Annotated in this window: 44 protein-coding genes and 1 pseudogene (2 of these 45 running past the window's edge); 11 read left to right on the top strand and 34 right to left on the bottom strand. The window is 70.1% G+C overall.

The features are described from left to right. Window positions 1–512: the 5' portion of a TonB-dependent receptor gene (locus AC1PME_RS04255; protein WP_481097405.1), read on the bottom strand. 2335 nt of this gene lie to the left of the window's left edge; 512 of the gene's 2847 nt are visible here — the first part of the coding sequence; its start codon is at window positions 510–512; its stop codon lies off the left edge, out of view. A 759-nt stretch (window positions 513–1271) separates the two neighbouring features. Here AC1PME_RS04255 and AC1PME_RS04250 point away from each other — a divergent pair. Together AC1PME_RS04250 and AC1PME_RS04245 are read left to right on the top strand one after the other, a co-directional pair. Next, on the top strand, window positions 1272–3239 hold the full coding sequence (locus AC1PME_RS04250; protein WP_481097404.1) for a transglycosylase SLT domain-containing protein: 1968 nt from the start codon (window positions 1272–1274) through the stop codon (window positions 3237–3239). Between the two features lie 131 nt (window positions 3240–3370). Next, entirely contained in the window at window positions 3371–4615 is a 1245-nt protein-coding gene (locus AC1PME_RS04245) for a multifunctional CCA addition/repair protein (protein WP_481097403.1), read from the top strand. A gap of 355 nt (window positions 4616–4970) precedes the next feature. Here AC1PME_RS04245 and AC1PME_RS04240 read toward each other — a convergent pair whose 3' ends face one another. From AC1PME_RS04240 to AC1PME_RS04190, 11 genes are all read right to left on the bottom strand, one after another. Next, the gene (locus tag AC1PME_RS04240) at window positions 4971–7016 is read right to left on the bottom strand and encodes a hypothetical protein (RefSeq protein WP_481097402.1); all 2046 of its coding nucleotides are present in this window, start codon (window positions 7014–7016) and stop codon (window positions 4971–4973) included. Window positions 7017–7222: 206 nt separating this feature from the next. Further along, a complete protein-coding gene (locus tag AC1PME_RS04235; RefSeq protein WP_481097401.1) occupies window positions 7223–7645 on the bottom strand; it encodes a hypothetical protein in 423 nt (140 codons plus the stop codon). A 158-nt stretch (window positions 7646–7803) separates the two neighbouring features. Beyond that, the gene (gene nagA / locus AC1PME_RS04230) at window positions 7804–8949 is read right to left on the bottom strand and encodes an N-acetylglucosamine-6-phosphate deacetylase (RefSeq protein WP_481097400.1); all 1146 of its coding nucleotides are present in this window, start codon (window positions 8947–8949) and stop codon (window positions 7804–7806) included. Beyond that, on the bottom strand, window positions 8949–9977 hold the full coding sequence (locus AC1PME_RS04225; RefSeq protein WP_254461341.1) for an SIS domain-containing protein: 1029 nt from the start codon (window positions 9975–9977) through the stop codon (window positions 8949–8951). The genes nagA and AC1PME_RS04225 overlap by 1 nt, the downstream gene beginning before the upstream one ends. 8 nt (window positions 9978–9985) lie before the next feature. After that, window positions 9986–11065, bottom strand: coding sequence for a LacI family DNA-binding transcriptional regulator (locus tag AC1PME_RS04220; RefSeq protein WP_307548689.1), 1080 nt, complete (start codon window positions 11063–11065; stop codon window positions 9986–9988). 42 nt (window positions 11066–11107) lie between these two features. Then, window positions 11108–12385 (bottom strand): sugar MFS transporter, encoded by a 1278-nt coding sequence (locus tag AC1PME_RS04215; RefSeq protein WP_481097399.1) that lies wholly within the window; start codon window positions 12383–12385, stop codon window positions 11108–11110. Between the two features lie 37 nt (window positions 12386–12422). Then, a complete protein-coding gene (locus AC1PME_RS04210) occupies window positions 12423–13178 on the bottom strand; it encodes a GntR family transcriptional regulator (RefSeq protein WP_254460431.1) in 756 nt (251 codons plus the stop codon). Window positions 13179–13249: 71 nt separating this feature from the next. Continuing rightward, entirely contained in the window at window positions 13250–14404 is a 1155-nt protein-coding gene (locus tag AC1PME_RS04205) for an acyltransferase family protein (RefSeq protein ID WP_307548686.1), read from the bottom strand. Continuing rightward, window positions 14401–16758, bottom strand: a complete 2358-nt coding sequence (locus AC1PME_RS04200; protein WP_307548684.1) for an alpha-N-acetylglucosaminidase — start codon at window positions 16756–16758, stop codon at window positions 14401–14403. The genes AC1PME_RS04205 and AC1PME_RS04200 overlap by 4 nt, the downstream gene beginning before the upstream one ends. Before the next feature lie 4 nt (window positions 16759–16762). Then, on the bottom strand, window positions 16763–19645 hold the full coding sequence (gene galA / locus AC1PME_RS04195) for a beta-galactosidase GalA (RefSeq protein ID WP_481097398.1): 2883 nt from the start codon (window positions 19643–19645) through the stop codon (window positions 16763–16765). 85 nt (window positions 19646–19730) lie between these two features. After that, window positions 19731–22430, bottom strand: a complete 2700-nt coding sequence (locus AC1PME_RS04190) for a TonB-dependent receptor (RefSeq protein ID WP_481097397.1) — start codon at window positions 22428–22430, stop codon at window positions 19731–19733. 1152 nt (window positions 22431–23582) lie between these two features. Here AC1PME_RS04190 and AC1PME_RS04185 point away from each other — a divergent pair. Further along, window positions 23583–26216, top strand: a complete 2634-nt coding sequence (locus AC1PME_RS04185; protein WP_307548679.1) for a TonB-dependent receptor — start codon at window positions 23583–23585, stop codon at window positions 26214–26216. Window positions 26217–26324: 108 nt separating this feature from the next. On the opposite strand, the pseudogene AC1PME_RS04180 reads toward AC1PME_RS04185, so the two are convergent. From AC1PME_RS04180 to AC1PME_RS04170, 3 genes and pseudogenes are all read right to left on the bottom strand, one after another. Beyond that, window positions 26325–26927 (bottom strand): annotated as a pseudogene (locus tag AC1PME_RS04180) (expansin EXLX1 family cellulose-binding protein); the annotation flags it as partial. Window positions 26928–27229: 302 nt separating this feature from the next. After that, window positions 27230–27637, bottom strand: coding sequence for a VanZ family protein (locus tag AC1PME_RS04175; RefSeq protein WP_481098067.1), 408 nt, complete (start codon window positions 27635–27637; stop codon window positions 27230–27232). Continuing rightward, window positions 27625–28809, bottom strand: a complete 1185-nt coding sequence (locus AC1PME_RS04170; protein ID WP_481097396.1) for a class I SAM-dependent methyltransferase — start codon at window positions 28807–28809, stop codon at window positions 27625–27627. Before AC1PME_RS04170 ends, AC1PME_RS04175 begins: the two co-directional genes overlap by 13 nt. Window positions 28810–28863: 54 nt before the next feature. Between AC1PME_RS04170 and AC1PME_RS04165 the strand changes: the two genes are divergently transcribed. Then, complete coding sequence (locus AC1PME_RS04165; RefSeq protein WP_254460422.1) at window positions 28864–29598, top strand: pteridine reductase; 735 nt, start codon at window positions 28864–28866, stop codon at window positions 29596–29598. Between the two features lie 436 nt (window positions 29599–30034). Here AC1PME_RS04165 and folK read toward each other — a convergent pair whose 3' ends face one another. Next, complete coding sequence (folK, locus tag AC1PME_RS04160; RefSeq protein WP_481097395.1) at window positions 30035–30523, bottom strand: 2-amino-4-hydroxy-6-hydroxymethyldihydropteridine diphosphokinase; 489 nt, start codon at window positions 30521–30523, stop codon at window positions 30035–30037. A gap of 96 nt (window positions 30524–30619) precedes the next feature. Between folK and AC1PME_RS04155 the strand changes: the two genes are divergently transcribed. Continuing rightward, window positions 30620–31459, top strand: a complete 840-nt coding sequence (locus tag AC1PME_RS04155) for a proteasome-type protease (RefSeq protein ID WP_254460420.1) — start codon at window positions 30620–30622, stop codon at window positions 31457–31459. 330 nt (window positions 31460–31789) lie between these two features. Here AC1PME_RS04155 and AC1PME_RS04150 read toward each other — a convergent pair whose 3' ends face one another. From AC1PME_RS04150 to AC1PME_RS04130, 5 genes are all read right to left on the bottom strand, one after another. Then, window positions 31790–33304 (bottom strand): ATP-binding response regulator, encoded by a 1515-nt coding sequence (locus AC1PME_RS04150; RefSeq protein ID WP_307548669.1) that lies wholly within the window; start codon window positions 33302–33304, stop codon window positions 31790–31792. A gap of 6 nt (window positions 33305–33310) precedes the next feature. After that, entirely contained in the window at window positions 33311–33751 is a 441-nt protein-coding gene (locus AC1PME_RS04145) for a response regulator (protein WP_019797077.1), read from the bottom strand. Beyond that, on the bottom strand, window positions 33748–35559 hold the full coding sequence (locus tag AC1PME_RS04140) for a sensor histidine kinase (protein WP_307548665.1): 1812 nt from the start codon (window positions 35557–35559) through the stop codon (window positions 33748–33750). The genes AC1PME_RS04145 and AC1PME_RS04140 overlap by 4 nt, the downstream gene beginning before the upstream one ends. A 199-nt stretch (window positions 35560–35758) precedes the next feature. Next, complete coding sequence (locus AC1PME_RS04135; RefSeq protein WP_481097394.1) at window positions 35759–36103, bottom strand: hypothetical protein; 345 nt, start codon at window positions 36101–36103, stop codon at window positions 35759–35761. Window positions 36104–36294: 191 nt separating this feature from the next. After that, window positions 36295–36711: a BON domain-containing protein gene (locus AC1PME_RS04130; RefSeq protein ID WP_254460415.1), complete on the bottom strand. Its 417-nt coding sequence runs from the start codon at window positions 36709–36711 to the stop codon at window positions 36295–36297. Between the two features lie 144 nt (window positions 36712–36855). Here AC1PME_RS04130 and AC1PME_RS04125 point away from each other — a divergent pair, with 144 nt between their 5' ends. Continuing rightward, window positions 36856–37896 carry an oxidoreductase gene (locus tag AC1PME_RS04125; RefSeq protein WP_481097393.1) on the top strand — a complete coding sequence of 347 codons (1041 nt, stop codon included), beginning with the start codon at window positions 36856–36858 and terminating at the stop codon, window positions 37894–37896. 10 nt (window positions 37897–37906) lie between these two features. On the opposite strand, the gene gnd is transcribed toward AC1PME_RS04125, so the two are convergent. Then, the gene (gene gnd / locus AC1PME_RS04120) at window positions 37907–38851 is read right to left on the bottom strand and encodes a phosphogluconate dehydrogenase (NAD(+)-dependent, decarboxylating) (RefSeq protein WP_307548659.1); all 945 of its coding nucleotides are present in this window, start codon (window positions 38849–38851) and stop codon (window positions 37907–37909) included. Between the two features lie 69 nt (window positions 38852–38920). Further along, a complete protein-coding gene (locus tag AC1PME_RS04115; protein WP_481097392.1) occupies window positions 38921–40231 on the bottom strand; it encodes a hypothetical protein in 1311 nt (436 codons plus the stop codon). 187 nt (window positions 40232–40418) lie between these two features. Here AC1PME_RS04115 and AC1PME_RS04110 point away from each other — a divergent pair, with 187 nt between their 5' ends. After that, window positions 40419–41309, top strand: a complete 891-nt coding sequence (locus AC1PME_RS04110) for a TIGR01777 family oxidoreductase (protein ID WP_481097391.1) — start codon at window positions 40419–40421, stop codon at window positions 41307–41309. Between the two features lie 139 nt (window positions 41310–41448). Here the strand turns inward: AC1PME_RS04110 and AC1PME_RS04105 are convergent, their stop codons facing one another. The 6 genes from AC1PME_RS04105 to AC1PME_RS04080 form a co-directional block, all read right to left on the bottom strand. Continuing rightward, on the bottom strand, window positions 41449–41817 hold the full coding sequence (locus AC1PME_RS04105; RefSeq protein WP_048492391.1) for a glycine zipper 2TM domain-containing protein: 369 nt from the start codon (window positions 41815–41817) through the stop codon (window positions 41449–41451). A gap of 133 nt (window positions 41818–41950) precedes the next feature. Next, window positions 41951–42685 carry a DUF2242 domain-containing protein gene (locus AC1PME_RS04100; RefSeq protein WP_481097390.1) on the bottom strand — a complete coding sequence of 245 codons (735 nt, stop codon included), beginning with the start codon at window positions 42683–42685 and terminating at the stop codon, window positions 41951–41953. Between the two features lie 124 nt (window positions 42686–42809). Beyond that, window positions 42810–43856 carry a DNA methyltransferase gene (locus AC1PME_RS04095; RefSeq protein WP_481097389.1) on the bottom strand — a complete coding sequence of 349 codons (1047 nt, stop codon included), beginning with the start codon at window positions 43854–43856 and terminating at the stop codon, window positions 42810–42812. Then, entirely contained in the window at window positions 43849–44955 is a 1107-nt protein-coding gene (locus AC1PME_RS04090; protein ID WP_481097388.1) for a radical SAM family protein, read from the bottom strand. Before AC1PME_RS04090 ends, AC1PME_RS04095 begins: the two co-directional genes overlap by 8 nt. 10 nt (window positions 44956–44965) lie before the next feature. Continuing rightward, window positions 44966–46390 carry a nicotinate phosphoribosyltransferase gene (locus tag AC1PME_RS04085; protein WP_481097387.1) on the bottom strand — a complete coding sequence of 475 codons (1425 nt, stop codon included), beginning with the start codon at window positions 46388–46390 and terminating at the stop codon, window positions 44966–44968. Between the two features lie 60 nt (window positions 46391–46450). After that, window positions 46451–47506, bottom strand: coding sequence for a bifunctional nicotinamide-nucleotide adenylyltransferase/Nudix hydroxylase (locus tag AC1PME_RS04080; protein ID WP_481097386.1), 1056 nt, complete (start codon window positions 47504–47506; stop codon window positions 46451–46453). 285 nt (window positions 47507–47791) lie between these two features. Between AC1PME_RS04080 and AC1PME_RS04075 the strand changes: the two genes are divergently transcribed. Next, window positions 47792–48790, top strand: coding sequence for a glycosyl hydrolase 53 family protein (locus tag AC1PME_RS04075; protein ID WP_307548642.1), 999 nt, complete (start codon window positions 47792–47794; stop codon window positions 48788–48790). An 86-nt stretch (window positions 48791–48876) separates the two neighbouring features. Beyond that, entirely contained in the window at window positions 48877–49758 is an 882-nt protein-coding gene (locus AC1PME_RS04070) for an endonuclease/exonuclease/phosphatase family protein (protein WP_481097385.1), read from the top strand. 263 nt (window positions 49759–50021) lie between these two features. On the opposite strand, the gene AC1PME_RS04065 is transcribed toward AC1PME_RS04070, so the two are convergent. Beyond that, a complete protein-coding gene (locus AC1PME_RS04065) occupies window positions 50022–50930 on the bottom strand; it encodes a LysR substrate-binding domain-containing protein (protein ID WP_481097384.1) in 909 nt (302 codons plus the stop codon). 86 nt (window positions 50931–51016) lie between these two features. Here AC1PME_RS04065 and AC1PME_RS04060 point away from each other — a divergent pair, with 86 nt between their 5' ends. Continuing rightward, the gene (locus tag AC1PME_RS04060) at window positions 51017–51760 is read left to right on the top strand and encodes a sulfite exporter TauE/SafE family protein (RefSeq protein ID WP_481098066.1); all 744 of its coding nucleotides are present in this window, start codon (window positions 51017–51019) and stop codon (window positions 51758–51760) included. A gap of 406 nt (window positions 51761–52166) precedes the next feature. Here AC1PME_RS04060 and AC1PME_RS04055 read toward each other — a convergent pair whose 3' ends face one another. The 4 genes from AC1PME_RS04055 to AC1PME_RS04040 form a co-directional block, all read right to left on the bottom strand. After that, window positions 52167–54344 carry a carboxy terminal-processing peptidase gene (locus AC1PME_RS04055; protein ID WP_254460401.1) on the bottom strand — a complete coding sequence of 726 codons (2178 nt, stop codon included), beginning with the start codon at window positions 54342–54344 and terminating at the stop codon, window positions 52167–52169. A 220-nt stretch (window positions 54345–54564) separates the two neighbouring features. Next, complete coding sequence (gene lipA / locus AC1PME_RS04050; protein WP_254460400.1) at window positions 54565–55575, bottom strand: lipoyl synthase; 1011 nt, start codon at window positions 55573–55575, stop codon at window positions 54565–54567. Window positions 55576–55597: 22 nt separating this feature from the next. Then, window positions 55598–56305, bottom strand: a complete 708-nt coding sequence (gene lipB, locus AC1PME_RS04045) for a lipoyl(octanoyl) transferase LipB (protein ID WP_481097383.1) — start codon at window positions 56303–56305, stop codon at window positions 55598–55600. After that, complete coding sequence (locus AC1PME_RS04040; RefSeq protein WP_254460398.1) at window positions 56293–56571, bottom strand: YbeD family protein; 279 nt, start codon at window positions 56569–56571, stop codon at window positions 56293–56295. Before AC1PME_RS04040 ends, lipB begins: the two co-directional genes overlap by 13 nt. Window positions 56572–56913: 342 nt before the next feature. On the opposite strand from AC1PME_RS04040, the gene AC1PME_RS04035 reads away from it, so the two are divergent. Next, on the top strand, window positions 56914–57671 hold the 5' portion of the coding sequence (locus AC1PME_RS04035) for a lipid A deacylase LpxR family protein (RefSeq protein WP_307548630.1). 298 nt of this gene lie beyond the right edge of the window; only the first 758 of its 1056 coding nucleotides appear in the window; it begins with the start codon at window positions 56914–56916; its stop codon lies off the right edge, out of view.

The raw sequence follows: 57671 nt of genomic DNA, 5'->3' as shown, positions 1-57671 counted from the left end.
TTGACCACGCCGGCGATGGCGTCCGAGCCGTACAGCGACGAGGCGCCGTCCTCCAGCACCTCCACGCGTTCGACGATCGCCAGCGGAATGGTATTGAGGTCGGTGGCCGCGCCCACGCCCGAGGCGGAGGACTCGTTGACCCAGCGCATGCCGTCGACCAGCACCAGCACGCGCTTGGCGCCCAGATGGCGCAGATCCACCTGCGCCGAACCGGCGCCGACGCCGCTGCCGTCGGGCGGGAAACCGAAATTGCCGGAGGAATTGAACTTGGCGTTCAAGGCCGAACCGGAGGCGGTGAGTTCCTGCAGCACATCGCCGATGGAGGTCAGGCCGGTGCGTTCGATGTCGGCGCGGCTCAGGGTCTGCACCGGCACCTGGCCCTCCACTTCGGCGCGGCGGATGCGGGTGCCGGTGACCTGGACGCTGTCGAGGGTGGTGGCACTGCTGGGGGCAGCCGGGGGCGTCTGTTGCTGGGCCCCGGCGGTGGCGGAGACGCCGCCGAGCAGCGTCATGGAGACCGCGAAGACCAAAGGATGGCGGTGCAGGAAATTCATCCGTCTCTCTCTCCAGAAAGGATGTGGGTCGGCCGCTGCGACCCCCTGCACCGCGACGGCGTGGCATTCCTTGTAAACAAATCGTAAACGCCGTGCAAGCATCCGGCGGGCAAAGCGCGGGCCGTCGCGACGACTGGTCGATCTGGTAGACACGGGGTCGCGAGACCCCGTCAAACGGCGACGCAATGCCGAAGCCCCTCTCCCCCGGGAGAGGGGTTGAGGTGAAGGTACGGCGCGAAGCGCCTCGCAATGCCTGGCTGCGTTAGCTGTCGTTGTCCACAGCGGCGCTCGTACCCTCATCCGCCCCTGCGGGGCACCTTCTCCCGGTGGGAGAAGGGAAGTGCGGTCTCGATGGCTTACGCGGCGCCCCGCACGCTCAAGCCCCTCTCCCCCCGGGAGAGGGGTTGGGGTGAGGGTACGGCGCGAAGCGTCCCGCAGCGCTCAAGCGCACGAAGTTGCCTCCGCGCCTCACCCGCCCGTGCCGGGGCACCGGACGGCCCGGCGCGCGATGCCGATCTGCAAACGCTGCAGGGCATCGCACTGACACCACGTGCCGTGGCTCCGTCGGTCGCCACGATGACCTCGATGCCTCCAGCGCACTCGCCGGCCCACCTGGGCGACGCGGCCCCCCATCGTCGCAGCCGTGCTGGCGGATGCGACAGTGTCGCCATCGCCAGTTGAAACGGCGATTCATCGGCGTTCGGTATAGTCCCGCGCATGATCCTGCGCACGTCTCTCCTGCTGTTCGTCGCCGCGGTGTGCGGCCCGGTTTCCGCCCTCGCCCAGTCCCTGGACGCGCAACGCCCGGCGATCCGCTCGGCGATCGACGACGCCGAGCAAGGCCGTTTCGATCCGGTCCGCGCGGCCGCGTTCAAGCAGCATCCGCTGTACGGCTGGCTGGAGTACGCCAACCTGCGCCGCAACATCGACAAGGTGTCCGATGCACAGGCACAGGACTTCCTCAAGCGCTACGCCGGGCAGCCGGTGGCCGAAAGCTTCCGCGCGCTGTGGCTGCCGGCGCTGGCGCGGCGCGAGGACTGGCCGGCGCTGCTGGCGAACTGGAAACCCACCGAGAACCTGGGCCTGCGCTGCGCCCAGCTCAACGCGCGCCAGGCCACCGGTCGCGCCGACGCGCAATGGGTGGACGAAGCGCAGGCGCTGTGGCGCAACGCCGGCAAGTCGCTGCCCGACGCCTGCGATCCGGTGTTCGCGGTGCTGCAGGCGCGCGGCGGCATGACCGATGCGCTGCGCTGGGCGCGCGTGGAAGCCGCCGCGGACGCGCAGCAGCCGGCGGTGATGCGTGCCGCCGCGCGCGGCCTGCCCGCCGCCGAGCTGGCCCTGGCCAACGACTACGCCGCGTTCCTGGACGCGGTGCATCCGCGTGCGCTGGGCTGGCCTAAGACCGAGCGCAGCCGCAAGGTGGCGGTGGACGGGCTGGAGAAACTGGCCAAGGCCGACCCGGACGCGGCCGAGCGGCAACTGCCGCAGTTCGCCCAGGCCCTGCAGTTCAGCGAGGCGCAGCGTGGCGCGGTGCTGTACCAGATCGCGCTGTGGACGGTGGCCTCGTACGGCCCCGATTCGGCGCGCCGGCTCAACGCCGTGCCCGAGTCCGCCTACGACGAGCGCCTGCACGAGTGGCGCGCGCGCGAGGCGATGGCGCGCGGCGACTGGCCGGCGGCGCTGGCCGCGATCCGCAAGATGCCGCCGGCGCAGCGCAGCGATTCGCGCTGGCAGTATTTCGAGGCGCGGCTGGCGGAAAAGACCGGCAACGCCAGCGAGGCGCAGCGGCTGTACCGCGAAGCGGCGAAATCCGCCACCTTCCACGGCTTCCTGGCCGCCGACCGGCTCAAGCAACCGTACGCGCTGTGCCCGTGGGAGCCGAACGACAGCGCGCAGGCGCAGGCGGCAGTGGCGCGCGACCCGGCGCTGATCCGCGCGCTGGAGCTGTTCAAGATCGACCGCGCCGGCTGGGCGGTGGCCGAGTGGAACGATGCGCTGAGCCGCTTCGACGACACCCAGCGGCGCCTGGCGGTGGAAGTGGCCAGCGCCAACGGCTGGTTCGACCGCGCGGTGTTCGGGCTCGGCAAGCGCCCGGAGGAGCAGCGCCTGTACACGCTGCGCTTCCCGCTGCACCACGCCGAGACCATTCGCCGCGAAGCCGGCAGGAACGCGATCGACCCGGCCTGGGTCGCCGCCGAGATCCGCGCCGAGAGCGTGTTCAATCCGAACGCACGCTCGCCGGCCAACGCGATGGGCCTGATGCAGGTGGTGCCGGCCACCGGCGCCAGCATCGCCCGCAACCTCGGCCTGGCCGGCTACGGCGGCGCCGCCAGCCTGTACGACCCGGACACCAACATCGCCATCGGCACCGCCTACCTGCGCCAGTTGCTCAACACCTACGGCCTGCCCTACCTGACCATCGCCGCCTACAACGCCGGCCCCGGACCGGCCTCGCGCTGGCAGACCCAGCGCCCGGGCCACGACCCCGACTTCTGGATCGAGACGGTCAGCTACAAGGAAACCCGCGAGTACGTCGCGCGCATCCTGGCCTTCAGCGTGATCTACGACTGGCGCCTCAACGGCGACGCCCTGCCGGTCACCGAGCGCATGCTTGGCAAGCTGGATGTGCCGCGGAAGAAGTTTGTGTGTGAGGCCGCCGGTGCGGCGGCCGGGAATCGGGAATAGGGAATGGGGAATCGCAACGACACATCGCGCGCGATCGCCCGAGCTGCTGTGCTCGCGCGCCAGCAAGGCATCGGATCTAGTCAACCTGCTTTTACCATTCCCGATTCCCGACTCCCCATTCCCGCCCCCCAATGAAAACCTACCTCGTCGGCGGCGCCGTCCGCGACGCCCTGCTCGGCCAGCCGCCCGGCGACCGCGACTGGGTGGTGGTCGGCGCCACCCCGCAGCAGATGCTGGAGCTGGGCTACAAGCAGGTCGGCCGCGATTTCCCGGTGTTCCTGCATCCGCGCAGCGGCGAGGAGTACGCGCTGGCGCGCACCGAGCGCAAGGCCGGGCGCGGCTACCACGGCTTCGTGGTGCAGGCCGATCCGTCGGTGACGCTGGAGGAAGACCTGCAGCGGCGCGATTTCACCATCAACGCCATCGCCCGCGACGAGGCCGATGGGCGCCTGGTCGATCCCTACGGCGGCGCGCGCGATCTCGAGCAGCGGGTGCTGCGCCATGTCGGCCCCGCCTTCGCCGAGGATCCGTTGCGGGTGCTGCGCGCGGCGCGGTTCATGGCGCGGCTGGCGCCGCTGGGGTTCCGCGTCGCCGACGAGACCCTGGCGCTGATGCGCACGATGGCCGCCAGCGGCGAACTGGAAACGCTGGTGCCCGAACGCGTGTGGCAGGAACTGCGGCGCAGCCTGACCTCGGCCCAGCCCTCGGCGTTCCTGCACACGCTGCGCGAGGCCGAGGCGCTGCGCTGGGTGCTGCCGGAGCTGGATGCGCTGTACGGGGTGCCGCAACGCGCCGAGTACCATCCCGAGATCGACACCGGCCGCCACCAGGAACTGGTCAGCGACATGGCCGCGCGACTGGCGCCGGGCGATGCGCTGGTCGGCTTCGCCGCGCTGACCCACGACCTGGGCAAGGCGCTGACGCCGCCCGAGGAATGGCCGCGCCACCTGATGCACGAGCAACGCGGCCTGGCCCCGCTGCGCGCGCTGTGCGAGCGTTTGAAGGTGCCGCAGGAACACCGGCAACTGGCCGAGATCGCCTGCCGCGAGCATCTGAACGTGCATCGCCTGGCCGAGTTGCGCGACCGCACCGTGCACGAACTGCTGCAGCGCTGCGACGGCTTCCGCAAGCCCGAGCGCATCGCGCAACTGGCGCGGGTGTGCGAGGCCGACAAGCGCGGCCGCCTCGGCAGCGAGGACGCCGACTACCCGCAGGGCCGCGACCTGCAGCGCCTGCATGCGGCCGCGCTGGCGGTGAACGCGCGCGATCTGGCCGCACAGGGGCTGAGCGGCCCGCAGATCGGCGAGGCGCTGGCCAAGGCGCGGATCGCGGCGATCGCCGCGGCGCGGCGGGAGCTGCAGGCCGACACGCGCTGATCGCTGCCACGCCGCGCTTGCTCAGACACGCCGTAGGCGCGGTTCTTGGCTCCTTGTTGGGAATCAGCCGCGACAGGTTTCCCGGCGATGGCCATCGCGACGGAAGCGAACATCCACTAACGACAAAGCCCCGTGTGTAGGAGAGGCTTCAGCCGCGCCCCGTGTCACCGGGAAGTCCCGTCGCGGCTGAAGCCACGCCTATGGGGCATGACGCGCCCGCTTGATCGTGGCAAGGATGGACATCACCAGCGCCGCCACCCGTCACGACGCATCCAGACGAACGATGCAGCGCCCAAACGATGCGGCGCTGGTCGCAGCGCAGCCACCGGCCGTCGCACTGCTCGCCAGGCGCGCGCTACGGCACCTGGATCGCCTCCCCGCTGGCCACGACCACCGTGGCGATCTGCGAGGCGGCATCGCGGCTGTCCACGTCGGCCAGCGTCCCCAACAGCGTGCTGTTTTCCCGCATCTCCATGGCATCCCGATAGCGCGCGTTGGCCACATCGGCCAGCTGCAGGCCGAGTTCGCTGACGCGCAGCGCCGCCGCGTCCAACACGCCGTCGAGCAATTGCGCACCCTGCAGCGCGATGTGTGCGGCGCGCGCGTTGGCGACCTCGCCCAGGTCGACGACGCCGGCGAATCCGTCGAGCGCGCCCGCCGCGTCGATCACCTCATCCATCAACTCGCCATATACGACCGACACGCGTTGACCCGACGCCGACAGCGCACCGCCCGCGTTGGCACTGCGCCGTACGCGCAGTTCCGCGCTGGCATCGCGCGCATCGACCAGGTCCAGCAACTCGTCGACCAGTTCGCCCTCGACGATGTCCAGCGTCTCGACCCGGGCGTTGCCGGCGTCGGCCATGTCCAGGCGCAGGTGCGCACGCGCGAGCGTGCCCTGCAGGTCGACCGCCTCGTCGATCAGTTCGCCATGGACGACGGCCAGCGTGCCACCGGTGACGTTGCCGCTGTTCGCGAACCCCACGTCGAGCGTGCCGCCGTCGAAGGACGCCGCATCGATCGCCTCGTCGATCAGTTCGCCTTCCTCGATCCGCGCCGTCGCCGCATGCAGATTGCCTGCGTCCTCGAAGCGCACCGCCAAGGTCGCGTCCTGCACCGCACCGGCGTCGATCGCTTCGTCGATCAATTCCCCGTCCACGATCCGCGCATCGGCCGCGACGGCATTGCCGCTGCGCAGCAGGGTCACCGCGACATCGGACGCAAGCAGATCGGCGGCGTCCAGCGGCTCGTCGATCAGCCCGCCATCGCGAATGCGCAGCGCACCGGCAACGCTGGCATTGCCGGTATCTGCCAGGCGCAGCTCGATCGCCGCCTCCTGCACCTGCCCGGCATCGACCAGTTCGTCGACCATCACCGCATCCTGGCTGTCCAGCGCGCGCGCATCGACATTGGCGGCATTGGCGAGCGCAATCGCGATCCGGCCGCCCAGCCACGGCCCGGCGTGCAGCGCCTCGTCCAGCAACTGGCCGGCGAACAGACGGACTTCGTCCACCACCACATTCGCCACGTCGTCCACCTGCACGGCGACGCGGCCGCCACGCAGCGGATGCGCGATCAGCGCGCCCTGCAGGTGGCCGCCGCCGATCGTCAGCGTTCCCTGACCACCGCGCACGCGGTCGCTCCGCTCCACGACGACCTCGAGACAGGCGCCATCGGCGGCCGCGACCGCTGCATCGCGCGGCGCGATCAGCCGTTCGCTGAGGCTGCCGCCGCCCAGGTGCAGGTGGCTCTGCGCTGTCTGCAGGCTGACGTTGGCCGCATCGCGCAGATACAGGTCGACGCGCGCACCGGCGCCGATGGGGCCATCGACCAGCGTGCCGATCAGGGCCGCCTGCACCGGCCCCGTGGGTGCGTGCAGCGTGCCGTCGGCGCCGAGCGTGTCCTCGCCCAGGGTCAGGCGCCCGCCCAGGGCGACGTTGGCGCTGTCCTGGACCAGGATCGCCAGCGTGGCGTCGTTGCCGACGCGGTGAACCAGTGTCGGCAGCAACGACGCCAACGCCGGCCAGTGCGCGTCCTGCACGGCCTGGTTGGCCTGCCCGCAGATCGCGATGGCCAGGGTCTGCCCCGCCGGCACATCAAGCGGTGCGGCGAAGGCGTACGGCTGCCACGGACCGGCGTTGCGGGCGATGAAGCGCCCGACCGCGGTCGGGCCGGCGCAGGCCACCGGCAACGCCGGCCGCTGGCAGGATGCCGGCGCCGTGGCCGGCGCCGCAAACGCCGGCCATGCCGCGATCACCAGCAGCAAGGCCGCAGCAGCACGCGCTGCGCCGGCAGCTCGCCATCCGCGCAGCCGGCGAGGACACCTCGCGCGTGGGCCGCGCGCCACCTCCGCCGCGACACCACTGCGACGGGCGCAACACCTCGCGATCGCGCGCGACACCGCAATGATCCAGCCTCTGCCGCCACGGCATTGCCGCGGCACGCACGTCCGTCCGATCCGCATGACGATCTCCCCCTGTGGCGATCGGGGACGAGCCTAACGCATGCGCCGATGAAGGCCTTGCGCACAGGGATGGGATCAAGCATCGGAACCGGCCGCGACGGCCGGCGGCATTGACGGGCGCCGCGCCGTCGCGCGAGCGCGCCTCACTCCTCGGCGACGAAGAATTCGAAGAAGTCGCGCTTGTCCTCGGCGAAGGCGCTGACCAGCCTGCCCTCCGGAATGCGCTTGGCGCCGATGCCGCCGACGCAGATGCCGAGGCGGCGAAACAGCGCATAGCGCGGCCCGATCGCGTGGTCGGGGTCGAGCGCCATCAGCCGCGCCAGCGCGTCCGCGGCATAGATCTCGATCCCCTCGACCACCGGGCTCACGTGCTTGTTGAGCGTCACGTAGCGCAGCGTCTTGCGTTCGTAGACCAGTTCGCAGCCCTCCCGCGTCTCGGTCACGATCTTCTGGATGTTGTCGATCACCGTGGTGAAGGGCACGCCGTGCGTCTTGGCAAGTTGCGCCTGGCTGCAACCGAAGCGGAAACCGTTCACCGCCGTATAGGGTTCGATTCCGTAGATCACCGACGGTCCTTGTGGAGACAGGAGGGCGACGCGACGGCAGCGGCAGCGTTCCATTGCGCGCGACGCAGGGACCTAAGCAGAGCAGACCTCGGCCACCGGCACAAGCGCGGCACATGCGGCATCCCGTCGCCATGCCGCCGCGCGGCGCCCGCGACGGATTACTCCATCGCGCCGGCGATCCAGGTATGACGGACCTGCAACGCGTCGTCCAGCAACACCAGGTCGGCCTGGTAGCCCGGCGCAATGTGGCCGTAGCGGTGGTCCAGGCCCACGCATTGCGCGGGGTACAGCGAGGCCATGCGTGCGGCCTCCTCCAGCGGCACGCCCAGCCACTGCACGCTGTTGCGCACCGCGCTGGCCATGTCCAGCGCCGAGCCGGCCAGGGCGCCGGCGGCATTGCGCACCACGCCGTCGATGGCGGTGATGGTTTCGCCGTACAGATCGAACGCGGGGCTGTCGGCGCCGACCATCGGCATCGCGTCGGTGACCAGGAACACGGTGCCGCGCGGCTTGGCCGCCAGCGCCACGCGCAGGCTGGCCGGATGCACGTGCACGCCGTCGACGATCACTCCGCACCAGGCGTGACGGTCTTCCAGCGCCGCGCCGACCACGCCGGGATCGCGCCCCTGCAGCGGGGTCATGGCGTTGTACAGATGGGTGAAGCCGCAGATGCCGGCGTCCAGCCCGGCGCGGGTCTCTTCGTAGCTGGCGGCGGTGTGGCCGGCGAACACGCGCGCGCCGGCCGCGGCCAGGGTGCGGATGCTGGCCGCCGGCACGCGTTCCGGGGCCAGGGTGATCAGGGTGACGCCGTTGTCCAGCGAGGTGACCAGGGCCAGTTCGTCGGCGTCGGGCACGCGGAACTTGTCGGCGTTGTGGGTGCCCTTGCGCGCCGGCGCAAGGTACGGCCCTTCCAGATGGATGCCGAGCACGCCCGGCACGCCCTCGGCGATGGCCTGGCGGGTCGCGGCGATCGCCGCGCGCATCACCTCCACGTCGTCGCTGATCAGCGTCGGCAGGTAGCCGGTGGTGCCGTAGCGGCGATGGCCCTGGCCGATGCGGCGCAGCGCCTCCACGTCGGTGCGGTTGTTGAACAGCACGCCGCCGCCGCCGTTGACCTGCAGGTCGATGAAGCCCGGTAGCAGGCTGCCGCCGCCCAGATCGTGCTGCACCGGTGCCGCCGCCACGCGCGGATCGGCGTCGTCGAGCAGGGCGAGGATGCGCCCGCCCTCCAGCAGCACGCCGACGCCGTCGAGAAACCCGTCCTCGCCGAGCACGCGCGCATTGCGCAGCGCCACCGTGGTCATCAGACGGTCTCCGTCACTTTGTTCAGATGCGGCGGCAGGTCCGGGTTGTAGCCGCGGCGCAGCGCCAGGGCGTTGATCGCGCGGTAGAAGCTCTGGATCGCCAGCAGCGGCGCGCACGCCGGGTGCGGCGCGGCGACCAGCGGCAGGTCGCCGCCGGCACTGGCCAGCCACACCTGCGCGCCGCGGCCACGGAATTCCTCGGCCAGGCGCCGGGTGCCCTCGCCCGCTTCGTCCGGCTGGTCGAACGCCAGCACCGGGAAGCCCGGGCCGACCAGCGCCATCGGCCCGTGCTTCACTTCCGCCGAGCTGTAGGCCTCGGCATGCAGGCCGCAGGTTTCCTTGAACTTCAACGCCGCCTCCTGCGCCGCCGCCAGGCCCAGGCCGCGGTCGAGCACGAACAGGTTGTGCGCCTCGACCAGGCCGTCGGTCAGCGAGCGCCAGTCGGCCTGCCAGGCCGCGCGCAGCGCCTGCGGCAGTTCCTGCAGCGCGCCCAGCAGCGCCGGGTCGTTCTTCCAGTGCGCGCCGAGCTGCAGGATCGCCGCCAGCGACGCCAGGTAGCTCTTGGTCGCGGCCACGCTCTTCTCCGGGCCGGCGCCGAGCGGGATCACCGTGTCGGCCAATTGCGCCAGCGGCGAATCCTCGACGTTGACCAGGGCCACCACGCGCGCGCCGGCGTCCTTGGCCGCCTGCGCGTTGCGCAGCAGGTCCGGGCTCTTGCCCGACTGCGAGATCACCAGGTACAGCGCCCCGCGCAAGCGCAGCGGCGCTTCGTACACCGAGCCCACCGACGGCGAGGCCGAGGCGGTGACCACGCCGAGCTGGGTCTCGAACAGGTACTTGGCGTAGGTGGCGGCGTGGTCGGAGCTGCCGCGCGCGCAGGTCACCACGAACGGCGGCGGCTCGGCACGCAGCGCCGCGGCGAGCGCGCTCACCGTGGCGTGGTTGCGTTCGAACTGCGCGGCGACGACCGCGGCGGCTTCCGCGGCTTCGCGGAACATCAGGGTTTCGGTTTCGGAGGGCAGCGCCATGGGCAGGGTCATGTGGGGTCGGGAGAGGAGGAGCGGCGGGGATGCGGCGGGGAATGCGGCTGCATGGGCGCGGTGGAGCCGCGCACCACCAGCTGCGGCACGAAGCCCTGGTTGTGCACCGGCGCCGGGTGGTCTTCGTAGGCATCGCTGCGCAGCTGGCTGATCAGCAGCCGCGCGGCGTGGCGGGCGATGTCCTCGGTGGCCTGCTTGGCGGTGGTCAGCGGCGGCCACGACTGGCGCGAGAACGGGCTGTCCTCGAAACCGGCGATGGACAGGTCGTAGGGCACGTTCATGCCCGCCGACTTGGCCGCGGCCAGCACGCCGGCGGCGATCTCGTCGTTGGAACCGAAGATCGCCGTCGGCGGCTCGCGCAGCGCCAGCAGCCGCCGCGCGCCGCGGAAGCCGTCGTCGAAGGTGTAGTCGCCGGGCACCACCAGGTGCTTGTCCAGGGTGATGCCGTAGTCCTTCAGCGCCGCCTCGTAGCCGGCGTAGCGCTCGCCGCTGGAGCGGTGCGAGGTGCCGCCCCACAGGAAGCCGATGCGCTGGTGGCCGAGCTGGATCAGGTGTTCGGTGATCTCGTAGGCGGCGTCGCGGTCGTCGACATAGACGCACGGGCCGTCCTGCGGATCCTCGGTGGCGGCGATGATGCGCACGGTCTTGATCCCGCGCGCGGCCAGCGCCGCGACCAGTTCGGCGCGCTCGGACATCGGCGCGGTCAGCACCAGCCCGGCCAGGCGCGAGCGCTGGGTCCACTCGGCCAGCTCCTCGGCGAGCATCGGCGCGGTGGAATCGCAGGGATGAATCTGCAGCCCGAAGCCGGTCTCGCGGCAGGCGGCGAGCACGCCGTTCTGCACGCCGATGATGTGGTACGGGTTGGGGTTGTCGTAGACCAGCCCGATCACGAACGGGGTGCCGCTGCGCAGGTTGCGCGCCGACGGATCGGGCTCGTAGTCCAGCTCGGCGATGGCGTGCAGCACGCGCGAACGCGTGGCCTGCATCACCGACGGTTCGTTGTTGATGACCCGCGAGACGGTCTTCAGCGACACCCGCGCCCGTTCGGCGACGTCTTTGATGGTGGGTCTGCGCATGTGGCGGTCCTGCACGTCGGGAAAGTCACCCATGATGCGCGATCACGCGCGGGCAGCGGCCTGCCCGGCGCGGTGGCCGACCAGGGAATAGAACAGGATGTACAGGTAGCAGGGCACCATCAGCAGCAGGAACACCAACTGGAAATCGATGTGCTGCTTGAGGACGGCGAACAGCTGCGGAATGATGGCGCCGCCGGCGATGCCCATCACCAGCAGGGCCGAGCCGATTTCGGTGAAGCGGCCCAGGCCCTTGATCGCCAGCGGGAAGATCGCCGGCCACATCATCGCGTTGGCGAAGCCCAGCGCGGCGACGAAGCCCACCGACACGTAGCCATGGGTGAGGTAGGCGCCCACCGAGAACAGCACCCCGAGCACCGCCGACACGCTCAGGTAGCGGGCCTGCGAGATCACGTTGGGGATCAGCACGAGCCCGGCCACGTAGCCGACAAGCATCGCGCCGAGGGTGAAGGAGGTGAATAGCTTGGTCTGGTCCAGCGGCAGGTGGAAGCCGTTGCCGTAGGTGCCGATCGCATCGCCGGCCATCACTTCCACGCCCACGTACACGAACAGGCACAGCACGCCCAGCCACAGGTGCGGGAACTGGAAGATGCTGCGCTTCTGCTGCGCGGCGGCGCCGACCGGCGTGGCGTTGACCTCGGCCGCCTGCAGTTCCGGCAGCGGCGAGAACAGCACGCCCAGCGCCACCAGCACCAGCACGCCGGCCATCACCAGGTACGGCGCGTGGATCTTGGCGGCGAAGGCGGCGAGCAGCGCCTCCTTGGTCGCCGGGTCGGCCGCCTGCACCTGTGCGGCGAGGTCGCCGACGCCGTGCAGTACCAGCGTGCCGATCAGGAACGGCGCCAGGATGCCGGCGATCTTGTTGCAGATGCCCATCAGCGCGATGCGCCGCGCGGCGCTCTCGATCGGGCCGAGGATGCTGATGTAGGGATTGATCGCGGTCTGCAGCAGGGCCAGGCCGCTGCCGATCACGAACAGGCCAATCAGCGCGCCCGGGTAGAAGCGCTGGGTCGCGAACTGGCCGAATGCGGCGGCGCCAGCGGCCATCACCAGCAGGCTCAGCGCCAGCCCCTTCTTCATGCCGGTGCGCTTGAGGATCCACGACGACGGCAGCGCCAGGAAGAAGTAGGACAGGTAGAACACCATCAGCACCAGGAACGCGTTGACCTCGTTGAGATCGAACGCCAGGCGCACGAAGGTGATCAACGGCCCGTTGATCCAGGTAAAGAAGCCGATGATGAAGAACAGCAGGCCGACGATGGCGATCGAGGCGTAGGGACTGGCGGGCCGTGCAGTGGTCATGGGCGGGCGTGCTCCGGGTGGGCGCGGGGTTCGGCGATCAGCGTCGCAGTTCGGCGACGAAGTCGTAGTAGTCGTTGTGGCAATAGGTGTCGGTCAGTTCGATCGCGCTGCCGTCGCGGGTGTAGCCGACCCGCACCACGTGCAGGATCGCCTCGCCTTCCTTCATGCCGAGATGCCCGGCCAGCCGCGCCGGCAGGTTGATGGCGCGGAAGTACTGCAGCGCGCGCACCACCGGTGTGCCGCGCTCGTCCAGGTAGCTGTAGAGCGAATCGGCGATGGCGTGCGGGTCGGGCACCACGTGCTGCGGCAGCACCGCCTTCTCGTAGGCCATCACCCGGCCGTCGGCGCTGCGCAGGCGGGTCAGCGCCGCCACCGCCGTGTCCGGCGACAGGCCCAGGCGCAGGATCTCCTCGCCGTGGGCCGGGCGCGTGCGCCGCTCCAGCCAGCGCGTGCCCGGCTCCAGCCCCTTCATGCGCAGCGTCTCGCTGAAACTGGCCAGGCCGCTGAGCTGGTGCTGGATGTGCGAGGTGACGAAGGTGCCGGCGCCCTGCCGGCGCGACACCAGGCCTTGCTCGACCAGCGCGTCCACCGCCTGGCGCAGGGTCACCCGCGATACCTGCAGGTATTCGCACAGCTGGCGCTCGGCCGGCAGCGCCTCGCCCGGCTTCCACTGCCCGCCCTTGATCGCCTCCACCAGCTTGCTCGCCAGTTGCAGGTACAGCGGGGTCGGGGCGTCCGGATCCACGGCCAGCGCGTGCAGGCGGGGATCGGCCTGCGGCTTGGGCTTGGTCATGGCGCGCTCTCCAGTCCGCATGGATTCGTTATGTCCAATATAGTACCAATTCGCGGTCCGTGCACGCCGGGCTACAGCCGCAGGTACAGCCGCCGCCGGTCCATCCACCAGCCCACCGCCCAGCACAGCAGGGTGTAGGCCAGCGCGCAGGCCAGGCTGCCCCAGGGTCCGGGCAGCAGCCGCTGGAACACCGCGATCCCCAGCCATTGGTACAGGTCCATGCCGCTGCCCCCGGCCGGGACCATCCGCAGGCTGATCACGAACAGTTCCGAGAACAGGTAGATCGCCAGCGGATTGCGCCCGAGCACGGTGAAGAAGCCGCTGCCGGCCTGCCAGCCGCGCACCTCGATCGCCCACAGCAAAGCGCCCAGCAGCCACAGGTCCAGGCCCACCGTCAGCAGTACGAACGAACCGGTCCACAGTTTCTTGGCCAGCGGGAACCACGGCTGCCAGGCCAGCGCCAGCAGGATCAGCGCGACACCGGCCAGCCACAGCCAGCGCACCGTGCGCGCCTGCTTGCCGACCCGGCGCACGTACAGCCCGGTCAGGTAGCCGGCGATGACGTTGACCGTGGCCGGCAGCGTGCCGAGCAGGCCCTCCGGATCGAACCCGCCGTCCTTGCGGTACAGCTGCGCCGGATCCAGCAGCCACAGGTCCAGGCGCGTGCCGGCATTGCCGAGCTTGCTCAGCTCCGCGCCCGGCTGGCCCCACAGGTACAGCGCGCCCCAGTAGCCGAGCAGCAGCGCCACGCACATGACCAGCAGGCCGCGCGGCGGCAGCCAGCGGCACAGCAGCGCGGCAAGCGCATAGCACAGCGCGATGCGCTGCAGCACGCCCGGCACCCGGGTCTGGTCGATCGCGGTGAAGCTCCAATGGCCGTCGGCGCCCTGGTGCACGAACGGGAACCAGTACATCAGGAAGCCGAGCAGGAAGATCAACGCGCTGCGCTTGCCGACCCGGCGCAGGAACGCGCCGAGCGGCTGGCCGCGGTCCAGCGCGAAGCTCATCGCGTTGCCGACCGCGAACAGGAACGACGGGAACACCAGGTCGGCGGCGGTGAAGCCGAACCACGGCGCGTGCCGCAGCTGCACGAACGCGTCGGCCCCGGCGCCCGGCGTGTTGACCAGGATCATCAGGAAGATGGTCAGGCCGCGGAACACGTCCAGCGACAGGAAGCGCTCGCGCGCCGGCGCCGCGGCGGCAGGATGCGTGGGCACGGCGCTCATGGGGCATCCACCTGTTGCAGCAGCGTGCGCACCGCGGCGACCGGATCGGCCGGTGCGTGCCGCACGTACGCGGTCTCGCGCGCCACCCAGTCGCGCTCCCAGGCGCGCAGCCGCTGTTGCAGTTGCGCTTCGTCCACGCTGCCGCCGGCGACCGCCGCCTCGCGCAGCATCTGCAGCGCCAGGGTCCAGCGCGGCAGGTAGTAGTCCGCATACATGCCCTGCCAGGCCTTGGACGCGTAGTCGCCGAGATTGCCCTCGCCGCCCCACACGCTGACCTGCGCCTTGGCGTCGCGCCGGTAGTAGGCCGCGTCCTGCGGCGTCTTCGCATAGCCGGCGGCCGCGTCGAGCCAGCTCGACAGGGTGTCCTGCTGGCCGCCGACCAGGCTGTCGAGTTGGGTTACCTCTTCCCGTACGCGCGCCGTCGCCGCGTCGCCGGCCGCGACGTCGCCGCGCCTGTAGGCGGCCACCGCCTGCTGCAACTGCGCGTCCACGCGGCCGGTGGCGTAGTGGCGGGCGAAATCGACCAGGTCGTAGCGGTACAACGGCGCGTCGGCGTATTCCGGCGCCAGCGCCAGCAGTTGCTGCAGCGCGCGGCGCAGCCGCGGCGGATCGCCGGGCGCGCCCTCGAACTCGCCGATGTCCAGCGTCGGCCGCTTGAACAGCAGGTAGGCGCCGGCGCGACTGCGCCACCAGCGCGGCGTCCAGTACCGGGTCGACAGCACCGAGGCCCGCAGGTCGTCCCAGGCCGCGCGCAAGGCCGGCGAGGTATGCCCGTAGCGGGCGCGGGTGTAGTCGTCGAGCCAGTCCTGCAGCGGACGCTGCTGCGCGCCCCAGGCCAGCGCGTACATGTACTCGTAGACCACCGAGGTGGTGTGCAGCCCTTCCGGGAACGCGCCGAAGCCGACCAGTTTCTGCTTGTCCTTGTCGGCGAGCAGCGTGCGCAGGTCCTCGCGGTAGAACGCCAGGTCGCCGTACACCGGATTGCTGCCGCCGTAGTTGTGCACGTAGCCATAGATCCACTGCTTGCCGTCGAACGCGTCGGACAGCTTCCAGGTGCCGGGGTAGCGGTCGTTGCCGATATCCAGCACCAGCAACTTGTCGTTGGGCACCTCGCGCAGAAATGCGGCGATCGCCTGCGGCGTCCAGAAGTGGCGGTCGGCGCCGAACAGCCAGCCCTGCATCACCCACACCGCATCCGGGTTGGCGCGGTGGATCGAGGCGTACAGCGCGCGGCCGTACTCGGCCAGGCGCTTGTCGCGCTGCGCCGGCGGCACCTCCGGCGGCTTGGTCTTGGCGGTGTTGGCGGTGCTGTCGCCGTAGCTGGCCAGGCGCGCGTCGCTGCCGTCGGCGGCGATCGGCGGCAGCATCTCGTTGAACGCATCGGCCAGGTAGTAGGTGCCCTTGCCGTAGGTGCGGTCGTAGAGCTGGATGAAGCGTTGCGCGATCCGCGCGAACAGCGGATCGGCCGGGTCCAGCCAGTAGGTCTCGTGGAAGCCCTCCCAGGCGCGCATGCGGTAGATCCGCGCCTGCGGATGCGCCTGCGCGAACGCCTTCGGCACGTAGCCGGCGAAGGCCGGCAGCACCGGTTTCATGCCCAGCGCGCGCATGCGCTGCAGGATGCGCAGCTGCAGCGCATGCTTGTCCTCGATCCACTCCTGCGGCAGCGGCGCGTCGTAGCCTTCGATGTTGCCCATGCGCTGCCACGGCGCGAACGCCGGGCCGGAGAAGTACGCCGCCAGGTCCGTATCGGCGACGCCGAACTCGCGCCACAGCGCCTGCCACACGTACTCCTGGCCCTCCATCGCCAGCGGCATGTCGATGCCGTGCAGCGCCATCCAGTCGATCTCGCGTTCCCAGCGCGCCCAGTCCCACCACGGCGTGGTGTAGCCGTAGGTGCAGACGTTGAGATAGGCGCGGTGCGCGAACGGGGTGACCACGCGCGGCCCATGCACATCGGCATAGGCCGCCGGCAACGCCACGCGGCTGCCTTCCCAGCTCACCGACGCCGCGCCGATCGACTGCAGATAGCTGTAGGCGCCATGCGCCAGCGCCACCTCCGAGGAACCGGACACGCGCAGGGTGCCGGCATCCGCAGCGACCTGGTACCAGTCGTTGCCGCCGCCGCGCGGCTGCCGCTGCAAGCGCAGCTCGGCCGCGCGTGGCCCGAGCGTGCGCAGCAGCACCTCGCGTGCGGTGCCGCCGGACGTGTCCTGCGCGGGCGCGGCGAACGCGTCCGCTGCCAGCACCGCACAGGCCAGCAGCAACAGCAGCGCATGCGCACGCACGGGCAACGCGGGGATGCGACGCAGCCTGGCGTGGCCATGCGAGAAAATCTGGCGAAAAGCGCGTTTCATCGGCTCAATACTCCACTGTCGCGACATCGTCGAAACCGAAAGGTGTTCCGGCCTTCACCTGCATCACCACCGCCAGCACCCGTTCGCCGGCCGCGGGCGGAAGCCGCAGGGACACCGGCTGCCCGGCGGCCACGCTGGCGACCGGTCGCCGGTCCAGATAGACCCGCACCGCACCGGTCGCGCGGCCGAGCCGCAAGCGGCCGCCGCGCTGCTGGATCCCGACCCAGGGCGTGAACGCGGTGCGGTACAGCACGTAACCGTCGCGCTCGGCGCGCGTCTCCAGGTTGCCCGGCTGGCAGAAGCTCCAGCTGTTGTTGTCGTTGGCCGCGCGCGGCAACGCAGGATCCGGCGGTGCGGCGAACGGCAGGGTACGCCGCCAGCCGCCCACCACCATCGCCGCGGCGGCCGGCGGCCACGACAACGGCGGTGCCGCCGCCTCCAGCGCGATGCTTGCCTGCGCCGCGCGCAGGCCCGGCGCGTGCGCCACGATGCGCAGCTGGCCGCTGCCGCTGCCGGCCTCGACGATGGCCTGCGCCAGGCCGTTGAACAGGCGCACCTGCGGTACGTTGTCGGGCGCGTGCCGGTTCGGGTCGCCGTTGCCGACGCCGAGCAGGCGCCCGCCTTCGACCTGCAGCGCGATCTGCGCATCGGCGAAGGGCACATGGCAGCCTTCTGCGTCCACCGCTTCCAGGGTGATCGGTTGCGCGTCGCGGCCGTCGCCGCGCATGCGTGTGCGCTCCGGGGTCACCCGCAGCGCGACCGGCGCGCCGACCGTCTGCACCCGCTGCCGCGCCACCTCGCGCCCGTCGCGGTACGCCACCGCTTCCAGCACGCCGGGCGCGTACACGACCTGCCAGGTGTTCATCGCGATCCGGTCCACCGCCTGCCGCCCCTGCGAGCGGCCATTGAGCCACAGCTCCACCTGCTGCGCGTTGCAGAACGCCATGACCTTGATCGGCGTGCCCTCGCGGCCCGGCCAGTTCCAGTGCGGCAGCAACTGCAGCACCGGCGCCGCGTCGATCCACTGCGCCTGGCGCAGCCAGTAGGCGCCCTTCGGGAAGCCGCACAGGTCCATGATGCCGAAGAACGAGGACACCGACGGCCATTCGAACGGGGTCGGCTCGCCGCGATAGTCGAAGCCGGTCCAGACGAAGGTGCCGGCCAGGTAGGGCCGCTCGCTGATCAGCTTCCAGGAGGTGCGATGGGTGTTGCCCCAGGGCGCGGCCACCGAATCGTCCTCGGCGATGACGTGCGCGTCCATGTCGGTGAACCAGGCGCCGCGGGTCTGGAAGGCGCTGGTGTCCTCGCTGGACAGCAGCGGCGTGTGCGGCATCGCCGCATGCACCCGGTCGTAGTTGAACTGGCGGTAGTTGAAGCCGACCACGTCCACCGCCTGGGCCGCGTTGCGCTCGGTCAGCATGCCGTCGTTCATCGCCGCGGTCACCGGGCGGCTGTCATCGAGTTCGCGCACCAGCGCCACCGCGCGGCGCACCATTTCGTAGCCGGCGGCGGTGCCCTGCATCGGCTCTTCGTTGAACACCGACCACAGGAACACGCAGGCGCGGTTGCGGTCGCGGCGCACCAGCCAGCGCAGTTGCGCTGCGTAGTCGGGGGCGGGATTGAACACGCGGTTCTCGGCCATCACCAGCATGCCCAGGCGATCGCAGACGTCGAGCAGTTCGCCGGCCACCGCGTGGTGCAGGCGGATCGCATTGCAGCCCAGCGCCTTGAGCCGGCGGATGCGGAAGTCGAGCAGGCTGTCCGGCACCGCCACGCCGACCCCGGCATGGTCCTGGTGCAGGCAGGCGCCCTTGATCTTGAGTGGCCGCTCGTTGAGGAAGAAGCCCTGCTGCGCATCGAAGCGCAGCGTGCGGAAGCCGATCGCGCACTCGCGGCGGTCGCGCTCGCGGCCTTCGCTGCGCAGCACCGTCGCGAGCCGGTACAGGTGCGGTGCGGCCACGTCCCAGCGCTGCGGCTGACGGACCTGCAACACGACCTGGGCCTCCACTTGCGCCAGCGCGCCGGCCTGCAGCGCGCTGCTGCCTTGCGCCACCACCATGCCTCGGGCGTCGTACAGGGTCGCCTCCAGCAGCGCCGCGTCGGCCTGCTCGCCGACATTGGCGACGGTGACCGTCACCGGCAGCGTCCAGCGCTCGTCGGCCCCGGCGCGCGGCACCGCATGCACGCCGTCGCCGACGATATGCAGCGCATCGCGCACCGCCAGCCAGGTGTGCCGGTAGATCCCGGCGCCTTCGTACCACCAGCCGTCCATCGCCTCGGCGTCCACGCGCACCGCGATGGTGTTGAGGTCCTGGCCATAGCGCGCGACCGCGGTCATGTCGATGGCGATGCCGTCGTAGCCGCTCCAGCTGCGCGCCATCAGCAGGCCGTTGACCCACACCGTGGCACGGCTGGAAATGCCGTCGAACCGCAGCTCCAGCGCCTTGCCGCGCTGCGCCTCGTCCAGCCGCAGGCTGCGGCGGTACCAGGCGATGCCGCGGCGGCGATAGCCCTGCGCCACGTTGGCGCTGGCCTCGATCGGCTGCTCGATGGCGAAATCGTGCGGCAGCCGCAGTTGCCGCCATTGGCTGTCGTCGAAATCGCCGGCGGCCGCGCCCCAGGCCTTGCCGGCCTTGGCGTTGTCGTAGCTGGCGTCCTGCCCGCTGATCGGCGGAAACGGGATGTCGCCTGCGTGGAAACGCCAGCCCTCGTCCAGGCAGAACAGGCCCGGATCGGGGGCCAGGGTCACCTGCGGCACGGCCGCCACCGCGGCCGTGCCGGTGTCGGCAATGCCGGTGGACGCGGCGGTGCCGGCCCAGCTCCCGCGCGGCAGCGCCAGCAGCAGGCCGGCGCCGGCGCTGCCGGCCAGGAACGTTCTTCGTTGCATGCGCCTGCCCTCCTCGGATCGGCCGCCCGGCGCCACCGCGGCGCCGGGCCTGGTTCGCGCTAGCCCGCAGCCGCCTGCGCCGCCCTCACAGGATGTCCCACTGCATCGACACGTAGAAGCTGCGGCCGGTGACCCCGGTCATCTGCCAGCGGCTGCTGATGTCCTTGTACGCCTGTTCCTTCTTGTTGGTCAGGTTGAGCGCGCCGAGCTGGAAGCTGAGCGTGTCGGTGGCCTGGTAGCCGAGCACTGCATCGACCTGGGTGCGCGCCTTCATGGTGTGGCCTTCGCGGGCGAAGAAGCTGTCGCTGCTGTCCTGCTCGTACTCGCTGCGGTGGTTCAGCGACAGGCGCGCGGAGAACATCGCGTTCTCCCAGTAGCCGGTGGCGTTCCAGGTCTTCTCCGACAGGTTGCGGATCTTGAAGTCGGTGTCGCGCTGCGGGATCACCCGGGTGAAGTTGGCGGTCAGGCCGAAGCCCTGGATCGGCAGCCAGGCATCGAAGGATTGCGTCCAGCCCAGTTCGTAGCCCTTGATCTTGACCTTGCTCGGATCGTTGCGGGTGGCGGTGATCTCGTAGATGTTGCCGCTGCCGTCCACGCAGTCGCCGGCGCCATTGGTGGACAGCGCCGTGCCGTTGAACGCGGTCGGGCAGACGATGCTGTTGAAGGTGCCGTTCTTGACGTTCTTCCAGAAGCCGGCCAGGGTCAGCCCGCCGCCCTGGCCGTAGTACCACTCCAGGCTCAGGTCGGCCTGGTCGGCGGTCAGCGCCTTCAGGTCGGTCTGGCCCAGCGCCACGTCGTAGGTGGTGGTTCCGCCGGTGTTGCTGCCGGAGGAGATGGTGGTGGCGATGGCGGTGTTGCTGTCCAGGATCGGCCGCACCAGCACCTTGCCGGCGGCAAAGCGCAGCAGCAGGTCCTCGCGCATGTCCAGCACCAGGTTCAGGCTCGGCAGCCAGTTGTGGTAGTCGTACGGCGCGCGCTCGGTGCCCACCACCTCGTTGGCGTCCTCGCTGTACTGCGAGGCGGTGGTCAGGTATGTATCGGTGGTGCGCTTGGTGTTCTCGTAGCGCACGCCGACGTTGCCGCGCAGGCGCATGCTGCCGAGGTCGGTGTCGATCCTGGCCAGCGCGTAGGCGGAGAAGATGTCGTTGCGGATGTGGTAGCTGGCCTGCGGCGCGAACAGCACCGGCACGGTGATGCCGGAGGCGGCCAGCGCGTCGGCGTAGGCGTACACGTCCGGCGCCACCCAATCGCTCTGCGAGGCCAGGTCGCCGTCGAGGAAGTTGCGGACGTTGGAACTGGCCGCCGACAGCTCCGGGAACATGCCGTAACCGGACACCGCGCCGGAGTTGATCAGGTACAGGAAGTCGCGGCGCCAGACGTTGCGGTCGAAGGTCTCGCGGCGGAACTTGGTGCCGACCTTGACCGCGTCGAGGAAGCCGTTGCCGACGTAGCGCTCGGCGTCGAACTGCAGCGACCATTCCTTGTTGCGCAGCGCGTTGATCGCGCCGTTGGGGTATTCGTCGCGGACCAGGTTGGCCTTGTTCCAGGCGCTGGCGTCGGTGGCGTCGGCGTCGGTGGTCAGCGAGATCGCGCCGGGGTTGGACATGTCGAAGAGCGTCGCGCTCGGCTTGCGGCCGAGGATGACTGCGCGCTCGTCCTCGTCGGTCTTGCCTTCGGTGTAGTTGGCCACGCCGCTGAAGGTCCACGCGTCGCCCCGCCAGCGGGTGTCCCAGGTCAGCAGTTGCGAGCTCAGGTCGTGGCGCTCGAGCTGGCGGTTGTTCTCCAGCCAGTAGTTGGACGCCGAGACCCGCGTCGCGGTCAGTCCTTCGGTCTGCAGCACGTTCAGGTAATTGCGATCGAACGAGTAGACCAACTGGTTCATGTCGTTGTCGGTCTTGTCCTGCGAATACAGCGCGGTCAGGTTCATCTCCAGCCGGTCGTTGGGTTTCCACTGCAGGCCGGCGGTGAGCATCTTGCGGTCGGTCTCGCGCTCGATCGAGCGGTAGCGCGGACGGCGCGGGATGTACAGGGTGCCGTCGCTGGTGGCCTGGGTGTACCAGCGGTCGATCCACAGGTAGTCGGCGCGGTCCCTCAGCTTCTGGTAGCCGGCGTTGACGAACACGCCCAGTTCGCCGCCGTCGGCCAGATGGAACTGGTCGATATAGGTCAGCACGCCCTTGGGCGTCGGCGCGCCGCCGGCGAACTGGGAATACTGCTCCTTCGCCGAGAAGATCAGCTTGCGCTCCTTGTAGTCCAGCGGCTTGGTGGTCTCGATGTTGACCGTGCCCGACAGCCCGCCGGCATCCATGTCCGCCGACGGCGACTTGATCACCTCGATCGCCGCGGCCACCTCCGGCTGGATGATGTCGTAGCGGAAGCCGTCGGTGAAATCGGCGCTCTTGATGGTCTGGCCGTTGATGGTGGTGGCCGAGTACTGCGGGCCCAGGCCGCGGATGCTGATGGTCGAGCCGCGGCCGTTGATGGTGGAGATCTGCACGCCGGGAATGCGCTGGATCGCCTCGGCGATGTTCTCGGCCGGGAACTTGCCGATGTCCTCCGACGAGATGCCATCGGTCATGCGCGCATCCGCGCGCTTGTTGTCCAGCGCGGTGATCAGGCTCTTCTGGTAGGAACTGGTGACGGTCACCGTGTCGAGCTGGGAAACCGAAGCGGACGCGGGCGCTTCCTGCGCCTGCGCGGCGGCGCCGAGCAGGCCGAACGCGATGGCGCTGGCGAGGACGGACAGGGGACAACAATGCGAGCGGGAGCGGGCGACATGAGGCATTGGGCTATCCTGGTTGATGGCGGATCGGCACGACGACGTCTGACATCCAGGGCGGCGATCGGCAGGCAGCACCCTCCATCGCGCCCGACGCGACGCGCAGGGCGATGCCGTCCGTGCGGACACGGCGTCGATGGAACGTTCTGGCTGTTTCCTGCGCCCCGTGTTGCGGGAGGCGCGTCCCCGTCCCTTCCCCGGAACGGGCGACTGCATGGTGCGACTGGTCGGATCTGGCCCGAATTGGCAAGGACCAATTCCAGGTGCTTCGATTCTTATGGTCTTAGAAAGATCGTGTCAACGCCGTGCCGCACGAAATCTAAGAATGACCCCTGGACTCGGGCGGAAATCTCCCAGAAACCCTTATTTATCAGCATCCTGTATCTGAAAAATATTTCACGAGCGGGATTCTTCACGCATCGTTGTCACGATACCTATGACGCACCAATTGTGGCAACGAGACCAATCTTGTGCGTCGCCGCATAAGTGCACCACATTCTCATTTGCGCGCGGTCGTGAGCCGTTCCGGACACTAACGCAAGTCTTTGATAAAAATCAGTTTTCATTCAAGGAAAACGTCCTTTCCGGGATCCGGTGCCGGTTTTTTGCAACAAAACCAGAACCAGACAAATTTTCTTGGCGACGCTTGACATCGTTGTCATAGCCTCGTAAGAATCGGCGCACACGGGGGTGTAGCCGCGCATGTGCGGCGCGAAAGCGGGCCAAGGGAGGCATGTGATCGCAATGATCCGGATGCGCGCACCGCGTGTCGCACGCGGCACTTCATGGCATGAGCGGACACAGCGGAGCGACCCGCCCGGCACGCAGCCGCTGGCGCATGTGCCGCCGACTCCCCTGCCGCGGCGTCCGCGGCATCCCGTTGCCGGGGCGTGGTCGGATCGGCCGCGACCGGCGGCACCTGCCCTCGATGCACATCCCATCGCCCTGCGCGCGCCAGGGCCGGCCGCGCATGCGCGTGCACGCGACACCGCCAGCATTCCCCGCCCTGCGCAGCGCAGGGCGGCTTCCGCGTTCCGCATCACCCGGCGCTGCCGCCGGCATCGGCACCACCGTCAGTAAGGCAACAGGCCACTCCGGCGCGCGGCCCAGCGTCCGCGCAATCGCGTTGATCCATTGAATGATGAGGAGAGGGACATCATGCAATATCGCCATTCCGTCTTGTCCGCGGCCATCGCCGCCAGCGTCCTTGCCTTCGCCGCGCAGGCGCAGCAGGCCGATCCCGCCGCCACCGACCTGGACGCGGTCCAGGTGGTCGGCATCCGCGCCAGCCTGGAGAAATCGCTGGATACCAAGCGCAACAACGTCACCGTGTCCGAGGCGATCACCGCCGAGGACATCGGCAAGTTTCCCAGCACCAACGTCGCCGAGGCCTTCGCGCAGATCCCCGGCGTCACCATCGACCGCCGCTTCGGCCAGGGCGAACGGGTCAGCATCGACGGCACCGATCCCAGCCTCAACCTGTCGTTCCTGGACGGCCACCCGGTGGCGCAGGCGATCTGGCTGTACGGAGAGCAGCCCAATCGCGGCTTCGACTACACCCTGCTGTCGCCGCAGATCCTGGGCCGCGCGGAAATCGTCAAATCCTCCGAGGCGCGTTTGACCGAAGGCAGCCTCGGCGGCACCGTGCTGATGCACAGCCGCCAGCCGCTGGACCTGAAGGCCAACGAGATCGCCGGCTCGGTGGGCTACAGCTACAGCCAGCAGGCCAGCGAGGGCAAGCCGAACGCGTCGCTGCTGTACAGCTGGAAGAATCCGCAGGAGACCTTCGGCGTGGCGGTGTCCGCGCAGCACTACGAGGAACGCGTGGACCGCCAGGGCCTGGAGGTGTTCGGCTACGCCAAGGCCGGCAGCTTCGCCAATGCCGCCGGCGTGCCCGCCGATGCCGACGTGCCGAACTCGATCAACGCCGCCTGGTTCCAGCAGGACCGCAAGCGCGACAGCGCGGTGCTCAACCTGCAGCTCAAGCCCAGCGACGCGTTGGAGTTCAACCTCAGCGGCCTGTACATCAAGGAAGACTTCGACAACTACAACCAGTCGATGTACAGCTTCCTGACCTGGAACCCGGGCACCGTCGCCGCGGTCGACGCGCTGGGCGACGTGCGCAACGGCGTGGTCCGCAGCGGCCATTCCAGCGCCAACGCCAACGCGGACGGCGGTACGGTGATCTACGACAACAACGTGCGCCAGTCGCAGGTGACCACCAAGGGCCTGGACCTGCGCGGCGCCTACCGCGGCGAACGCTGGACCCTGCGCGGCCAGATTGGCCAGAGCAAGTCCGACAACGACCACCTGGCGCAGTACTTCATCGAACCGTTCTACAACGGCGGCTTTCGCTGGGACCTGGACCGCGGCATCCGCTTCGACGATCCGGCGGCCGCGCGCGATCCGGCCAACTGGGGCTCGGCCGGCGGCTGGCTCGGCAACAACGGCGTGTTCTCCACCCAGAGCAAGGACCGCTACGGCCAGCTCGACCTGGACCTGCAGTTCGACGGCGTGTTCAACCAGTTGCTGGTCGGCGTGCGCCAGGGCAAGCACAACGAGGACTTCGCACTGAACGTGTACGGCGGGGTGACCCCGGCCACGCTCGCCGATGTCGGCACCATCGGCCTGACCGACATCCGCGGCTTCTACCCCGACCAGGGCCAGCACGTGCAGGCCGGGCGCGGCAACGTGATCGACTGGATCCGCAACAGCCCGCTCGACTACGCCAATCCGGATCCCTCCAGCTACCTCAACAACACCTGGGCGCTGCAGCAGACCAACAACGCCGCCTACGTGCAGCTGAACTTCTCCAACGCCGGCCTGCGCGGCAACCTCGGCCTGCGCTACGTCGATTCCAAGACCGAAGGCAGCGGCTTCGTCTACAGCGGCACACCGACGCTGCAGGACCTGGACAGCAAGTGGCAGACCCGCACGAAGACCGAGCACTTCCTGCTGCCGTCGCTGAACCTGGCCTACGACACCGACAACGACTGGGTGTTCCGCTTCGGCGCCGGCAAGGTGATCGCCTGGGCGCCGTACAACCAGATGGTCAACAACACCTTCCTCAACGACACCACGCTCACCGGCAGCGGCGGCAATGCCGAGCTGTCGCCGTACGAATCGTGGAACTTCAACCTCTCGGCCGAGTACTACTTCGCGCCGCAGGCGGTAGTGGCCTGGTCGGTCTTCTACAAGAAGATCGACAACTACATCGACACCTCGGCCACCATCGAACGCCAGTACAACGCGATCCGCGACACCTCGCCGCAGACCTGGGCGCAGATGCTCGGCAGCAACGGCTGCACCGCCGACGGCTATTGCGACTACAGCATCCAGCGCCCGCGCAACGCCGGCGACGGCAAGGTCAAGGGCTTCACCCTGGCCTACCAGCAGCCGTTCGGCGACAGCGGCTTCGGCCTGTCCGCCAACTACACCTATGCCAGCGGCGAGAACAACAGCGGCAACCCGCTGCCCTACCAGTCGCGCAACAGCGTCGCCTTCAGCCCGTACTACGAGAAGGGGCCGTGGAACGCGCGGATCAGCCTGAACTGGCGCGACAGCTACCTGGCCGGCGGCTACGTCGCCGGCGCCGCCCCGGCCAGCGTCGACGACTACACCGACCTGGGCGCGAGCGTGGGCTACGCGTTCAATGCGCAGTGGTCGCTGCAGCTGGACGCGCAGAACCTGCTGGACGAGGAGTACCTGCAGTACCTGGGCGACAAGGACCACCCGGCCGGGCGTTATCACAACGGCCGCCGCTACATGGCGACGCTGCACTTCAAGTTCTGAGCGCGCGGCCGCGCCTGCGCCGCGGAGCCACCGCCACGGCGCAGGCACGCGAACCCGGGTATCGACAGCGCCGGCATACGCCAGTGCCGGCGCTGTCGCGAGCGCGCCTCAGCGCGGGAACTGCACGTGCCCGTCGGCGAAGTACACGCCCTTGTCGCCTTGGCTGGGCAGCGCGCCGAGGGTGTCGGTGACCACCTGGCCGCGCACGTCGGTCAGGCGGATCTCCAGCAGTTGCGCGCCCATCTGCTCGCCGACGAAATGGTTGTACGCGGTCTTCGGCAGGCTGATCCAGTCGCCGTTCTTCTTGTACTCGAACTTCACTACCGGATAGCGGTGGTTGCGCACCTGGATCGCCGCCCAGTACTGCGAGCTGCCCTCCTTGATCCGGTACACCACGTTGCCGCTGACCGGGGCCGCCACCAGCGTCCAGCGGATCGGGATGCGCCCGGCACCGGGGTCGCCGATCGCGGCGAAAGCATTCGGCGACAGATCCAGCCCGCAGTCGGCGCCTTCCGGATACAGGTCGGTGACGTAGACGGTGACCGTGCCGCGCGGCCCCTGCACCTGCAGATAGGCGCCGGCCAGCGCCGCCTGGATTCCGCCGTAGTTGAGTTGCGTCGGATTGAGCGCGGTGATCAACGCATCGGGGGCGATCGGATCCAGCAGCAGCGCGCCGCCGGAATAGCCCGAACTGGTGTAGGTGGCGGTACCACTGCAGACATCGTTCCAGGCGGCGCGGGCCGGTGCGGCGCTGACGGCCAGGCACAGCGCGGCGCACAGGCCGGCGCCGCGCGCGGCACGGGTGGAATGACGTGCTTGCATGCGTGTTCTCCTGCACAGACGCGCGGAGCCGCCGCGCGGCGACCGGGCAGCGTGCCCGGCGCCGGCACTCTAGGACGCGGCGCGCATGCCACGCCTTGCGCGCGGCCAGGAAATCCGGCGTTTGGCCGACGGCGTAGACCGCATGGCCACATCGCTGCGCATGCTGCACATGCGGGTCGTGCAGAAACGGCTCAGCGACGGCGGCCGCGCTCCAGCCGCCACAGCAGATCGCGCCACGGCGTGGCTGCGGTGGCCATGCCGGCCGCCACGCCCAAGGCATCGGCCAGGGCATCCAGCGGATCGGCCGAGCGCGTGGTGGTCCAGGCGCCCTGCGCGAACTCGATGCCCACGCCCAGCGCCAGCAGACCCAGCGCGGCCCAGGCCCAGGCGCGCGGCCCGGCGTAGACCTGCACCGCCGCGGCGGCCAGCAGCAGGTAGGCGAGGAAGTGCTCGGCCTTGTCGCTGTCGGGCAGGTCCGACAGCTGCGGCGGGTGCGGCATCATGCACACGTAGATCAGCACCGCGATGCCCAGCCACCACAGCCCCAGCCACAGCCAGGGCCAGCGGAAGGCGCGCACCGCCGCCATCACAGCCGCCAGGTCAGGTCGCCGGACAGGAACGCCGGCGCCAGCGAGACGTCGCGCTCGAAGCCCATCACCTGGAAGCGCTCGCCCATTTCGCTGGGCAGGGTCAGCTGCTTCACCTGCTGGCGCAGGCGCAGCCGCGCGGCCTCGTCGCCGCGCGCCTCGGCCTCGGCCAGCAGCGCGTCCAGGCCGTTGCCGAGCAGGAAGCTGGCCTGGTTGCAGTAGCCGGCCAGGTCGAAGCCCGCGCCCGTCCCCGCCTCGGCCAGCGCGGTGAAGTCCACCGACGCGGTCAGGTCCTGCAGGCCCGGCCAGCGGTACGGATCGGCATGCGTGCGGTGCCGGTAGAACGCGCGCAAGGTGCCGTCGTCGCGCTCGGGCAGATAGAACTCGCGGCGCGGATAGCCGTAGTCCACGAACAGCATCGCGCCGCTGCGCAGGCCGCCGGCCACCGCCTGGATCCAGTACGGCAACTGCGGCAGCAGCTCGGAACGGTAGCCGTCGGCGAACGGCGCCTGCAGATAGCGCTCGAGGTGGCGCACCGCCGCCGCCAGCAGCGGATCGGCCGGCTGTTCGCCGCGGCGGAAGCGGCCCTCGCCGTCCAGGGTCACCGTCTCCTCGAACACCTCGCCGTCGCGCAGCGCGAAGCGCGGTGTCGGCAAGGCGTCGATCACCTCGTTGGCGAACAGCACGCCGTTCCAGTCGTCGTCGAACGGGCGGTCCAGCCACTCCACCAGATCGAACACCGGCGGGATCAGCGTACGCGCCAGGCGCTCGCGCTGGCGTTCGCGCAGATCGGCACTGGGCTCCAGGATCGCATAGCGCTCGGGCAGCGCATCCAGCGCCAGCAGGCGCTTGAGCATCACCTCGGCGAAGGCGCCGCTGCCGCCGCCCACTTCCAGCATGCGCGCCTGCGGCCCCAGTTGCTGCAACACCGGCGCCAGCGCATTGGACACGGTGGCCGCGAACAGCGGCCCCAGTTCCGGCGCGGTGACGAAATCGCCCTCTTCGCCGAACTTGCTGCTGCCGGCGCTGTAGTAGCCCAGGCCGGGCGCGTACAGCGCCAGCTCCATGAAACGCGAGAATGGAATGGCCCCGCCGGCGGCGGCGATCTCGGCGCGCATATGCGCGGCCAAGCGCTCGCTGTGGGCCAATGCGATGGCATCGGGCGAAGGAAGGTCGGTGGGCATGCGGTGCGCGATTGCGTGGACAATGCACAGCATAGCCGAGCATGGAACCCGTACATGACCCAGACCAAAGTCGCCCTGATCACCGGCAGCGCGCGGCGCATCGGTGCCGGCATCGCCCGGCGCCTGCACGCCGCCGGCTACGACCTCGCCCTGCATGCGCATACCTCGCAGGCCGAGTTGCAGGCGCTGGCGCAGGATCTGGAGGCGGTGCGCGCCGGCAGCACGCTGACCCTGCAGGCCGACCTGCGCGATACCGCGCGGCTGCCCGCGCTGGTGGCGCAGTGCGTGGCGCGCTTCGGCCGGCTCGACGCGCTGGTCAACAACGCCTCCAACTTCTATCCCACGCCACTGCACGAGGCCACGCCGGCGCAATGGGACGACCTGTTCGCGGTCAACGCGCGCGCGCCGCTGTTCCTGGCGCAGGCCGCGGCCACGCAGCTGCGCCAGCATGGCGGCGCGATCGTCAACCTCACCGACCTGCACGCCGAACAGCCGCTACGCGCGCATCCGCTGTACAGCGCGGCCAAGGCCGCCCTGGCGATGCTGACCCGCTCGCTGGCGCTGGAACTGGCGCCGCAGGTGCGGGTCAACGCCATTGCCCCCGGCGCGATCCTGTGGCCCGACGCCGGCAAGGACGCCGCCGCGCAGCAGGCCCTGCTGGCACGCACGCCGCTGGCGCGCACCGGCCAGGTCGAGGAAATCGCCGAGGCCGTGCGCTGGCTGCTCGACGACGCCGGCTTCGTCACCGGGCAGACCTTGCGGGTGGATGGCGGGCGCGGGTTGACGTGAGGAGCGGGGATTGGGGATTGGGGATTCGGGATTGGGGATTCGGGATTCGGGATTCGGGTTGCAGCATGCGTTCCGCACCGCCGCTGTCTGGCGTTTGGCCACAGCGTCGCGAACAACTCGACGCAACGCACGCCTCGGAATGCCCGCATCGCCAATGTGGGAGGGGCTTCAGCCCCGACGCGACACTGGTGCAAGCATCGGGGCTGAAGCCTCTCCCACCCCGATTCCGCCAGCCGCGCCGGCACGGCACCGCCCGCTCGCATCCCAGACATCTGCACCGCTCGCCTGAAAGACACGCACTTCTGTAGGAGCGGCTTCAGCCGCGACGGGCGCCACCGGATCCCATGTCGCGGCTGAAGCCGCTCCTACGCGAGCAAACGGCCGGCCCGACAGCGCATCCGCCACCCCATCCCCACTCCCGACTCCCCAATCCCCGCTACTCAACCAGCCCGACCACCTCGAACGTCGTCCCATGCTCCGCATGCGCCTGCCACAGCGCGCCCAGGCGTTGGCCGCTGACCGGGTCGACGAAGTCGGCGGCGATGTCGGCCAGCGGCTTGAGCACGAAGGCGTGGCGCAACTCCGGGCGCGGGATGCGCAGGTGGCCGGGGCCTTCGACGATGCGGTCGCCGTAGAACACCACGTCGATGTCCAGGGTGCGGTCGCTGAAACGTGGGCCGCTGCGGTCGCGGCCATGCGCGTCCTCCAGCGCATGCAGCCAGGCATCCAGCGGCGCCAGCTCCCAGTCGGTCTGCAGCGCCACCGCGTTGTTCAGGAAGGCCGGGCCATCGAACCCGACCGCCGCGGTGCGATAGGTCGGCGACACCGCGATCGCGCCGAACTGCCGGCGCAGCGCCGCGATCGCCGCGGCCAGGTGGTGATGCGGGCGCAGATTGCTGCCCAGGCTCAGAAGCACGGTGGTCATGCGCTATTCGCGCATGCCGCGGCCGCGAGCGTCAACGGCTAGCCAAGCCGTCACTACCCCGCATAGAATCCAGTTGCACCCGGTTTCGGCATCGCCATGACTTATTGCGTCGGCATCGAAGTGGACGAAGGCCTGGTCTTCGCCGCTGACACCCGCACCAACGCCTCGCTGGACGACGTCCGCGTTCACCGCAAGCTGCACGTGTTCGAGTATCCGGGACAGGCGGTGTTCGCGCTGATGTCGGCCGGCAACCTGGCGACCACGCAGCTGACCCTCTCGCGCCTGCAGCGCGACGCCGACGATCCGGACGCGCCGCGCAGCCTGCGCACCTTCCGGCACCTGTTCGAGGTCGCCGAGTACGTCGGCGAGGTGCTGGCCTCCAGCCAGGTCAAGCTCTCCGAGCAATCCCAGCACAGCGGCATCAACGTGCAGTCGACGCTGATCCTGGGCGGGCAGATCGCCGGCGAACGACCCGGCCTGTACATGATCTATCCGCTCGGCAACGCCATCGCCACCTCGCCGGAGACGCCATACCTGCAGATCGGCGAATCCAAGTACGGCAAGCCGATCCTGGACCGCATCATCCGCTCGGAGATGCAACTGGAAGACGCCGCGCGCACCGCGCTGGTGTCGCTGGACTCGACCATCCGTTCCAACCTGTCGGTGGGCATGCCGATCGATGTGGCGCTGATCCGCCGCAACGACCTGCGGGTGACCGAGCGCATGCGCCTGGAAGCCGACACCCCGCTGTACGCCGAGATCCACGACACCTGGTCGCGCAAGCTGGAGAACGCCGTGCGCACCCTGCCGCGCTTCCCCTGGGAACCGGAATTGGCCGAAGACCCCGACGACGCCGCGCGCAATGCCTTGCCGCCGCTGCCGCCGCGCCGCGCGCCGGCCCGGCGCGACCCGGAAGACCAGTCTGCGCAGCAGTGAAAGGCCGGGAGTGGGGAATCGGGAGTGGGGAATCGTAAAAGCGGAGTGCGATGCCTCCGTTTCGGTGTACGGGACGTGTCGGCGCTCGCGTCATTGCAGGCTGCAATGCGGCGCTGCTGCCTTTTCGACCCTGGTTATCAGCGTCTCGGCGATGAATAGGGCATCGCAGCGCTAGTCCCGACTCCTGAAGCGTGCGCTTGAGCATGCCTACCGCCGAGACGGCAGTCGTTTTGCTGCCGCCTTCCTATTGCCAGCCTCTCAGCGAAAGCCGCTCGCTGTTGCTGTTTTGCCTTTCCCATTCCCCATTCCCACCTCCCCATTCCCAGCACTTCAACCGCTTTCAAGGGCATGCGCCACAGCGCGGAACACGCGCTGCATCTCCAGCGGCTTGCGCAGGACGTGCACGGCGATGTCGGCGGGGAAGTGGTCGCGCTCCAGGGTGGTGCCGGTGTCCTCGAGCACGATCGCCGGGCCCTGGTAGCCCAGGTCCTGCAGGGCCAGCAGCAGGCGCACCGCCGACAGCAGGATGATGTCGCTGTCGACGATCACCAGGTCCGGCAGGCCGTGCTCCTGGACGTCGCGCAGCGCGGCGGCACCGTCGGACGCCAGCTGCGGGCGGTAGCCCTGGCTGGACAGCGCATTGCCGAGCAGCGACAGGCGCGTGGCCTCGCCGTCGACCAGCAGCACGCGCTGGCCCTTGCCCATCGGCAGCGACGGCTCCGGCTCGAACGACGGCAGCGGCGCGCGCAGCGGCATCAGCAGCTCGAAACAGGTGCCCTCGCCCGGCGTGCTGTCCACGCCGATGCGGCCGCCGTAGCTCTCGACGATGCGCTTGCACGAGATCAGGCCCAAACCGGTACCGTCCGGCTTGGTGGTGAAGAACGGGCTGAACAGCCGCGCCTGGGTGTCCGCGTCCATGCCCATGCCGGTGTCGCGGACCAGGATGCGCACCTGCTCGCTGCCGTTGCCGCCGATCGCCGGCGCCGCCGAGAAGCTCAGATGGCCGCCGTCGGGCATCGCCTGGATCGCGTTGAGGCCGAGGTTGAGCAGGCACTGCTGCAATTCGGTGTAGTTGGCTTCGATCGACAGCGCCGCATCGGCCACGTCGACCTGCAGCGTCACCCGCTCCGGCAGGCTGCTCTTGAGCAGCATCTGCACCGCCTGGAACAGCTCGGCGAGCCGCACCGGCTCGCTGGGCGTGCGCGAGCCGCGCACGAAGGACAGCATCGACTCGGCCATCTCGTGGCCGCGCCGGCCGCATTCGGCGATGACGTCGGCCAGGTGCCGCAGCTGCGGATCGTCGCTGCGTCCGACCAGCAGTTCCGGCACGATCAGCAGCGGCTGCAGGATGTTGCGCAGGTCGTGGCTGAGGCCGGCGGCGAGCAGGGCCAGGCTCTCCAGGCGCTGCGCGCGCATCAGCTCGCGCTCGACCCGCTGCCGCTCGCGCTCGGTGCGGGCCTCGCGGATGGCGCGCGCCACCGCCGACGGCAGGCGCGTGGGGTTGTGCTTAATGATGTAGTCGTTGGCGCCGTCGCGCAGCGCCTCCACCGCGGTCTCCTCGCCGATGGTGCCGGAGACGAAGATGAAGGGCACCGCGTTGCCGTCCTCGCGCACCACCCGCAAGGCCTCGTGCCCGGAGAAACCGGGCATGCTCAGGTCCGACAGCACGATATCCGGCGCGAACTCGCCCAGCGCGTCGCGCAGCGCCGGCTCGCTTTCCACGCGGCGGAACGTCGCCTCCAGGCCGGCGTCCAGCAACTGGTCGGACAGCAGCTCGGCGTCCTCCGGCGAATCCTCCACCATGAGGATCCGGATCGGGCCAAGCCTGGGGCCGGTGGTGGGCATGCGCGCTTACTCTTTGTCCGGCGCCTGGTTGATCAGCGCCCAGAAGGTCCCCAGCGTCTTCACCGCGGTGAAGAACTGGTCCACGTCCACCGGCTTGACCACGTAGGCGTTGACGCCCAGGTCCCAGCTGCGCGCCAGGTCGCTTTCCTCGCGCGAGGACGACAGGATCACCACCGGCAGGCGCTTGAGCGACTCGTCGCTGCGCACCAGCTTGAGCACTTCCAGGCCGTCCATGCGCGGCATCTTGATGTCCAGCAGCAGCACCGCCGGCAGGCCTTCCTCGCGGTCGGCGTAGGCGCCGCGGCGCAGCAGGTAGTCCATCGCCTCCACGCCGTCCTCGACGTGCACGATGGGATTGGCCAGACGCGCGTCGCGCAACGCATCCACCGCCATTTCGGCATCGGCGGGGCTGTCTTCGGCAAGCAGGATGGTGCGGATGGCGGTCATGCGATGAACTCGGTAGGGGACGCTTCGGGCGCCGGGGGCAGAACGAAATGGAAGGTGGCGCCCTGGTCGGGGGCGGATTCGGCCCAGATCTGGCCGCCATGGCGGGTCAGCACGCGGCGCACGCTGGCCAGGCCGATGCCGGTGCCGGAGTACTCGCTGGCCTTGTGCAGGCGCTGGAACACGCCGAACAGCTTGGCCGCGTAGGTCATGTCGAAGCCGGCGCCGTTGTCGCGCACGCTGAAATGGTGGCTGCCGTCCGGCTGCACCTGGTAGCCGACCTCGATCTGCGCGACCTCGCGCTTGGCGCTGTACTTGACCGCGTTGCCGAGCAGGTTCAGCCACAGCTGCCGCATCATGTTCTCGTCGGCGACCAGGATCGGCAACGGCGCGATGCTCCACTCGATGCGGTGGCCGCTGCCGCCCTGGTCGGACTGGTAGTTGGCGTCCAGCACCGAGCGCGTCTCCGCCACCAGCGACTGCATGTCCACCGCCTGCAGGCGCAACGCGCTGCGGCCCAGGCGCGAATAGACCAGCAGGTCGTCGATCAGCGAGGCCATGCGCCGCGCCGAGGTGCCGATCACCTCCAGGTAATGCCGGCTCTTCTCGTCGGCGCCGTCGCCCAGATGACGGGCCAGCTTGTCGGCGAAGCCGGCGACATGGCGCAGCGGCGCGCGCAGGTCGTGCGAGACCGAGTAGCTGAACGCCTCCAGTTCGCGATTGACTTCCGACACCTGCTCGATCTTGCCCTCCAGTTGCCGGTTCAGCTCCTGGATGCGCTGCTGCGCGGTTTTCTGCAGGGTGATATCGCTGACCGTCATCAACACCACTTCATCCTCGCTGTCCGGCAGCGGCATGCGCCGCGCATTCAGCAACATGGTCCTTGGTACGCCATCGGCGCCGAGTTGTTCGTGCTCGAAATCCCACAATTCGCGTCCGCGCAACATCACGTCGGCCAGGCGCTGGACGATGAGCGGATCGCGCCAGACGCCATCGCCGACGTCGGCCAGCATCTTCGGCGGATCGGCCAGGTCCATGCCGTACAGTTCGGCGAAGGCGGTGTTGTGCATCATCATCCGCTGCGTGCCGTCGAGCAGCACGATCGGCTCGCGCACGGTCTGCAGCACCGCCGCGGCGCGGCTGTTGGCGCGCAGCATGTGGCGCTCGGCGTCCAGGCGCCGGCCGATCTGCCGCTGCAGCAGCCAGATCACCAGGCCCAGCAGCAGCAACTGCACCAGCAGCGAGGTCCAGCTCATCATCGAGGCGAGCATGCGGCGCTGATCGGCGTCGGCGGTGCGCTCGCGCAGCAGTTCGTCCTCGCGCCGCTGCAGTTCGGCGATCAGGCCGCGGACCGGGTTGTCGGCGGTCATGTCCTGGATCAGGGCGCGAATCCGCTCCGGATCGCGCGTCTGCGCGATCCGCTCGGCGATCAGCCCGCGCCGCTCCAACGTACTCTGCAGGCGCCCGACGCGGACCTGCTGGTCGGGGTTGTCGCGGGTCAGTTCGGCCAGGTGGGCCATGGTCGGCGGCAACGACGCGCGCGCCTCTTTCAAGCGCGCGTCCAGAATCGGCGACTGCACGCCGTGCGACATCGCCATCGCCGCCGACTCCATGTCGCGCATGTCCGCCTCCATCGCGTTCAGGGTGGCGGTCACTTCCTGGCTATGGCCGACCCAGTCGGCCGCGCGCAAGGTGCTGGCATTCATCTGCCGCAGCAGCAGCGAGGGCAGGATAACGATCAGGACGACAGCCAATGCCAGCAGCGGCAAGCGCCAGCGGTCCCAAGCATCGTGTTTGGCGATGGTCTGCATAGCGGGTGCGTAAAAAGAAGGAACGGCTGCGGCCATCGCGGGCGCGCATTGTCGCCCATCTTCCCCGGCAGCAGATGAATTATTCAGCGGAAGCGCGACACCCCGATCGCGACAGATGCGCGGACTCTATCCCAGCCCGCACGCACGACGAAACGGGCGGCACGCGGCCGCCCCCGGGAGCGCCACGCGCGAGCCGCGCTCAGGGCCGGCGCACCGGGGCGGGGACGCAACCGGCGGTGGGGCCGACCAGGGTCCACGCCGGCATGCCTGCGCGGACCAGCAGGAAATCGGCATGGCTGCGCAGGCGCTGGCGCTCGGACTGGCTCAGGGCCTGGTCCAGCTCCTGCATCACTGCGGAGAATGCCGGCCAGAAACCGGCATCGTCGTGAAAGGTGGTCAACAGCATGCTCAACTGCCCTTCGAGCCGACGCACCGCCGTCAGCAGCGGCGACGGCCGCGCGCCGGGGCCGGACAGCGCGGCGCCCAACGCTTCGGCGGCCGCGGCCGCGTGCCCCGCGGCCGGGTGGGGTTGGGTGTCCAACATCGCGCGTGATCCGTTGACGAACATGAAGGGATGATGTCCGAGCAGATGTCAAAACCACGCGAAATGCGATGGGCGTCGCGGATTTTCCGCGCCTCCCAATAAAAAACGCACCCCGCAGGGTGCGTCGCAGGCCGGCTGTCGCGGGTGGGGCGCCTCGTCGCATCCCCACCCGCGGCTGCGGATCGCAAAACTTACTTCTTGGCGGTGGCGCTGACCTTCAGGCCGGACGCATCCACCTTCTTGACGCCGTCGATCATCTTGGCGACCGACACCGCCTTGTCCTTCTCCGCCTTGGTCGCGACAGCGCCCGACAGCTTCACCGTGCCGTTGACGGTCTCGACCTTGATCTCGGTGCCGCTGACGTCCTTGGTCGCCAGCAGGTCGGCCTTGACCTTGGTGGTGATCCAGGTGTCGGTGACCGGCTCCTTGGAGTCGTGGCGGCTGGCGTCGTGGGCCGTGGTGTCGTGCTGCATGGTGTCCTGCTGGCCCATGCTGCCGTGGTCCTTGGCGCCGGTGGTCTGGCCGGCCGCGAACGCCTGGCCGGCGCCGAACGCGAAACCGGCCACCAGGGTGGCGCCGAGCAGGGTGCGTGCATTGATCGTCTTCATCGTGTTCTCCTCCGCTGAAAGTGTGCGCAGTCTCCCCTACGCCGTCGTACAGGCGGCGTGACCGCACAATCGCCGCAGCGTGAATGCGCAACCTGCCGCCCCGGGCCGGGCGATACTGTGGTTCCGCCGCTTGCGCCCACGCCCATGTCCGACGTCAATCTCGCCCTGCTCGGCTTCGGCTATGTCGGCCGCACCTTCCATGCGCCGCTGATCGCACACACGCCCGGCCTGCGCCTGCATACCGTGGTCTCGCGCCAGGCCGAGGCCGCCAGCGCGGCCTGGCCGCAGGCGCGCGTGGTCGCCGATGCCGCACAGGCCTTCGCCGACCCGCAGGTCGACGCGGTGGTGATCGCCACGCCCAACCAGACCCACGCGCCGCTGGCGCTGGCCGCCCTGGCGCAGGGCAAGCACGTGCTGGTGGACAAGCCGTTCACCCTGGACGTGGCCGAAGCGCAGCAGGTGCTCGAACAGGCGCAGCGCGTCGGCCGCATCGTCAGCGTGTTCCAGAACCGGCGCTGGGACGGCGACTTCCTGGGCGTGCGCGCCCTGCTGGAGGCGGGCACGCTGGGCGAGATCGCCGAGTTCCACTCGCACTTCGATCGCTACCGTCCGCAGGTCGGCGACCGCTGGCGCGAGCACGCGCTGCCCGGCTCCGGGCTGTGGTTCGACCTGGGGCCGCACCTGCTCGACCAGGCGCTGCAACTGTTCGGGCCCCCGCACTCGGTGCAGGCCGACCTGGCGCTGCAGCGCACCGGCGCGCAGGCGGTGGACTACGTGCATGCGGTGCTGCGCTATCCGCGGCTGCGGGTGGTGCTGCATGCCGGCTCGCTGGTCGCCGCGAACGGGCTGCGCTTCGCGGTCCACGGCACCGGCGGCAGCTACCTCAAGCACGGCCTGGACACGCAGGAAGCGCAGTTGCGCGCCGGCGTCGTCCCGGGCGCGCCGGACTGGGGCGAAGATCCCCTGCCCGGCCAGTTGCACCTGGTCGGTGCCGACGGCACCCACACCGTCCAGCCCGTGCCCGCGCATCGCGGCGATTACCGCGACTGCTACGCGGCCTTTCGCGAGGCAGTGGCCGGGCGCGCGCCGGCGCCGGTGGATGCGGCGCAGGCGCTGGCGGTGATGCGCCTGCTCGAGGCGGGCGTGCGCAGCGCCGCCACTGGCTGCAGCGTGGCGCTGGACTGAGCCGCGCGCGTCAGGCCGGACGCGTGCCGCCCGGCGCGGGCGCGTCGCCGCCCTCGTGCTTGATCGCGTGACCGCCGAACTGGTTGCGCATCGCCGCCAGCAGCTTGTCGGCGAACGAATCGTCCTCGCGCGAGCGCAGCCGCTCGAGCAGCGAGAGGGTGATCACCGGCGCCGGCACGTCCAGGTCGATCGCCTCGGCCACGGTCCAGCGGCCTTCGCCGGAGTCCTGGACGAACGGCGCGATCCCGGACAGGGTCGGATTGGCGCCCAGCGCATCCGCGCACAGGTCCAGCAGCCAGGACCGCACCACGCTGCCCTGGCGCCAGACCTCGGCCACCTGGTGCAGATCCAGCGCGAACTCCTGCTTGCGCCCCATCAGCGCGAAGCCTTCGGCATAGGCCTGCATCAACCCGTACTCGATGCCGTTGTGGACCATCTTGGTGAAGTGGCCGGCGCCGCTGGGGCCGACGTGTCCCCAGCCGGCATCGGCTGCCGGCGCCAGCGTCGCGAACACGTCGTGCAGGCGCTGCACCGCCGCGGTGTCGCCACCGATCATCAGGCTATAGCCCTCCTGCAGGCCCCACACGCCGCCGCTGGTGCCGCAGTCGACGTAGGCGATGCCGTGCGCGGCCAGTTCGCCGGCGCGGCGCATCGAATCCTTGTAATAGGAATTGCCGCCGTCGATCACCACATCGCCCTTGTCCAGCAGCGGCAGCAGCGCGGCCAGGGTGTCGTCGACCACCTTGCCGGCGGGCACCATCAGCCACACCGCGCGCGGCGCCGGCAGCGCCGCGACCAGCGCGGCCATGCTGTCGACCGCTTCCACCCCGCGCTGCTGCGCGGCGCTGCGCGCGGCCTCGCCCAGGTCGAAACCGACCACGCGGTGCCCGCCGCGCACCAGCCGCTCGGCCATGTTCGCGCCCATCCGGCCCAAGCCTACAAGTCCCAGTTCCATGCGTCGTTCCCGGTTCGAAAAAAGGAGGGTTAGGGTCTCACGAAGTGGCGCCGCCGACGTGACGCGCAGCTAAGGCACCGGTGCCGCGGCGGACGCCGGCGGCGGCATCCGGGCGCAATCGCGCAGCTGCAGGTCGCGCCAGCGCTGGTACAGCGTGGTGTGCAGGTTGTGCAGGGTCAGCTCGATCGCGAACGGCGTGCGCGGGTTGCGGTCCAGCAGCCGCGCCACGTGGTAGCCGATCGGCTTGACGCCCTTGGGATGCACGTAGACCTGAAAGCCGCGGTAGAACGGATCGCCGAGCAGGGCGTCGAGCTGCGCGAGCACCGCCCGCTGCGCCGGGTCCAGGCCTGCGCGCAGCGCCGGGTCGCGCGCGTACAGCAGCCGCTCGAAGCGCTCGCGCCCTGGACCGCGCAGCGCCTGCGCCAGCTCCCAGATGCGCCGGTTCTGGCCGTCGTAGTACGCGAAGCCGCCGTGCGCGCGCAGCGCCGCCGCGGCCTCGGCGCTGACCGCGGCGACCACGAAGTTCTCCGCCTGGTTGTTGATGTCGTCCAGGTAGCGGCGCTCGAACACGTGCACGATGTAGCCGGGCGCGCCGAGGAAGGCGGCGCGGCCGCGTTGCGCGGTCCTGGCCGCCTTGCCGTCGGCGAAGAACGCGCCGGCGTGCGCGCCGAGCAGGATGCTGTCGGTGTCGTGCAGAGTCAGGAAGGTGCCGATCGCCAGTTCGTCGGCGCTGAACGCACGATCGAACGAGGCATCGCCATACAGCTCGCGCTGCGTGGCCAATTGCGCGATCTGCCGGCCCACGCCGCATTCCGAACGCACGTGGCCGCTGTAGAACGCCTCGATCGCCTGCGCATTGCCGCCGGCCGGGCGGTAGCCACGGCCGAAGCTGCGGAAGCGCTCCCAGCCCTGCGCCTGCGCGCCGCGCAGGCCGAACCCGATCCAGCCCAGTTGCAGCGCCGAGAAGCGATAGCCGGGATTGTCCTGCAGGCGCGCAACCGCGCGCGCGGTGGCCGCGCCCAGTTGCAGGAAGTAGCCGCACTGCGTCGCCGGCGTGTCCAGCAAGGCGCGCAGCGCCTGCTGCCGTTGCGCGTCGTTCCAGGCCGCGGGCAAGGCCGCCTGCAGGTCGCCATGCGCCTGCGCCTCGGCCAGGGATCCGCGCTCGCACGGCGCGCCTGCCGCGATCTGCGGCTGCGCGGCGGAGGTACTGCCGATGCGCCAGCCCAGCCGCTGCAGCAGCGCCGCCAGGCAATCCGCGCTGGCCTGGTCGGCCGGCGCCGGTGCGGCGTCGGCCGCGGCGCTGGCCAGCAGCACGGCCAGCAGCAGGCCGGCGCCGCGACGCAGACGTGCAACGCGAGCGAATCTCGGCAGTCGGATCATGGAGCGGGCATCGCGAGCGGCGGTTTCCGTTGGCCGCGCGGCAGGCGGGGCCTGCGCAGCCTGCCGCGCGCCGCGTGCAGACGTCGCGAAATCGCCTGCCGCGCCGACGCCCGCCGCGGCATTCACTCTTCCGCCATGCCCGGCGCCTCTACACTGCGGCTCTCTTGGCGCAAGCGATCCCCCCTGCATGCACGTGCTCGTCACCGGAGGCACCGGATTCATCGGCCGCGCGCTCTGCCCCGCCCTGCTCGACGCCGGGCACCGGGTCAGCGTGCTCACCCGCGACCCCGCACGCGCGGCGCGGCTGTTGCCGGCGGTGCAGGTGCTGGACGACCTGCTGCGCGCGGCACCGGCCGATGCGGTGATCAACCTGGCCGGCGAACCGCTGGGCGAGGGCCGCTGGAACGCCACCCGCAAGCGCCGTTTCCGCACCTCGCGGATCGGCACCACCCGCGCCCTGATCGAGTGGATGCGCCAGCTCGATCCTGCGCAGCGCCCTGGCTGCCTGATCTCCGGTTCGGCGATCGGCTACTACGGCAATCGCGGCGACGAGGTGCTGGACGAAGACAGCACACCGGGCGACGACTTCTCCGCCCAGCTGTGCCGCGACTGGGAGGCCGAGGCGCTGCACGCGCAGGCGCTGGGGGTGCGCACCAGCCTGGTCCGCACCGGCGTGGTGCTGGGCCGCGACGGCGGCGCGCTGGCGCGGATGCTGCTGCCGTTCCGGTTCGGGATGGGCGGGCGCATGGGCGACGGCCGCCAGTGGATGAGCTGGATCCACCGCGACGACCAGGTCGGCCTGCTGCTGTGGCTGCTGCAGCATGGCGGCGAAGGCGCCTACGACGCCACCGCGGCGGCGCCGGCGACCAACGCCGCGTTCGCCCAGCAACTCGCCGCGACCCTGCACCGTCCCGCGCTGGTGCCGATGCCGGCGGCCGCGCTGCGCCTGGCCTTCGGCGAGATGGCCGACCTGTTGCTCGGCAGCCAGCGCGTGCTGCCGGCACGCGCGCAGCGCGAAGGCTATCTGTTCCGTTATCCGGAGCTGGAGACGGCACTGCGCGCCCTGCTCGCCGACTGAGCCGGTGCGGCGGCCGAGCGCGCAGCGCCGCCGCACTCACCGAAACGCAAACGCCCCGGCGGAGGCCTCCGCCGGGGCGTGTTGCATCAGGTCGCTGCGCCGGCGCGAGACGCCGGGGGACAGCGTCCGTGCGCGCGACTCAGTAGCGCTTGCAGACGGTCTCGACCACGCGATTGCCGTTGGCCTGCTGGCGCTGGCCCTGGATGTAGCGGCCGGTCGCGCCACCGGCGACCGCGCCGCCGACCGTGGCCAGCTTGCGGCCATCGCCCTTGCCGATCTGGTTGCCGAGCAGGCCGCCGATCGCCGCACCCGCCAGGGTGCCGCCGATGCGGTCGGGGTCGGTGCTGTTCTTGCGCACCGCGACCTTCTTGCAGTGCACGCGGGTGCCGTCGCTGAAGCGGCGGCCGTTGTCCTCCGGGCCGTAGTGGCGCTGCGCCTCGGCCAGAGGCGCGGCGGCCGTGGCGATGGCGAGCACGGAAAGACACAAGGCGGACTTGAGAGTGTTCATGCTGATGGCTCCTGGGTGGCGGAGCTGATGCGCACACGCATCGCGCTCTCGACGGGCGCCACCTTCGCATCGACTTCGCGAATGGTTCGTGAAGCGAAATCGCGCGGATTCAGCTTCCGCAGCCGCGCCTGAATCAGTCGGCGCCGCCGGGTTCGCCGCTCTGCGGGGCCGTCACGGCAGGCGGCTGCGCCGCAGTGGCGGGGACAGGTGCAGGCGGCGGCGTGGGCACCGCCGCAGACGTCGGCGTCGGCATGGCGGACGGCGCGGGTGCAGGTGCAGGCGGTGCCGGCGCAGTCACGGCCGCGGCGGCAGGCGGATGCGCCGGCGGCTCCGGCGCCGGCTTGTTCTTCGGCAGGTATTCGCTCATCAGCTGGAAGAAGCGCTTGTAGAAGTCGCTGTCCTGCACGGTGCTGCTGGCCACCCGCACCATCGAGTCGTCGCTGCTGCCGATCGGCAGCGACACCGAGCCGAGCACACCGACGCCGACGCTGGCCGAAGTCGGGCTCTTCTTCAGCGCATACCGGTCCTGCAACGCGCTGACGAACACCCAGGATTCGTCCTGCCCATGCCCCACGCAGGACACGCGCAGTTCCAACTGCTCGTGCAGATCGTCGTTGGGCTGGAAGTTCTTGGTGCCTTCCACCGCATCGGCGGTGGCCTTGGACACCACGTAGCCCTGGCTGAGCAGCGCGCGGCGCGCCGATTCGCAGGCCTGTGCCGGCTGCACCGGGTAGTTGCGCGAATAGGTGTTGTCGGAATTGAAGGTCTCTTTCACCAGCCCGTCCTGCTTGCGGGCGAAGCAGCCGCTCAGGCCGATCGCGACCAGCACGAGCGCAGGAATGGCGAGAACCTTGGAGGGAGCGGACATAGGCCGTTGACCGGAGAGAGGGAACCGCGGCAAAGGATAGCCGCAAGCGCGTCGGCGCGGCCTTGACGACGCCGCGGCCGCTCATCCCGCGGTTAGCGAGACGTGCGGCCCGACCGCCGCCGCGTCAGGCGGCGGGTTCCAGCGCCAGGTCCACGCGCAGCAGGCGGCCATCGCGGTCGCGGCGTTCGCCGCGCAGGTAGTGGTGGGCGTCGAGCAGCTCCAGGGTCGGCGCTGCGGCCAGCGGCTCGCCCCACAGGCTCAGCAGGAAGCCACGCGCGCGCAGCCAGTCGAGCAGCCGCAGCAGGCCGTCCAGGTCGCGCGGCAGCAGCAGGTCGACGTCGCCGGGCAGGCGCGGCGCCGCCGCCGGATCGGCCAGCCAGCGCGGATAGCTGCCGTACAGCGCAAACGCGAAGCCGTCGGCGCGCAGGGCCGCCAGCAACTGCGCCGTGCCGGGCAGGTCGATCGGCTGGCGCCGGTGCTGGAACACCAGCGCGTACTCGTGGCTGCGATCGCTGCGGGTGTCGCCGGGCGCCAGCGGCTGCGCCGTCTCGCGCGGGTAGCACAGCACGCGCTCGGCGCAGGGCGCGAACAGGCTGCCGAGGATCCGCGCCAGGTCCCAGGCCTGCGGCACCGTGGTCTCGCCGAGCTGGACGTTCTCCACCATCGCGATGCAGAAGCCGTCCTCGCGCAGGTGGCGGCGCACCCCATGGAACACCGCGCGCAGACCATGCAGATAGGCGGCGTAGTCGGCACTGGCGTAGAGCTGGCCGGGCGCCGCCGCGGCCGGCCAGGCGCAGCCGAAGTACGGCACGTTGGTCAGGCACAGGTCCACCGGTGCGGCCGGCGCGCAGTGCGGCAAGCCGCCGTCCAGCACCTCGGCCTGCAGGCCGAGCCGCTGCAGCCGTTCGCGCGCCAGCGCCGCGCGCGCCGCGTCGATCTCCAGGCCGATGCCGTGGCGGCCTTCCAGGGCGGCCGCCAGCAAGGTGCTGCCGAAACCGCAGAACGGATCCAGCACGCGTGCGCCGGGGGCGCTGAAGTGGCGGACGAACGGCCGCATCTGCCCGACCCAACCGCAGTCGCGCGCGCCCAGCGGATCGCGCCGGCGCAGGTCCTCCGGCAGCCGATGTTCCGGCGGATCCGGTAGCGGCGTCCACCAGCTGCGGCTATCCATGCGACGCCCGCCACAGCAGATCGCGGTCCGGCTGCCAGCCGGCGCACAGCCGGCCGTCGGCGAAGAACACCAGCTTGTAGATGTCGCCGCTGTCGTGGCGCGCCTGCATCGCGGCGTAGTCGGACGTCTCGAACACCACCTCCATGCCGTCGGCGGTGGCCAGGCGCACATTCCAGAAGTAGTAGCCCTCGGTGATCTGCAGCGGCTGCAGGTCGCGCCACCATGGCGCCGCCATGCAGTCACCCAGCACCTGCTCCACCGCGACCCGCGCCTGCGCCAGATAGCGCGCGGTGCCGCCGTCGCGGTAGCCGTCGCCGAGCCGGGAGAACTCGCGGAAGATCACCGTGCGCACCCCGCATTGCCGCGCCCACCGCAGGTAGGCGGCGACGCCGGCGGCGTCGGCGATGCCGCCGCGCTGCAGGATGCACACCAGGCGCAGCGGCAGCGCCGCGGCGATGCGCTGCGCGGTGGCGACGAAGACGTCCGCATCGGCGATCGCCACGCCAGAGCGGAAACGCATGATCGCGTCGTTGCGCGCCTGCTGCGGATGGTGCCGCGACAGTTCCAGCCAGGACAGGCCGAAGCGCTGCAACGCCTGCAGCAGAAGCTCGCCGCGGCCGCGGGCGAAGCCGGCGCCGTTGCTGTACAGCACCCGCTGCTCGACCAGCAGGCCCTCGCGCTCGGCCGTGCCCAGGGTCTGCAGCAGTTCCACGAACCAGTCTTCGTCGTCGGTCATCTCCAGCCCCGACAGCGAGTGCGACAGCGGCAGCCCGCGCAACTGCGCCAGCGCCTGGCGCAACTGCGCGAAGTAATCCGGCGGCGGCCGCAGGCTGGCCGCGGCGGTGCCGCCGCCCTGCGGCCGCAGGGTTTCCGAACAGAAGCGGCAGCGCGCCGAACACGGCCGCACCGACGCGTAAGGGGTGAAGGTCACCGGCTGCGCGACGCGGTAGTCGCGCGCGCCGATGCGCTGCCGTCGCCAGCGCGACGCATCGGCGGCGGCCGGCACCCGCCATTCCAGGTGCGGGGTGCTGGCGCGCAGCGCGGCGAACAGCGGCGAGCCGCCGCTCAACGGCGGCGCACTCGGCAGGGGCGCGTGCATGGCCGCCCCCTTACAGGCGCGCGGCGTTCGCGCGCGCGCGCACCTCGGCGAAGGTCCAGTCGTGCAGCAGGCGGCCGTTCTCCCAGACGGTGACCATCGCATCGTCGTAGCCGGCCGGGCCGGCGACCGACTCGGCCGAGACCGCATCGGCCGCCACCGGCTCGGTGCGATAGCTGCCGTACTCGCGGTGCCGCAGCAGGCGCATGCGGCCGCGCTTGCTGAGCTTGCCCTTGTCGGTGACCGGATCCTTGTAGACGTCGATCCAGCGGCCATCGACGCGCGCGGCCGAGCACTTCAGCGCGAACTTCTGGGTGTCGCGGTCGAGCCGCTGCAGCAGTGCGCCGCCCATGCCGAAGGCCAGGTTGTCGGTGGCGTAGCCGGCGCTGGTGATGCGCTCGAGGATCGCGCGGATGCTGGTCGGGTTGACCCCGTCGCCCTGGATCACCCGCACGTGGTTGAGCACCTTGTAGCCCTTGCCGTTGACGCTGTGGCCGAAGGCCTCGTCGAGCAGTTCCAGGCACTGGTGCACCACCGCCACCGGATCGCCGGAGTCGGGGCGGATCACCACGGTGGCGCCGGAGGCGATCACCTGCTCGCGCAGGGTGCGGCCCCAGTGCTCGCGGATCGCGTGGAAGATGTCGTAGCTGTCCGACACCACCGCGACCACGCCGCCGGGCTTGCCGAACTGCGCGAGCATGTTGCGGTAGGCCTCGACCTCGCGCTCGCGGCCCCAGCTGGTGATGGTGCTGTGCTCGGCGGCGGGGATCGAATAGCCGGCCATCGGCTCGTGGTAATGCGCGCGCGCCAGCAGCAGCCCGGACACGGTGTCGGTGCCGAGGAAGTTGACCAGGTGCGACGCGCCGCCGATCGCCGCCGATTCCAGGCTGGACACGCCGCGCGCGCCGAAGTCGTGCAGCTTGAACGGCAACTGCCCGTCCGGATCGTCGCTGGTGCGCTCCAGGAACTGGCGCAGGGTCTGCTTGGCGTGCCAGCTCACCGTGGCCACCGTCACCGGGTACCAGATGCGCAGCAGCAGCGTCTCCAGGTACGACGGCACCCAGTAGGCCTGCGCGTCGGTGGACTCGATGGTCATCAGCGCGTTGTGGGTCGGCACCACGCTGCCCTCGGGCACGGCGCGGATGCGGATCGGCAACTGGCCGCCGAGGCGGTCGACGATGTCGCGCCAGCCTGCCTCGTTGAACGGCTCGCCGTGCGCGGCGAACAGGTCGCGCGCCTCGTCGATGTCGGCATGGGTGACAGGGCGGCCCAGCGCCTCCTTGAGGATCGACTGCAGGCCGAAGAAGACCGTGCGATCGTAGACGCCGCCGCGCGATTCCACGTAGAAGAACGTGGCGTCGGTGCCGAGCGGGTATTGCAGCCAGTGGCTGGCCTTGTAGCTGTCGGTGTTGAGCAGCAGGTTGTTCAGGCATTGCATGACGGAAGCTCCTTCGCGTCTGGGAAAGCCGGCGGTCTGTCCGCCAGCCGGGAGGCCGCGTCAGCCGCGGCCCAGGAAGAATTCGAGCAGGTGCAGGTGGTCTTCGAACAGTTTCGGGCCCATGCCCAGCACTTCGCTGACCGGCACCCAGCGCGCCTTGTCGGCGTCGTCGCCGCCGCGCACCTCGGGCAGCTCGCCGAACACGAACTCGAAGTGGAAGGCATGGGTGATGGTGCGTCCGCGCAGGCTGCGCTCGGGGTGATCGAACACGTGGCGGTTCTTCAACGAGCCCTTGAGCACCGGCACCGGGATCTTCAGCCGGGTCTCCTCGCGCAGTTCGCGCAGGCAGGCATCGAGGATGCTCTCGTGCTGGCCGACGAAGCCGCCCGGCAGCGCCCACAGGCCCTTGCCCGGGGCCGCGCGGCGGCGCACCAGCAGCACGTGCCCGGAATGCACCACCACCGCGTCGGCGGTGACGAAGGTCGGCGGATACGGCGCCTCCTTCCAGGCCGCGCGGTACTGTTCGATGAACTGGTACTCGGCGAGCAGTTCGGCATACGACGGCGAGTTCTTGCGGAACGCCTCGAGCATGTCGAACACCGGCGCCGGCACATTGCCGCGCAGCATCAGCAGCGCGCCATGGAAATCGATGCTGCCGGCCTCGAACAGGTAACGGCGCAGTTCGGTCGCCGACAGCGTCTCGGTGTGCTGCACGTCGACCAGCGGCCACTGCGGGAACTCGCGCAGGTAATAGCTGCTGGCGTCCTTGTCCATGCCGATCAGGCCGATCCGCGCCTCGGCGCTGCCGCCATCGCTGCGCACCGCCTCGGCCACCGTCGCCTGCACCGCGGCGATCCACTGGCTTTCGTTGTACAGGTGATCGCGCAGCGGACGCAGGATCAGCCGCTCGCCGGCGCCCTCGAGCGCGGCCTGGATCATCACGCTGCGCTCTGCAACGGTCCACGGATTGCGGATGGTGCGGGGGGTTTCGGCCGAGCCGATCAGGAAGATGAGTTTCCGGCCACGCGCCAGGGCGTGGCGGGCAACGGCGGCGTGGCCGTTGTGGAAGGGCTCGAAGCGCCCGATGAACACGAGATAGTCGAACTCCATGAGCATCCCTCACGGTTGGGTGGATCGCCGCGGGTCTGTCCCTTGGCGTAGGCGAAATGCTACGCCGATGCCGCATCGCGTCAAGTGACGCATCGCGCAGATTCATCGGCCATCCAGACGGCGCCTGCGGAGACCGCGCCGGCACCGCTGCAGTGCAGCGCGCGTCGCCGCGGCGATCGCGCTAGCCTCGTGCGCGCCGCGGCCAAGGGGACAGCCCGGCACGTCCGCCCGGCCGCCGTTCGAGGCCGCGCGACGCCCCTGCTTCCCTCCTCCCATCACTGCGAGAATCGCATGAACCGATCGAGCAAGCGCGTGTCCGCCTGGCTGCTGGTGTTGTTGCTCGCCTGCCTGTGCGCGCCGGCCATGGCGCAGACCTTCGCCAAGGGCGCCGATGTCAGTTGGATCGACCAGCAGGAAAGCAGCGGCCACGTGTTCCGCAACGCCTCCGGCGCCACCACCGATTTCTTTTCGCTGCTCAAGGGCACCGGGGTCAACGCGATCCGGCTGCGCGTGTGGGTCAATCCGCAGGGCGGCTGGAACGACGGCGCCGACACGCTGAACATGGCCAAGCGGGCCAAGGCGCAGGGCATGCGCATCATGATCGACTTCCACTACAGCGACAGTTGGGCCGATCCCGGCAAGCAGACCAAGCCGGCGGCCTGGAACGACCACGACTTCGCCACGCTGGTGAAGGACGTGTACTCGCACACCAGCGGCATCCTGTCCTATCTCAAGTCCAACGGCATCGACGTGAGCTGGGTGCAGGTGGGCAACGAGATCAACAGCGGCATGCTGTGGCCGGACGGCAAGACGCCCAACTTCGGCAACCTGGCGCAGCTGATCAACAGCGGCTACAACGCCAGCAAGTCGGTCTACCCCAACGCCAAGGTGATCGTGCACCTGGCCAACGGCTACGACAACGCGACCTTCCGCTGGTTCTTCGACAGCCTCAAATCGGCCGGCGGCAAGTGGGACGTGGTCGGCATGTCGCACTACCCTTCACCCAACGCCTGGCAGAACGCCAATGCGCAGATCGCCAGCAACATGCAGGACATGGTGGCGCGCTACGGCTCGGACGTGATCGTCAGCGAGGTCGGCATGGACTGGCAGCAGGCCGCCACCACCCGCGCGATGTTGGCCGATCTGCTCAACAAGACCCGCGCGCTCGGCAGCCGCGGCCTGGGCGTGTTCTATTGGGAACCCGACGCCTACCCGGGCTGGCAGGGCTACACGATGGGGGCGGTCAACAACAACGGGCAGCTGACCCAGGCGCTGTCGGCGTTCAACTGATCGCCGCTCGGCAGGCGCGCCGCGCGGTGGTCACCGACACCGCCGCCGTGCCACCATCGCGCGCTCCGCTCCTGTCGAGATCTGCCATGTCGCTGTCGCTGCCGTTCGCGCGCAAGCTCGCGCTTCCTCTGCTGCTGGTGCTGGGCGTGTGCATCGCACCGGCGCAGGCGCGCACGCCGGCGCCGCCTGTCGCGCCGGCGCCGCTCAAGGTGATGAGCTTCAACGTGCGCGTGCCGGTCGACACCGACGGCGACAAGCGCTGGGAGGTGCGCCGCAGCGCGATGGCCGCGCTGATCCGCGCGCAGCATCCGGACGTGTTCGGCACCCAGGAGCTGGTCGAGCGCCAGGCCGACTACCTGGCCGCGCAACTGCCCGAGTACCGCTGGTTCGGCCGCAGCCGCGACGGCAAGGACGACGGCGAGCGCATGGGCGTGTTCTACGACAGCCGCAAGTTGAAGCTGGTCGAATCGGGCGACTTCTGGCTGTCGGACACGCCGGAGGTGCTGGGTAGCATCAGTTGGGGCCATCCGCTGCCGCGCATGGTCAACTGGGGGCTGTTCGAGCGCATCGGCGATGGCCGCCGCTTCTACCTGTTCGACACCCACCTGCCCTATCGCGACGAAGACGAAGCGGCGCGCGCCAAGGGCGCGGCGCTGATCGTGAAGCGCCTGCAGGCGCTGCCGGCGGACGTGCCGGTGGTGCTGACCGGCGACTTCAACACGGTGCCGGACTCGCCGACCTATCGCACCCTCACCGCCAGCCTCGCCGACGCGCGCGCCCAGGTCGCGCAGCCGCAGGGGCCGGAAGCGACCTTCCACGACTTCACCGGCCACCCGGACCGGCGCATCGACTGGATCCTCTCGCGCGGGCTGAAAGCCACCGACTACGCCACGCTCGACGCGCGGCCGCAGGGCCACTGGCCGTCGGACCATTTCCCGGTGATCGCCACGTTCGCCTGGCCGCAGTGACCGAGGTCCCCGAGCACGACCGCAGGCGCATCGGCAGGCGCGGGAGCCTGTGCCTTTGCCGGTCTAGCCGCCGCATTGCAGCCGGACAACGTCCGGCTAAGGCCACCTACCGTAAGAGCGGCTTCAGCCGCGACGGGCTTCACCAGCAAAGCCCGTCGTGGCTGGAGCCGTTCCCACAAGGCACGCCGCCACCCGCCGAGCCGCGATAACGCACGTCAACGCACGTCATCGCCGGCGTCCACGCGGCGTCGGCGTATCACCGCTCACGTTGACGGCGCGACAGCGTCGGCATGCGCACACAACCAGTCCAACACCTGCTGCACCGGCGGTGACGGCACCGGTGTCGGCCGCCAGACGATCGACAATTGGCGCAGCGCCCACGGCTCCTGCAGCGGCACCGCGACCAGCTGCGCGCGTACGCTGACCCGCTGCAGCGCCGCCTGCGGCAGGATCGCCACGCCGGCGCCGCGCGCCAGCATCCGGCACAGCGGTTCGATGCCGTGCACCTGCGCGCGGATGCGTAACTGCCCGCCGGCACGCGCCGCCTGCGTGCGCAGGTGTTGCTGCAGGGCGCTGTCCTCGGCCAGGCCGAGGAACTGCGCCTGCCACACCTCCGAGAGCCGCAGCTGCGGCGCCTGTGCCAGCGGGTGTGCGGCCGCCGCCACCAGCACCAGCCGATCCTGCCGGAACGGGTGCGCCTGCAGGCCCTGCAGATCGGCATGGTCGGCGATCACCGCCAGATCGGCGCGTTGCTCGCGCAGCGCCTCGGCCGCCGCCACGCTGCCCTGCTCGCGCAGCGCCAGATCGACGCGCGGATGCGCCACCAGGAACTCGGCCAGCACCTCCGGCAGCCATTCCGACAGTGCCGCAGTATTGGCCAGCAGGCGCACGCTGGTCGGGTGACCGCCGGCGTAGTCGCCCAGTTCGCTGCGCATCGCCTCGGCCTGGCGCAGCAATTGCCGCGCGTGCCGCAGCAGCGCGGTGCCGGCCGCGGTGAGGCCGACGCCGCGCGGACCGCGCTCGAACAGGGCGACGCCGAGCTGCGTCTCCAGCGCGCGGATGCGGGCGCTGGCGGCGGCCAGCGACAGCGCCGCGCGCTCGGCACCGGCGGTGATGCTGCCGGCCTCGGCCACCGCCAGGAACAGCCGCAGATCGGTGAAATCCAGGTGCATCGGCGCTCCCGCCTTCGTCGTTGCCGAAGTCTGCCTGAAGCATTCGCGCATTGTCCGGCCGCCGCGCCGCACCGATGCTGGAGGCCATGGACACCCTCGCACCGCACCTGCTGCCGATCGCCCTGGTCTTCCTGCTCGCCGGCGGCGTCAAGGGCGTGGCCGGGATGGGCCTGCCGACGGTGGCGATGGGCCTGCTCGGGCTGTGGCTGACGCCGACCGAGGCGGCGGCGCTGCTGGCGCTGCCATCCCTGCTGACCAACCTGCAACAGGCCTGGGGCGCCGGCACCGGCGCGCTGCTGCGGCGGCTGTGGCCGCTGCTGGCATGCATCGTCGCCGGCACCTGGTGCAGCGCCGGCATCCTGGCCGGCGCCGACCCGCGGCTGGCGCGCGCCGGCCTGGGCGCGTTGCTGGCGCTGTACGCCTTGCTCGGCCTGGGCCGGTGGCAGCCGCGACTGTCGCCATCGCAGGCACGCTGGGCAGGGCCGCCGGTGGGCCTGGCGACCGGCCTGCTGACCGGCGCCACCGGCGTGTTCGTGTTGCCGGTCCTGCCCTACCTGGTGGCGCTGGACCTGCCGCGGGACACGCTGCTGCGCGCCCTGGGCAGTTGCTTCGCCGCGGCCACCCTGGCGCTGGCCGCGGCACTGGTCGCGCACGGCGCCTTCCCCACCCAGGCGCTGGGTCCCTCGCTGCTGGCGCTGCTGCCCACCGCCGTCGGCATGTGGCTGGGTGCGCGGCTGCGCCGGCGCATCTCCGCCAGTGCGTTCCGCCGCGTGTTCTTCCTGACCTTGCTGGGACTGGGGTTGCATCAGTTGTCGCAGGCGCTGGGCTAGGGCCTCGCCGGTCGCGACGATGCGGGGATGGACCTGATCGCGACGGGCCCCTCATCTGTAGGGGCGGCTGCAGCCGCTCCTACCAGGCAATGGTGCGTCCCGCCGGGACACGGCCAAGCGCGCAATGCGAGGCGGTCTTCCGTCGCGACAGGCGGGGTCGGTCACGCCGTCGCGACGGATAGGCACCTCGAACAACGACGGCCGTGTCGTGTAGGCGCGGTTTCACCCGGCAGGCTTTATCGGGAACGCCCGTCGCGGCTGAAGCCGCTCCTACCGGGTGATCTGAATGCGGCGTGCGTGTGGCGGAAACGAGTTGCCGGAGGTGCCTGATGTCGCTCCCACAAAAAAAACGCGCCACCGCTGGGCGATGGCGCGTTCCGTTTGCGCGCGGCGGTGGAGCGCGGACTCAGTCGGCCCAACGCCCCGGGCCGGTGGACTGCGGCAGCACCTGCGCCGACAGCGGGCGGTCCTTCTCCAGCAGGTTCACCGCGTCGGCCAGGATCGAGGCCGATTCGCGCAGCAGCGGGTCCGGGCGCTTGTCGACCAGCTTCTCGCGCGCGGCGTCCTTGACGATGTCGCGCTCGTTGCCGGTCAGGCCGTCGTCGCTGCTGTCGTCGGCCAGCGGATCCAGCGGCAGGCCGAGCTGCTTGCGGATCTCCTGGCGCTGCTTGCGCTGCGCATCCTGCTTCTCACGCTCGGCGCGGCGCTCGGCCTCGTTGAGCACCACGTACTTCTTCGCCGCCTCGGTGCGGAACTGGCGCACGTCCTCTTCCCACCACTGGAACTCCTTGTCGTTGGCGATGCGCGTGGTGTGCAGCGCCTCCAGCTTGGGCAGCAGCGGCGCGAAATTGCCGTACTGGGTGTGCGGCACCGCGGCGATGCGGCTCCACGGCAGGGCGTTGTCGTAGGTGCTCTCGCCGAACTCGGTGGCATCGACGCTGGCCGGGAAGGCGATGTCCGGCACCACGCCCTTGTGCTGGGTGCTGCTGCCGCTGACGCGGAAGAACTGGGCGATGGTCAGCTTGACCTGGCCGAAGCGGTCGGTCTCGTTGGCCGGCCAGCGGTCCAGGTCGACGATGTTCTGCACGGTGCCCTTGCCGAAGCTGGTCTCGCCGATGACCAGGCCGCGGCCGTAGTCCTGGATGGCGCCGGCGAAGATCTCCGAGGCCGAAGCCGAGCCGCGGTTGATCAGCACCGCCAGCGGGCCGTCCCAGGCCACGCCGGGGTTCTGGTCGCTGTTGACGGTGACGCGGCCGCCGGATTCGCGCACCTGCACCACCGGGCCCTGTTCGATGAACAGGCCGGTCAGCTCGATCGCCTCGTCCAGCGAACCGCCGCCGTTGTTGCGCAGGTCCAGCACCACGCCGTCGACCTTGTCGGTCTTGAACCCGGCCAGCAGCTTGGCCACGTCGCGGGTCGCCGAGGCATAGTCCTTGGCGTTGCGGCGGCGGCCTTCGAAGTCCTGGTAGAACGCCGGCAGCTTGATCACGCCGATGCGCCGCGCCGGTTCGCCGTCCTTCGCCGGCAGGTCGATGGTCTCGCCCTTGGCGGCCTGTTCGGCCAGGCGCACCTTCTGCCGGGTCAGCAGCACCTGGCGGTGCTTGCCGTCCACGCCGGCCTCGGCCGGGATGTATTCCAGGCGCACCTGGGTGTCCTTGTCGCCGCGGATCTTGGCGACCACGTCGTCGATGCGCCAGCCGATCACGTCCTCGACCGGACCGCTCTTGCCCTGGCCGACGCCGACGATGCGGTCGCCCGGCTTGAGCGTGCCGTCCAACGCGGCCGGACCGCCCGGGATCACCTCGCGGATCACCACCAGGTCGTCCTGCTTCTGCAGCTGCGCGCCGATGCCTTCCAGCGACAGCGACATCTGCTGGTTGAAGTTCTCGGCGGTGCGCGGGGTGAAGTAGTCGGTGTGCGGATCGACCGTGTTGGTGTAGGCGTTCATGAAGAACTGGAACACGTCCTCGCTCTTCAGCTCCTTCACCGAATCGTCGAGATTGGCGTAGCGCTTGTCCAGGGTCTTGCGGATGTCCTCCGGCTTCTTGCCGGCCAGCTTGAGCCGCAGCCAATCGTTCATCACCGACTTGCGCCACAGCGCATCCAGTTCCTGGTCGTCCTTGGCCCACGGCGCGTTCTTGCGGTCGTACTCGAACTTCTCGTCGCCGTCGAAGTTGAAGTCCTGCTTGAGCAGCTTGCGCGCGTAGGCGATGCGCTCGTCCACCCGCTGCCGGTACACGGCGAAGATCTGGAACGCCGGTTCCAGCTGGCCGGAGGCGATGTCGGCGCCCAAGTTGTTCTGGAACCCGGCGAACTTGTCGACGTCGGCCTGGGTGAAGAACTGCTTGCTGCCGTCCAGGGTCTCCAGATACTTCTTGAAGACCTCCTTCGAGGTCGCCTCGTCGAGGGCGCGCGGCCGGTAGGCGTAGCGGCTGTCGGAGAGCAGGCCGTACACCAGTTTGGCGGTGGTGGCCTGATCGGCGGTGGCAGCGGCCGGCAACGCGGGCGCATCGGTCCGGGCGAACAGCGCCAGCGGTGCGGTCAGCGCAAACGCCAGCAGGAAGGCGGAAGCTTTGAATTTCATCTGGGGACTCTCGGCACCAGGCCGTCAGGGGGGCAGCACATCGCGTGAGACAACACGACAGTGACGCAAGTTGCAGGCCGTGTCACCTGTTCATGAAGCAGACTAGCTGCCGGCTTACGCAGAAATGTGAACGCTGCCGGTGCGGGCCGCGCGGACGGTCGTCCCGCGGCGACGAACGCGCGTCGCCGCGACGGCAGGGCACGATGCGCGCAGCGGCGGCTCAGGCGGCGACGCCGGCGCCGGCGGCCTGGCGATCGGCGTGGTAGGAGGAACGCACCATCGGGCCGGAGGCGACATGGCTGAAGCCCAGCGCGTTGCCGTACTCCTCCAGCGCCTTGTACTCGTCCGGCGTCCAGTAGCGCATCACCGGGTGGTGATGCGCGGTCGGCTGCAGGTACTGGCCGATGGTGACCATGTCCACGTCGTGCGCGCGCAGGTCGCGCAGGGTCGCCTGCACCTGCTCCAGAGTCTCGCCCAGGCCGAGCATGATGCCGGACTTGGTGGCGATGGCCGGATGCTGCGCCTTGAACTTCTTGAGCAGGGTCAGCGACCACTGGTAGTCGGCGCCCGGACGCACGTTGGGATACAGGTCCGGCACCGTCTCGATGTTGTGGTTGAACACGTCCGGCGGGTTGGTCGCCAGGATCTCCAGCGCGCGGTCCATGCGGCCCTTGCCGCGGAAGTCCGGGGTCAGGATCTCGATGCGGGTGGCCGGCGCGGCGACGCGGATCGCGCCGATGCAGTCGGCGAAATGCTGGGCGCCGCCGTCGCGCAGGTCGTCGCGGTCGACGCTGGTCACCACCACGTACTTCAGGCCCATGTCGGCCACGGTCTGCGCCAGGCTGGCCGGTTCGCCGGCATCCGGCGGCTTGGGCCGGCCGTGCGCGACATCGCAGAACGAGCAGCGCCGGGTGCAGACCTCGCCCAGGATCATGAAGGTGGCGGTGCCATGGCCGAAGCACTCGTGGATGTTCGGGCAGCTGGCCTCTTCGCAGACGGTGACCAGGCGGTTCTCGCGCAGCTTGGCCTTCAGATTCTGCACCGCATTGCCGGAAGGAATGCGCACGCGGATCCACGACGGCTTGCGCAACACCGGCGCGTCGGCGAACTGCACCGGCGAGCGCGCGATCTTGTCGCCGCCCAACTGCTTGACGCCGGTCTGCAGCGGCGCGGGCGCGCTGTCGCCGGAAAGGACCTGCAAGGGAATGGAGCGTGCGCTGGGCTGGGTCATGGCGTGGTCGGCGGGCAGGCGGTCAGGCCGCGTGCGTGAGCGAAAGATCGGGCAGGGCGTCGAGCGGCTGCAGGGTCAGCCCGAACTGGCGCGCCAGTTGGGCCAGCAGGACCGGCGTGACCGCCTGCATGCCGGAGGGACCACCCAAGTCTAGCACCGCGGTCACCTGCAGGCCCTGGTAGCCGCAGGGATTGATCCGGTGGAACGGCTCCAGGTCCATCGCCACGTTGAACGACAGGCCGTGGAAGGTGCAGCCGCGGCGCACGCGGATGCCCAGCGCGGCGACCTTGGCGCCGCCGACGTAGACACCCGGCGCGCCGTCGCGGCGCTGGCCGAGGATGTTCCACTCGTCGAGGGTGTCGATGATCGCCTGCTCGATCCGGCACACGTAGTCGCGCACGCCGATGTGCAGCCGGCGCAGGTCCAGCAGCGGATACACCACCAGCTGGCCGGGGCCGTGGTAGGTGACCTGGCCGCCGCGATCGACCTGCAGCACCGGGATGTCGCCGGGCGCCAGCACGTGTTCCGGCTTACCGGCCTGGCCGAGGGTGAACACCGGTTCGTGTTCGACCACCCACAGCTCGTCGGGCGTGTCCGCGCCGCGCGCGTCGGTGAAACGCTGCATCGCCCGCCACACCGGCTCGTAGGGCTGGCGGCCGAGCTGGCGGACCCGGCACGGCGGCAGCGCGCACGCCGGCGCCAGCGGCGCGTCCTCGGCTACAGCGTCCACTTCACTTCCGGATGTTCGCGCAGCGCCTGGTGCGCGGCGTCGTACTGGGCGCGGTCGACGGCGCGGAAGGCGATGCGCACCGACACATATTTGCCGTTGGACGAGTGCTTCCAGCTGATGCGCTCCTCCACCACCTCCACGCCGGCGGCGACGAGCAGGCGCGGCAGCTCGGACTCCAGGCCGGTGTTGGCGGTGCCCATGGCGCTGAGTTCGAAGATGCCGGGGAACTGGAAACCGTGATCGGGGTTGTCGGAAGTGATGTCCATGTCCGCATTATCGGGCCGGCGCCGGGCAAACCCAAGGCCGCGCATGCGCGGACGGGCAGCGCCTGGGGACCGTGGCACCGCGCCGGACGGAACACCGACTGGCCAGGTGCGGGCGTCGCCGTTGCCCCGTCGGCATGACTATCAGCTCCGCCCATCGCACGGCCGCCTTCACACGGCAAGCGGGCAAATGGGACGGACAAACCCAAACGGACGAATTTGTCCGCTACAGCGCATTTGCCTATCCTTGTCGCACGGGCTGCGTTCATGGTCCCTGCTGTTCACCCCCGCCGCCGGCGGCGGGCGGGCGGCGCCGCCCCCCTCTTCCGAACAGAGACGCCATTCATGCCGTCATCGCACCCGCTTCTTCCGGTTGCTGCCGCCCTCGCCCTGGCCGCCGCGCCCGCAGCCGCCACCGAGCAATGCCCGCGCGACACACTGGAAGCGACCGCACCCACGGTCAACTTCCGCGTCGACAACGACCTGTTCGGCGGCGCCGGCCAGGACCAGGGCTATACCAATGGTTTCGGCCTGATCATCGTCTCGCCGAATCTGCGCGACTACACCGACGACCCCTGCCTGCCACGGCTGGCGCGGGCGGTGAACCGCGCTCTGACCTGGCTGCAGCCGAGCAGCGACTTCACCCAGCGCAACATGACCTTCGCGGTCGGGCAGGCGCTGTTCACCCCCACCGACAAGACCCGCCGCGACCTGATCGAGGACGACCGCCCCTACGCCGGCCTGTTGCTGATGAACATCGGCTACAACGCGCGCCAGGACGAGCGCCTGCGCACCACGCAACTCACCCTGGGCCTGATCGGCCCCTCGGCGCAGGGCAAGCAGGTGCAGGATGTGGTGCACGAGCTGCTTGGCGACGCCAAGTTCCAGGGCTGGGACAACCAGTTGCACGACGAACCGGTGTTCCGCGTGCTGCACGAACGCCTGCGTCGCTGGTCCGGCGACGGCAGCCGCGACGGCTGGGGCTGGGACGCGATCAGCCACTGGGGCGGCGCGCTGGGCACGCTCGACACTCACGCCAATGCGGGCATGGAACTGCGCCTGGGCTGGAAGCTGCCGGACGATTTCGGCAGTTCGCCGCTGCG

Source organism: Xanthomonas sp. NCPPB 901, from assembly GCF_056725085.1.
Note: the sequence above shows the minus strand (reverse complement) of the source record. Positions and strands in the feature narration are given on the sequence as shown.

Coding starts and splice junctions, on each gene's coding strand:
- AC1PME_RS04090 (WP_481097388.1), bottom strand. CDS start 44,955: ATGCACGCGCCCCTGCCGAGTGCGCCGCCGTTGAGCGGCGGCTCGCCG.
- AC1PME_RS04170 (WP_481097396.1), bottom strand. CDS start 28,809: ATGCCCACCGACCTTCCTTCGCCCGATGCCATCGCATTGGCCCACAGC.
- lipA (WP_254460400.1), bottom strand. CDS start 55,575: ATGACCCAGCCCAGCGCACGCTCCATTCCCTTGCAGGTCCTTTCCGGC.
- AC1PME_RS04190 (WP_481097397.1), bottom strand. CDS start 22,430: ATGCCTCATGTCGCCCGCTCCCGCTCGCATTGTTGTCCCCTGTCCGTC.
- AC1PME_RS04130 (WP_254460415.1), bottom strand. CDS start 36,711: ATGAAGACGATCAATGCACGCACCCTGCTCGGCGCCACCCTGGTGGCC.
- AC1PME_RS04070 (WP_481097385.1), top strand. CDS start 48,877: ATGTCGCTGTCGCTGCCGTTCGCGCGCAAGCTCGCGCTTCCTCTGCTG.
- AC1PME_RS04225 (WP_254461341.1), bottom strand. CDS start 9,977: ATGGCGCTGCCCTCCGAAACCGAAACCCTGATGTTCCGCGAAGCCGCG.
- AC1PME_RS04245 (WP_481097403.1), top strand. CDS start 3,371: ATGAAAACCTACCTCGTCGGCGGCGCCGTCCGCGACGCCCTGCTCGGC.
- AC1PME_RS04125 (WP_481097393.1), top strand. CDS start 36,856: ATGTCCGACGTCAATCTCGCCCTGCTCGGCTTCGGCTATGTCGGCCGC.
- AC1PME_RS04115 (WP_481097392.1), bottom strand. CDS start 40,231: ATGATCCGACTGCCGAGATTCGCTCGCGTTGCACGTCTGCGTCGCGGC.
- AC1PME_RS04145 (WP_019797077.1), bottom strand. CDS start 33,751: ATGACCGCCATCCGCACCATCCTGCTTGCCGAAGACAGCCCCGCCGAT.
- nagA (WP_481097400.1), bottom strand. CDS start 8,949: ATGACCACGGTGGCGCTGCGCAATGCGCGCGTGCTCGGCGAGGACGGG.
- AC1PME_RS04105 (WP_048492391.1), bottom strand. CDS start 41,817: ATGAACACTCTCAAGTCCGCCTTGTGTCTTTCCGTGCTCGCCATCGCC.
- AC1PME_RS04040 (WP_254460398.1), bottom strand. CDS start 56,571: ATGGACATCACTTCCGACAACCCCGATCACGGTTTCCAGTTCCCCGGC.
- AC1PME_RS04100 (WP_481097390.1), bottom strand. CDS start 42,685: ATGTCCGCTCCCTCCAAGGTTCTCGCCATTCCTGCGCTCGTGCTGGTC.
- AC1PME_RS04210 (WP_254460431.1), bottom strand. CDS start 13,178: ATGACCAAGCCCAAGCCGCAGGCCGATCCCCGCCTGCACGCGCTGGCC.
- AC1PME_RS04055 (WP_254460401.1), bottom strand. CDS start 54,344: ATGAAATTCAAAGCTTCCGCCTTCCTGCTGGCGTTTGCGCTGACCGCA.
- AC1PME_RS04140 (WP_307548665.1), bottom strand. CDS start 35,559: ATGCAGACCATCGCCAAACACGATGCTTGGGACCGCTGGCGCTTGCCG.
- AC1PME_RS04135 (WP_481097394.1), bottom strand. CDS start 36,103: ATGTTGGACACCCAACCCCACCCGGCCGCGGGGCACGCGGCCGCGGCC.
- AC1PME_RS04065 (WP_481097384.1), bottom strand. CDS start 50,930: ATGCACCTGGATTTCACCGATCTGCGGCTGTTCCTGGCGGTGGCCGAG.
- AC1PME_RS04060 (WP_481098066.1), top strand. CDS start 51,017: ATGGACACCCTCGCACCGCACCTGCTGCCGATCGCCCTGGTCTTCCTG.
- AC1PME_RS04185 (WP_307548679.1), top strand. CDS start 23,583: ATGCAATATCGCCATTCCGTCTTGTCCGCGGCCATCGCCGCCAGCGTC.
- AC1PME_RS04085 (WP_481097387.1), bottom strand. CDS start 46,390: ATGCAATGCCTGAACAACCTGCTGCTCAACACCGACAGCTACAAGGCC.
- AC1PME_RS04165 (WP_254460422.1), top strand. CDS start 28,864: ATGACCCAGACCAAAGTCGCCCTGATCACCGGCAGCGCGCGGCGCATC.
- AC1PME_RS04155 (WP_254460420.1), top strand. CDS start 30,620: ATGACTTATTGCGTCGGCATCGAAGTGGACGAAGGCCTGGTCTTCGCC.
- AC1PME_RS04250 (WP_481097404.1), top strand. CDS start 1,272: ATGATCCTGCGCACGTCTCTCCTGCTGTTCGTCGCCGCGGTGTGCGGC.
- gnd (WP_307548659.1), bottom strand. CDS start 38,851: ATGGAACTGGGACTTGTAGGCTTGGGCCGGATGGGCGCGAACATGGCC.
- AC1PME_RS04205 (WP_307548686.1), bottom strand. CDS start 14,404: ATGAGCGCCGTGCCCACGCATCCTGCCGCCGCGGCGCCGGCGCGCGAG.
- AC1PME_RS04080 (WP_481097386.1), bottom strand. CDS start 47,506: ATGCTCATGGAGTTCGACTATCTCGTGTTCATCGGGCGCTTCGAGCCC.
- AC1PME_RS04200 (WP_307548684.1), bottom strand. CDS start 16,758: ATGAAACGCGCTTTTCGCCAGATTTTCTCGCATGGCCACGCCAGGCTG.
- AC1PME_RS04075 (WP_307548642.1), top strand. CDS start 47,792: ATGAACCGATCGAGCAAGCGCGTGTCCGCCTGGCTGCTGGTGTTGTTG.
- AC1PME_RS04150 (WP_307548669.1), bottom strand. CDS start 33,304: ATGCCCACCACCGGCCCCAGGCTTGGCCCGATCCGGATCCTCATGGTG.
- galA (WP_481097398.1), bottom strand. CDS start 19,645: ATGCAACGAAGAACGTTCCTGGCCGGCAGCGCCGGCGCCGGCCTGCTG.
- folK (WP_481097395.1), bottom strand. CDS start 30,523: ATGACCACCGTGCTTCTGAGCCTGGGCAGCAATCTGCGCCCGCATCAC.
- AC1PME_RS04215 (WP_481097399.1), bottom strand. CDS start 12,385: ATGACCACTGCACGGCCCGCCAGTCCCTACGCCTCGATCGCCATCGTC.
- AC1PME_RS04110 (WP_481097391.1), top strand. CDS start 40,419: ATGCACGTGCTCGTCACCGGAGGCACCGGATTCATCGGCCGCGCGCTC.
- AC1PME_RS04220 (WP_307548689.1), bottom strand. CDS start 11,065: ATGCGCAGACCCACCATCAAAGACGTCGCCGAACGGGCGCGGGTGTCG.
- AC1PME_RS04095 (WP_481097389.1), bottom strand. CDS start 43,856: ATGGATAGCCGCAGCTGGTGGACGCCGCTACCGGATCCGCCGGAACAT.